Here is a 54,091-nt window from a genome sequence, read left to right as displayed (position 1 = left end):
AAAAGAAAGCCAAAAAAGCATCTGCGTAACGTTTGATTTGTAAACTTTGCGCTTCGTATTGAGACAAACCCGCTTATAGCGGGTTTTTTTGTTTAGTTTCAGCCCTGTTCGCGAGGAAAAGCTATGAATGACATGATTATTGCGGCTGCTCAATTACGCTGTGCCGCCGGTGATATTGACGACAATATTCAGCGCCATCTGCAAACCGCGGAACAGGCAGCTGCGCATAACGTCGATTTTTTGCTGTTTCCTGAACTGTCGCTCACGGGTTACGAACCGGAGATGGCTGATCAACTGGCAATAACACTTCAGGATCCGCGCCTGGCTCACCTTCGTGAAAGCGCAATGAAACACAAAATGACATTGGTGTGCGGCGCACCGCTGCGCTCCAGCGATGCTGACGTCTTATATATAGGCGCAATTGTTTTTGCGCCTGACGGCACGCTCTATTCTTATACCAAACAGCATTTACATGACCAGGAAGCGGTTATCTTTACCGCCGGTCAGGGTGGCCCATTATTGCAGGTGCAACAGCATCAGATTGGCCTGGCGATTTGTGCCGATATCCTTTCTGACTCTCACCCACAGCATGCCGCCGACACTGGCGCGACAGTATATGCAGCGGGTGTACTCATCACGAAAAAAAGCTATCCGCTGGAAAGCAGCATGTTGCAACGTTATGCTGAAAAATACCGCATGGTCGTTGTGCTGGCTAATCATTGCGCGCCCACGGGCGTCTGGGAGCCTGGAGGTCAAAGCGCTATCTGGGATGAGACTGGCCATCTGATAATTGCAGCACCTGATAGCGGCGACGCATTGGCCATTGCCCGAAAAACTGACGCAGGATGGTTGGGAGAAATACAACGCTTAACGCTGGCAGCGTAATGCCGGCTAAAAGGAGAAATCAGGTATGACATTCCGGGTTATTGATACGGAAACCTGCGGTCTTGATGGCGGCATTGCTGCAAAGAATTATCGCCGATTCAGGATGGACCGCTGAGCAGATGGCGGAGATCAGTAACTGCCCTGTTTTGTTGCGGATGCTGAAATTTGGCAAATATCGCGGGCAGAAAATTGAAGACATCGCAGAGCAGGATCCGGACTATCTGCGCTGGATGTTGAAGTCCATCAAGGCGTTAAGCGGGGATATGCGTTTCAGCATCGAACATTATTTGTCTAAGTAGAACCGCTTAAATAAGGCAGCCCCCATAATAAAATGGAAGCTGCCTGCAGTAGAATTGGCTACTTATTTATCCGCCAGAGCCAGCACGAAGGCATATTCGAGTGCAATATCTTCGTAAGCCTTGAAACGCCCTGACTTACCGCCGTGCCCTGAATCCATGTCGGTATACATCAGCAGCTGATTATCGTTCGTTTTTACATCCCGTAGCTTAGCCACCCACTTGGCTGGCTCCCAGTATTGCACCTGAGAGTCATGCAAACCGGTGGTCACCAACATGTGCGGATAATCCTGCGCTTTCACCTGATCATACGGGCTGTATTGCAGAATATAATCGTAGAAAGTTTTATCATTCGGATTGCCCCACTCGTCATATTCTCCGGTGGTCAGCGGGATGGTCTCATCAAGCATAGTGGTCACCACGTCAACAAACGGCACCTGCGCCACAATGCCACGGTAGAGTTCTGGTGCCTGATTGATCACAGCCCCCATCAGCAAGCCTCCCGCGCTGCCCCCCATCGCATACACCTGACCGGCATCGCCATATCCCTTCTCCACCAGTGTTTTGGTCACGTCGATAAAGTCGTGGAAGGTGTTCATTTTGTGAAGTAGCTTACCATCCTCATACCACTGCTGACCCAACTCCGCACCGCCGCGGATATGCGCCAAAGCAAACACAAAACCACGGTCCAGCAGACTCAGGCGGCTACCGCTGAAGGCGGGATCCATACTGCTGCCATAAGAACCGTAACCATAAACCATCAGCGGGTTACTGTTGGTTTTGAATAAATCATGACGGTACACTAGTGAAACCGGCACTTTTACGCCGTCGCGTGAGTCAATCCAGACGCGTTCGCTACAGTAGTTCGCCGCATCGAAATTTTTCACTTCCTGCTGCTTAAGCAGCGTACGCTCGCCGGTATCCAGATTCAGTTCGAACAATGAACTTGGCGTAGTCATTGATGAGTAGCCGTAGCGCAACAGTGCGGTGTCAGGCTCGGGGTTATAAGCCAGCCAGGTAACATAGGTCGGGTCATCGAAGGCCAGCGATTTTTCTTCACCACTTTGCCAGTGGATCTGTCGCAAGTGGGTCAGCCCCTGCTCGCGCTCCTCCACCACCAGCCAGTCACGGAACAGGCTGAAGCCCTCAAGCATCACCGCATCACGCGGCGCGATCAGCATTTGCCACTGCGCCTCAATGTTATCCGCACTTTTGTACAGACCGAAATTTTTGCCATCTTTACTGGCCTTGATATCTCGGTTGGAGCGGATATAAAAATGCCCCTGATAATGGTCAAGTGCATATTCGTGGTCTTTACGTCGGGCCAGGAACATCTGTGGGGTAGCCTGCGGATCGCTGGCATCCAGCAGCAGCACTTCTGACGTCGTAGTGCTATCGAGATGGATCAAGATGTACTTTTCTGAGGTCGTTTTATCAAGCCCGACATAAAACGTGTCATCTTTCTCTTCATACACTAACTGGTCAGTTTTAGGGTTAGTCCCAACGGTATGACGATAAACCTGATACGGCAGCAGGGTTTTCTTGTGTTTGCGCACGTAGTACAGCGTTTGCGAATCATTGGCCCACTCACTGCCGCCCGACGTGTTCTTCAGCACATCATCAGCCCAACTGTCATCCGTCAGGTTTTTGATGCGAATGTCGTACTGACGGCGGGAGAGGAAGTCTTCCGATACCGCCATGCGCTGATTATCCGGGCTGATATCCAACCCACCGAGCGTATAAAACTCGCTGTCGCTGGCCCGTTCATTACCATCAATCAGCGTATGCCATGCTTCACTTTCGGCAGCAGGCTGGCGCAGGTAAATAGCATATTCATTGCCCGGCTCGTAGCGGGTTTGGTAACGGAAACCTTGTTTCACGTAAGGCACCGAGTGATCCTGCTGGGCAATGCGCGCCACCATTTCTTCATATAGCGTTTCACGCAGCACCTGATACGGCTGTAAAGCCTGCTCAGTAAAGGCATTTTCGGCAGTGAGATAATTTAGGACATCGGCATCGGTGCGGTCATCGTCGCGCAGCCAGTAGTAGTCATCGATGCGGTTTTCACCATGAATGGTGAGCATTTTTGGGCGTTTTTCAGCCTTCGGTGGTGTCATCATCTCGCCTTATCTCAATGTTCTTGATTGTGCGACCAGAGTGACAGGTTTATGCAGGTAAACCAAGCGGTAAGGGGAATAGGACGGGAATGGAAAGCATACAAAAAACGCCGACAGGCAAGGCCATGGCGACGCTAAGGTAAGCTATTTAGCAGATTATTGCGGGTTACCGTAAGTGATTTCGCCCAGTTGGCAATTAAGCGTAACCGGATAAGTTTTGTCGGTGTGATCACCACGTGCTTTAACCGGAACGCTCCATTTGGCATTGTCACCCGTAATGCTGTCAGGTGAGATCCATACCACCGGCGTTGAGGTGCCAAGGATTTTCTTATCTGCATCCCATCGGGTGATGCGGTTTTGCAGGAAATCACGTTTCACCAGCGCGGCGATTTCATCTTTGCTGGCATTGCTGCACGGCGCGATAGTCGCGGTTCGGTTTTCAGTTTCCGCCGCCTGCGCGATATGCACCACACTGCTCAATCCAGCCACTGCTATTAATGCGCCAACTATTACTGTTTTCATGTACCGTCTCCTGATCGCTATTTTCAATCCCTGGTGACCACTGGATGGACTAATATCCTTATTCCGCAAAGGGTCATCGTTAACGGGGACATAATAATCCCGAACAAGGACATAACACAACGTTAACATGAAGGCCGTACATTAAGCACATGACCAAATTCATTGGCGTTGCACCACGTCAGCAAGCCAATGCGCTCGCTCGCTTACCTACGTAAGTGATTAGGGCGCATCAATGCGGATACAATCTCAAGTATGATGGCTACATTAGCGTAAAATAATCGCCTTGCAGTTTTTCCCTTTAATCTTACCTTCCTGCAAATGTTGCAGAGCTTTTTTGGCGCTCTTCTGGCGGATAGCAACATAGGCATGAATCGGGAACATATCGATTTTACCCACTTCTGCCGCCGTTAGCCCGGCTTCGCCGGTCAGTGCACCCAGAATGTCACCCGGACGAATTTTGGCTTTGCGGCCACCGTCAATACACAGGGTAGCCATTTCGGCATCCAGCGCCACCGGCGAAGAAGACAGTACCTGCGCTGCAGGCTGCCAGACTACGGTCTGGTGGGTGTAATCTTCCAGTGCGTGCACGCGAACCATTTCCTGTGGCGTGACCAGGCTGACCGCAAGGCCACTGGTACCAGCACGACCGGTACGGCCTACGCGGTGAACGTGTACTTCCGGATCAAAAGATAATTCGTAGTTAATGACCAAACCCAACTGTTTGATATCCAGACCACGCGCCGCAACGTCCGTAGCCACCAGAACGCGGCAACTCCCGTTGGAGAAACGGACCAGCACACGATCGCGGTCACGCTGTTCGAGATCGCCGTTCAGCGCCAGCGCACTGATACCCTTGCCCTCTAGCGCTTCGTACACTTCCTGACAGTCACGCTTGGTATTACAGAACACCACGCAGGAGGCTGGCTGATGCTGATAAAGCACCGCCGTTAACAGTGTCAGACGCTGCTGGCGTTCGGTTTCAATAAACACCTGCTTGATATCCGCAATGTCATCCTCACCCTCAATTTCAACATTCAAAGGCTGACGCTGAAATTTATTACTGATGCGCTCAATGCCACTTGGGTAAGTTGCAGAGAACAGCAATGTCTGGCGATCCTGCGGTGCGTAGCTCACTACATCTTCAATATCTTCACTGAAACCCATGTCCAGCATGCGGTCAGCTTCATCCAGTACCAGCACTTTCAACTGGTCGAGCTTGAGTGTGCCTTTACGCAGGTGCTCCTGAATACGGCCCGGCGTGCCAACGATAATATGCGCGGGATGCACCAGCGATTCGAGCTGTGGCCCGATAGACTGACCGCCACACAAAGTGAGAATTTTGATGTTTTGGGTGAAACGCGCGAGCCGGCGCAGCTCTTTGCTCACCTGGTCGGCCAGTTCGCGAGTTGGGCAGAGAACCAGTGCCTGGGTGACAAATTGGCTAACGATAATTTTATCCAACAGACCGATACCAAAGGCAGCCGTCTTGCCACTGCCCGTTTTGGCTTTCGCGCGGACGTCCTGCCCTTGCAGAATGGCTGGCAACGACGCGGCCTGAATCGGCGTCATTTCGGCGTAACCCAGCTCAGACAAGTTAGAAAGTTGCTCAACGGGCAAAGTCAGGACAGAAAATGAATGCGTGCTCAAGGCGATAACTCTTTATATAAGGCAGAAAATTCGAGGCAGCGGCAGAAAACATGACGCCATGGTTTGGCATAAATAATAACAGAGACGTGACTTCACTGCCTTATCCGCTGAACCAGACGCACAAAAAAAACCGCACAGAGTTTTACGCGAGCCACCCGCCGGAAGCTGCGCAATCGTTTTCGTTGCCAATTTTTTCATATATAATACTGCCGACCTGTTTCAGGCCAACTGGCGTTCACAGCTTATAACGCTGCCGCCTGTGTGCATTTCCCACCACCACAGATCAGGGTACGAAGCTATGTTAACCATCGGTACTGCACTGCGCTCTGGCGCAACTCGCGTGATGTTATTGGGCTCTGGCGAACTGGGTAAAGAAGTGGCCATTGAATGCCAGCGTCTTGGTTTGGAGGTCATTGCCGTTGACCGCTATGCCGATGCGCCGGCGATGCAAGTCGCTCATCGCAGTCATGTGATCAATATGCTCGACGGCGAAGCACTAAAACAGGTCATCGAAAGCGAGCGTCCTGATTTCATCGTGCCTGAAATCGAAGCTATTGCGACCAGTATGCTGGTGGAGCTGGAGAAACAGGGCCACAACGTGGTGCCATGTGCACAAGCGACGCGTCTGACCATGAACCGCGAAGGTATTCGTCGTTTGGCCGCCGAAACATTGCAACTGCCGACCTCAACCTACAAGTTTGCCGATGACGAAGCCTCGTTCCGTGCGGCGGTCAATGAGATTGGCTATCCATGTATCATCAAACCGGTGATGAGTTCATCCGGTAAAGGCCAAAGCCTGATCCGCAGCGAAGAGACACTGCTGCAAGCCTGGGAGTACGCTCAACAAGGCGGCCGGGCCGGTGGTGGACGAGTGATCGTCGAGGGGCTGGTTAAATTTGATTTCGAAATTACTCTGTTGACCATCAGCGCCATTGATGGGATTCATTTCTGCGCCCCTATCGGCCACCGTCAGGAAGATGGCGACTACCGCGAGTCCTGGCAACCGCAGCAGATGAGTGAACTAGCCCTGCAACGCGCCAAAGAGATCTCAGCCAACGTGGTTAAGGCGCTGGGCGGTAAAGGGCTGTTTGGCGTGGAACTGTTTATTTGTGGCGATGACGTGATATTCAGTGAGGTTTCTCCACGCCCGCATGACACTGGCATGGTGACGCTGATTTCTCAGGACCTGTCTGAATTCGCTCTGCACGTCCGCGCCTTCCTCGGACTGCCTATCGGGCTGATCCGCCAGTTTGGCCCGGCGGCCTCAGCCGTCATTTTACCGGAGCTAAACAGCAACAATGTCTCGTTTAGCGGGCTGGAGCACGCGCTGACAGGATCAAATCAGGTGCGTTTATTTGGCAAACCAGCAATCAGTGGTAAACGCCGTCTGGGCGTGGCGTTGTCGATTGGTGACAACGTAGAGCAAGCGGTTGAAACTGCGAAGCAGGCTGCGGCGGCAGTGATCGTGAAAGGCTAATTTTAGCCCCAGATTCAAAGTAATAAAAACGGGCCAGCAAAAGGGCCCGTTTTTTCATCGCATTGTTATATACATAATTTATGACTGAGTAGCGTGTCGGTTATTCGTCTTCGTCGTCAAAAATAGCGGTTACACGATCGCCTTTATGTTTAGCGCGAATTTCCTCTGCTACCGTAGCAATGGCTTCACCACTGCTCATTCCACCGGCCATCATCTCACGGATACGGTCGGCGGCCTGTTCCTGTTCGCTGTGTGAAAGTGAAGGCATACCTGCAAGCATGGGAGTGTCCTGTTTATGGGTACTGCATGAATTCGGATGAAAATGGCGCTATGTGAGCGCAACCATCATGATTGACCCGACAGTATACCCCTTCTTCTTCCGCTGGCCTATTCTATGCTAGGATCACAGCCTGTCCTGAAATTCTCCAGAACCGTGAAACCTGCCATGCAACCTGCCCATTCCCTGACATTTTATCAGCTTGATCACCAACCTGACGCCCTGCTCACGCGGTTTGCCCCGCTATCTTCACAGCCGTGGGCGATGCTTCTGCATTCCGGTTCCGCGCAGCATGCGCATAACCGGTTTGATATTCTGGTCGCCGATCCGCTGATTAAACTGACGACCCGGGGAGCAAAAACCGAAATCGTCTCGCGTCAGAACACGCTTTTCAGCGATGCAGATCCTTTTATGTTGCTGGAACAGCAGTTGGCGCAGTGCGGTTTACAGGCTGAGCCCCATCCTGACCTGCCGTTTTTAGGCGGCGCACTCGGCCTGTTTGGCTATGATCTTGGGCGTCGTATTGAAACTCTGCCTATCACGGCCCGGCAAGATATTCATTTACCAGATATGGCGGTGGGGATTTACGATTGGGCTTTGGTGGCCGATCATCACTTACAACGTCTGACGTTGGTGTGCCAGGGTGACCTTCAGGCCCGCCTAAATTGGCTGGAAGGTTTTTCAATCCCAACTGTCCCCGTGAAATTTAAGTTAAATAGTGGCTGGCAGGCAAACATGAGTCGCCAAGAGTATGGCGAAAAATTCCGTCAGATTCAGGAGTATCTGCTCAGTGGCGACTGCTATCAAATCAATCTGGCGCAGCGTTTTTCCAGCCGCTATTCAGGCGATGAATGGCAGGAATTTCTGCGGCTGAACGCGGCTAACTGCGCCCCCTTCTCTGCATTTATCCGCCTGGAAGATAATGCGGTTATGAGCTTTTCGCCGGAACGCTTCCTGTGGCTGGAAGGTCATCAGGTAGAAACGAGGCCAATTAAAGGTACGCTGCCAAGACTGGAGGATCCTCAAGCCGACGCCAGACAGGCATTACGCCTCGCCGCCTCAGAAAAAGATCGCGCTGAGAACCTGATGATTGTTGATCTGATGCGCAACGATCTGGGGCGCGTTGCGACGCCCGGCAGCGTGCGCGTGCCGGAACTGTTTGTGGTCGAGCCTTTTCCCGCAGTGCATCATCTGGTAAGTACCATCACGGCACAATTACCGCCAGAGTGCCACGCCAGCCAACTGCTACGCGCCTGTTTCCCCGGAGGTTCCATCACTGGCGCGCCGAAAATTCGCGCCATGCAAATTATCGAACAGCTTGAACCGCACCGTCGCAACGCCTACTGCGGGAGCATCGCCTATATCAGCTGCTGCGGCACCATGGACAGCAGTATCACCATCCGCACTCTGCTGACCGAAGCGGGCAATATTTATTGTTGGGCCGGAGGTGGCATCGTGGCCGACAGCGAAGAGCAGGCCGAATACCAGGAAACCTTCGATAAGCTCGCCTGCATTTTGCCGCAATTGGGAGTACAGCAGCCTTGATTAGGCCTGAAACGCCAATGGAGCCATCACGCTACTCACCGGCAGTACTGGAGTTTATCTGCCGCTTTCAACTCCAGCTACCCCCGACGCTGCCGTCTGCGGTGCGCGGGCATCGCCATGCTGCGGTGCTTATTCCGATCATCTGCCGCGAGCAGCCGACGCTGTTGCTGACCAGACGCTCAGACTTTCTGCGCAAACACGCCGGCCAGGTAGCCTTCCCCGGCGGTGCCGCTGATGCATCGGATCCCTCACTGATTGATACCGCCCTGCGGGAAGCGTACGAAGAAGTGGCAATCCCTCCCACTGACGTCAACGTGTTAGGTACGCTCGCACCGCTCGACAGCAGCAGCGGATTTCAGGTCACACCGGTGATTGGTTTACTGCCGATAGATGTGCCGTTACATCCCTGCGAAGACGAAGTGGCGGAGTTATTCGAGATCCCTCTCGAAGAGGCGTTTAATCTCGCCCGCTATCACCCGCTCGATATTCACCGTGGTGGGTTGCATCACCGAATTTACCTCTCATGGTATCAACAGCAATTTGTTTGGGGGCTGACCGCCGCCATTATTCGGCGACTCGCCGAGCAGATTCGCGTCTGAAGAATGGGCATTTATGGCTAAATAATTACAAGCTGATCACATTTTTGCTTCAAATTAATTTATTTCATGCGAAAAAAACAACTTTACGTCACAACCCCTTTTAGACTGTGTGTTAAGTCATGCGTAAAACTGCGATAATCCACTATCAATTACGAATTACACAGTAAATCTATCCGTGCATGCCGCATATTTCAGTGCCATCTCCCAAAACAGGAGTACTCAACGTGATTAGCGTTTTCGACATGTTCAAGGTCGGGATTGGCCCTTCCAGTTCCCATACTTTGGGCCCCATGAAAGCAGGCAAACAGTTCGCTGATGATCTGCTTGAAAAGGGCATAATGCCTGACGTGACGCGTGTTGCAGTGGATGTCTACGGTTCACTCTCACTGACCGGTAAAGGGCATCACACAGATATCGCCATTATTCTTGGCCTGGCGGGTAATAAACCCGATACGGTGGATATTGACGGCATTCCTCATTTTATCCGCGATGTTGAGCAACAAGAGCGTCTGCCGTTAGGTGAAACGCATCACGAAGTCGATTTCCCGCGTGATAGCGGCATGGTATTCCGTGGTGAGAATTTACCTAAGCATGAAAATGCGATGCAGATTCATGCTTTTGCCGGCGATACATTGCTTTATAGCAAAACCTACTATTCCGTTGGCGGGGGATTTATCGTCGACGATGAGCATTTCGGCCAACCGGTTCTCGACGAAGTAAGCGTGCCTTACGCCTTTAATTCAGCCAGTGAAATGTTAGCTAAATGCAAAGATGCGGGTCTCTCGCTGTCAGGGCTCATGATGCAGAACGAGTTGGCACAGCACAGCAAGCAAGATATCGAACAGTATTTCGAAACCATCTGGCGCACCATGCAGGCCTGTATCGATCGCGGTTTAAATACCGAAGGCGTATTGCCTGGGCCGCTGCGCGTACCTCGCCGGGCCTCTGCGTTGCGCCGTATGTTGGTCTCCAATGATAAACTGTCCAATGACCCGATGAACGTGATTGACTGGGTCAATATGTTCGCATTGGCGGTGAATGAAGAAAACGCCGCAGGTGGGCGAGTGGTAACCGCACCGACCAACGGTGCCTGCGGGATTGTTCCGGCGGTACTGGCCTATTATGACCAGTTCATAGAGTCGGTCAGCCCGGACATTTATCTGCGCTATTTCCTGACCTGCGGGGCTATCGGCATTCTCTATAAGATGAATGCTTCGATTTCAGGTGCGGAAGTTGGCTGCCAGGGAGAAGTCGGTGTTGCCTGCTCGATGGCGGCGGCAGGTTTGGCCGAGTTGCTGGGGGGAAGCCCGGTTCAGGTCTGTATTGCCGCTGAAATAGGCATGGAGCACAACCTGGGGCTTACCTGCGATCCGGTGGCCGGTCAGGTGCAGGTTCCCTGCATTGAGCGCAACGCTATTGCTTCGGTGAAGGCCATTAACTCAGCCCGGATGGCGCTGCGTCGTACCAGTGAACCACGGGTTTCACTCGACAAAGTTATCGAGACCATGTACGAAACGGGTAAGGACATGAATGCCAAATACCGTGAAACTTCACGAGGTGGGCTGGCTATCAAAGTACAATGTGATTAAATCAGTCTAACGCCTAATCTCTGAGCAGCATCCTGTTTTCTTCATGAGAATCGGGATGCTGCCGCAGAAAATGTTTTACACAGCGATGTGTACGGTAATATCACCTCTATTAACAAAAACCCTCTGTATTATCTGGAACATCCATTTCAGAGTATTGCATTTGGCCTTCATGCTGCGGCATTCTGATCATCTCGAAAAACACAGTTCCCTAATCTTTTTTACTTACAAAAACTCAATAAAACCAATAAGCTGCTATAACAGTAAAGGTAAGAACAAAGGTAATTATAAGTGACGGTGTCACTATCTTTGAAAATAATGAAACACAAGGATTATCCGGATGTATTTCAACCAGATTGCGCTCGCGAAATATCGCTACTATCGCCTGGCTCTGGCTGCAGCTGTCGGGTTGCTCACACTCATCCTGATCCTAAGCATCCGCATCTATGAACAAAGGCGGGTGATCAATCAAGACCAGCAGCGTATTGCCCGCCACACGATTCAAAAATTGGAAACATTGTTACAACCTGCCACTTCGGTCGCCTTCGCCCCGCTCATTCAGCCCGGCCAAAATTGTTTATCGCAGCAGCCCATGCTGCAACAGATGGTGGCACGATTACAGACACTACGCACTATTGCGCTGGTCAGGGATGGCAAAGTCCTCTGCTCCAGTCTCGCAGGTTCAGTGAATTACGATTTCAATCAGCTATTGCCTCAGTTGGCGCTTGGCGCCAGCCATCTTCAGCTTCGTACCTCGATAACGACCCGTGACGCCATCCCAACGCTGGTATTATGGCGTCCTGAAGGCGCTGATAACCGTAATGGTCTGCTTTTTGTGTATAACATTGGTGTGCTGGGCAATTTCCTGCTTGAACCCCAGCCCCCCTATGCCAACAGTATTGTGCTCAACGTGCTAAATAAAAGCCTGGAGTATGATAAAAATCAGATCATCCCGCGCAACGCGCTTGAGCAGACACCAATAGTGTCTTCACGTTCTGGCAGTTACGACTTCTCAGTTTCCATTTATGGTAATGACGCAACCACGCTGGCCTGGAGTGAATTATCCACGCATATGCCGCTATCGCTGCTCATCAGCCTGCTGGCCGCCTTTGCTGTCTACCTGCTTTTGGGCAGCCGGATGAGCCTCGCTTATCCTATGAACTACGCTATTTCTCACCGCGAATTTCAGGTCTACTGTCAGCCGATTATTAACAGCGCAGACGGTCGTTGTGTCGGAGTTGAAACACTGATGCGCTGGAAAAACCACCGTCAGGAGTGGGTATCCCCGGATGTATTTATTCCGCTGGCTGAACAACATGGCTTGATCATTCCCCTCACCCGTTATCTGCTGAAACAGGTGAGTGAGAATTTTGCATTGTTCCCGGCACGGCCAGATTTTTACATCAGCATCAACGTTGCTGCGCAGCACTTCACCGACATGGTGATCGTCGATGATATTCGTCGGCTGTGGTTATCCGCGGAGCCTCAGTTATCACTGATGCTGGAGCTCACTGAACGCACGCACTTACAGGAGCTGACGACCGAACAGACCCACGCCCTAAGAGAGATGGGTATTATGCTGGCCATTGATGATTTCGGCACGGGTCACAGCTCACTTAGCTATCTGAAAACCCTCACCCCCGACGTGTTGAAGATCGATCGTGCTTTTACAGCGTCCATCGGAACCGATGCCATCAATGCAGCGGTCACCGATACCATCATTACCCTGGGACAACGTCTGAAACTGAAGCTGATTGCTGAAGGCGTTGAGACCCGAGAGCAGGCCGATTATATGCGTGAGCGTGGGGTTGATTCTTTGCAGGGCTACTATTTTGCCCGCCCGATGCCGATTGATATTTTCCCATTATGGCTAGAACACTATGAAAACGATGTCTTTTCATCAATGCGCTGAATCACATTAAAGTATAAAAAACGGCGACCGAAGTCGCCGTTGGCATTGAGATAAAACGTGGTATATCAGGCTATTCGCCTTCATCCCACTCGCTCATTTTGGCTTTAGTAATACGAACGCGGTCGATCCTGTACTCAGATACGTCGAGGATTTCAAACGTCAGCGGCGGCATGGAGATGATTTCCCCAGCCTCAGGCATCTGCCCTGACTGAGCCAATAAGAAACCAGCCAGAGAGGAGTAATCTGCCGTCGGGCTGACCAGATCGTCTGTATCGAGCAGTTGTTGCAACAAGTGCAGGTCAGTACCGCCCTTGGCAATCCAGCCGTCACCGTCAACAATCAAATCAGGCGTTTCATCTTCATCCGGGAACTCACCGGCAATCGCCTCAAGAACGTCCAGTGGTGTAACCAATCCCTGAATAACGCCAAACTCGTTGCTAACCACCACCAGACGCCCTCTTGCCCTGCGCAATACAGCCAGCAGGTTGATAACATCCATGGTTTCCGGCACGACAATTGGCGGCGTTTTCTCTGCAAAAGCCACGATGTTTTCACCGTTTTCCAATGCCACCAGCAGATCTTTGGCACGCACCACGCCGATTACATCATCCAATGAATGACGGCAAATCGGGAACAAGCTGTGCGGAGTATCCAGCAGTTGCATACGGATCTCAGCCGGCGAACGCTCACAGTCAACCCAAGAGATCTCTGTGCGCGGCGTCATGATGCTGCGCAGAGAACGTGACGCCAGCGTCAGAACGCCGCTTATCATATGACGCTCTTCTTCGGCAAAGGTCTCCGATGCACGCTGAGAAGGCGCCTCGGCATGGTCCTCATCCTGATTCTGGCGCTTGCCGCCCATTAGACGCTGAATAGCCTCTGCCGTGCGCTCACGCAAAGGACGGTTTGACTGGCTCTTCAGGAAGTTTCTGCGGGCAATCTGGTTAAACATTTCAATCAGAATTGAGAAGCCGATCGCAGCGTACAGATATCCTTTCGGAATATGGAAGCCAAAGCCTTCGGCAATCAGACTCAAACCGATCATCAACAAGAAGCTCAGACAGAGCACGACCACGGTCGGATGGTTGTTCACAAAGCGCGTCAGCGCTTTGGAGGCCAGTAGCATCACGCCCATGGCGATCACCACTGCTGTCATCATAACCGCCAGATTATTCACCATCCCGACCGCGGTGATCACCGCATCGAGAGAGAAGACAGCGTCTAGCACTACAATCTGCGCCACTACCGACCAAAAACTGGCATAACCACGATTATTACCGCCATGGCTTTCCTGCCCTTCCAGCCGCTCATGCAGTTCAGTCGTGGCTTTGAACAGCAAGAATACACCACCCAAAAGCAAAATGAGGTCACGTCCTGAGAAGCTGAACTGCGCGATACTAAACAACGGCGTCGTCAGTTTGACCATCCATGAGATAAGCGACAACAGGCCAAGACGCATAATCAGCGCCAGGGACAAACCGATGATGCGGGCTTTATCACGCTGCTTCGGCGGCAGTTTGTCAGCCAGGATGGCAATAAACACCAAGTTGTCGATGCCCAGAACAATTTCCAGAACAATCAGTGTCAGTAAACCGACCCAAATCGAAGGGTCCATTAAAAATTCCATATCAGGCCTCGTTATGAGCAGAAGGAGAAAAAAGACGCAATACGTTCCCATCAGACATTGTCCGTGGGCAGTGATCGGCGGGGATCAGTGAAAACGCTTTCAATGCGACGATAACCCGACCTGAAGAGGTGAAGTTGCCGGAAAAAAGAGGTGAAAAAATAGAAGATAAGTGACGTCGGTGACAGTCCATAAGGAGGGTTGGGGCCCGATACTCCTGTTCAATTATTTGGAAAACAACTCTATCAGGAATCATCAAACTGGAAAAGAGCGTTTTTTTACAAGCAGCATCGTTTTGTAACACCTATGCTGTTTTTACCAGCAATGTGTTAACGCCCTCGCTGCAGGTCTTTCAATAGCAGACCGGAGTCACAAAATTTATTTTTTCACAGACTAAAATAAATCAGGTCGTACAACCTGTTGAGATTCTGCAGTACGTCTTTTTTATTGTTTATCAGAAAGTAACGCCTTACACGCAAGGACGTTCTGAGTCAGTCACTCCTAGAACATTACGTAAGGACAGCAAACATTCGCTGAAGAAATAAAAGCGGCGAATGCATCAGCACCATCAATTATGTGCATAACCCTTGGTGGGTTAACAGAGGAGGTAGCGAGTGAGTATTGCTATTATCATCGGCACGCATGGGTCAGCAGCTGAACAGCTTCTGAAAACGGCGGAAATGATTTTAGGTGAACAAAATAACGTCGCCTTTATTGATTTCGTTCCCGGCGAAAATGCCGAAACATTGATTGAGAAATACACGGCAAAGCTGGGCGGGCTTGATACCAGTAGCGGCGTTCTTTTTCTGGTCGATACCTGGGGAGGCAGCCCGTTCAATGCCGCCAGCCGTATCGTTATCGATAAAGAAAACTATGAAGTTGTCACCGGGGTCAATATTCCTATGTTGACGGAAACCTTCATGGCGCGGGATGACAACCCCACGTTTGCAGAATTGGTCGGCATCGCCGTGGAAACTGGACGTATCGGTGTCAAAGCCCTGAAAACCCCCGAGCCAGAAGCGCCTGCTGCTGCTACTCAACCAGCAGTCACACCACCTAAAGCTGTCGCTCCCGCTAAAGCATTAGGTCCAAACGATCACATGAAAATTGGCCTGGCCCGAATCGATGACCGCTTGATTCATGGTCAGGTTGCAACTCGCTGGACCAAAGAAACCAATGTGAACCGCATTATTGTGGTGAGTGATGAAGTTGCTGCTGACCATATGCGTAAAACATTGCTGACTCAGGTTGCCCCTCCGGGCGTCACTGCTCATGTTGTTGATGTTGCTAAAGCTATTCGCGTCTATAACAACCCCAAATATGCTGCCGATCGCGTCATGTTGTTATTCACCAACCCAACTGACGTCCTGCGCGTTGTTGAAGGTGGAGTCAACATCACTTCGGTGAACATCGGCGGTATGGCATTCCGTCAGGGGAAAACTCAGGTTAATAATGCCGTTTCCCTTGATGAAAAAGATATCGAAGCATTCAAGCAATTGAATGCAAAAGGTATTGAGCTTGAGGTGCGAAAAGTCTCTTCCGATTCCCGCCTGAAGATGATGGATCTCATTAATAAAATGAATTAATAAACTCAGCGAATTAAAACAGCAGATTCCCTCGCGTTGTCTGTTTTTGATGAGCTTATTTTACTCAGCGTTTTTTGGTCATAGGAGAAGTGCAATGGAGATCACCACACTACAGATTGTGCTGATATTTATTGTTGCATGTATTTCCGGGATGGACTCCATCCTGGATGAGTTTCAGTTCCACCGTCCTCTGGTGGCTTGTACGTTAATCGGTATTATTCTCGGCGACATGAAAACCGGGATCATTATCGGCGGTACGTTGGAAATGATTGCTCTGGGTTGGATGAACATTGGTGCCGCCGTGGCGCCCGATGCCGCCCTCGCCTCAATTATTTCAACCATTCTGGTTATCGCGGGTGGTCAGTCGGTCGGTGCGGGTATTGCCCTTGCCATCCCTCTGGCGGCCGCTGGCCAGGTTCTTACCATCATCGTTCGTACTATCACCGTGGCTTTCCAGCATGCGGCAGACAGTGCGGCTGAACGCGGTAATTTAAGCACGCTGTCCTGGATCCACGTCTCGGCGCTGATCCTGCAGGCCATGCGTATTGCTATCCCTGCCGTCATCGTGGCTGTCTCCGTTGGTACCGAAGTTGTCCAGGTAATGCTTTCTTCCATTCCTGCAGTCGTCACCAATGGCTTGAACATCGCAGGCGGCATGATTGTCGTTGTCGGTTATGCGATGGTCATCAACATGATGCGCGCTGGCTATTTGATGCCATTCTTCTACCTCGGTTTCGTTACCGCTGCTTTCACCAACTTCAACCTGGTTGCTCTGGGTGTGATTGGTGTGGTTATGGCAATCCTGTACATCCAGTTGAGTCCTAAGTACAACAAGTCTGCTAACGCAGCGGGACCAGCACAGGGTGTTAACGATCTCGATAACGAATTGGATTAAGGGTGAAAGAAATGGTTGATCAAACTGCAGTTAGCCAAACCCCAGAAAAAAAACTGACGCCGGGTGATATCCGCGGTGTGTTCATGCGCTCGAATCTGTTCCAGGGTTCATGGAACTTCGAACGTATGCAGGCATTGGGTTTTTGTTATTGCATGGTGCCGGCGATCCGTCGCCTCTATCCTGAAAATAACGATGCACGCAAAGCCGCTATTAAGCGTCACCTGGAGTTCTTTAATACCCATCCATACGTTGCAGCCCCTGTACTTGGGGTGACGCTGGCGATGGAAGAACAACGTGCCAATGGTGCGCCAATTGATGACGCGGCAATCAACGGCCTGAAAGTCGGCCTTATGGGGCCGCTGGCAGGTGTTGGTGACCCGATCTTTTGGGGTACAGTTCGACCGGTGTTCGCAGCACTGGGGGCCGGTATTGCGATGAGCGGTAGCCTGCTCGGACCTTTGCTGTTCTTCATCCTGTTTAACCTGGTACGGTTGTTGACCCGTTATTACGGCGTGGCATACGGCTACACCAAAGGCGTCAATATCGTTAACGATATGGGCGGCGGGTTCCTGCAAAAGCTCACCGAGGGGGCATCGATTCTTGGCCTCTTTGTCATGGGAGCCTTGGTTAACAAATGGACGCACGTCAATATTCCATTAGTGGTATCGAGGATAACCGACCAAACCGGTCACACGACGGTAACAACAGTACAGACAATCCTCGATCAGTTAATGCCGGGCCTGGTCCCGCTATTACTGACCTTTGGGTGTATGTGGCTGTTGCGTCGTAAAGTTAATGCTCTATGGATCATCATCGGCTTCTTTGCCATTGGTATCTTTGGCTACTGGATTGGCCTGCTGGGTCTTTGATAGCAGACAGAACCGGGGGACATGCTCCCCCGGTTTTTTTTATGTCAGTTTAGTCGCGTTAAGTAATAAAAATGTTGACCTGATCATTGGGCTATTATGTTGTCCCGCCGGCCATACGCCCGGTAAGTTCGCTGGAGAAGTTTCATGTCCGTCACCGATATCGTCCTCGCTCTTTTCTCTCTGCTGCTTCTGGCTTACGCCATCTACGACGAGTTCCTGATGGGAATGAACAAAGGCACCACCCTCCTGAAGGTAAATCTGCGTCGGCGCAATAAGTTGGACTGTATTATCTTCATCGGTCTATTGGTTATTTTGCTCTACAACAATATCAATGCACATGGGACGGCGATAACTAACTATTTATTAATCGCTCTGGCGTTGATTGCCTTCTATATTTCTTTCATACGCTGGCCAAAGATGTTGTTTAAAGCCACCGGTTTTTTTTACGCCAATGTCTTCATCACCTATGACCGTATCAAAGCGATGAATCTTTCCGAGGATGGCATCCTGGTGTTTGATCTAGAGCAAAGAAAGTTGTTAATCCGGGTAAACAATCTAGATGACCTACAAAACATTTATGATTTTATCATTCAAAATCAATAGATTATAAAAAATATGCAATAAGCTATATTTGATAGCCTTATATTTAATTCATATTACTTAACCACAAATTAATATCACTGATTAAAACTACATTCCGTAAGCTTATTATTTAATCACTGTGATTAATGTGTGTACTTAATGAAAATTATTATCTGAAAAAGACTAAACCTTATTTTATTTGTTGTTGTTCTAAATTTAAATATTATGTTATGGTTGCGCCGTCATTTGGGGAGTAGCCGGTTTTTTCACCAATTTGCCCTGTGCAAAGTGTGTGTAAAGACGCCCGTATCAACATGCTCGTTTTAACAATAAAACGTGGTGCGGGCAGCCAGAAGGTTGGCGAGACCATAGATGCGTAGCTCCGTCGTGAAGTTGGAGGTGCGCTACGCTTATATGGAAACCAAGCCGAGGTTACTCTCGTGAATTTATCTGCAACGCTTATTCTGGCTTTTGGCATGTCGATGGACGCTTTTGCAGCGTCGATTGGTAAAGGTGCCTCACTCCATCGCCCACGCTTTACTGAAGCACTGCGCACAGGACTTATTTTTGGTGTCATCGAGGCGATCACACCGCTGATAGGCTGGGGCATTGGTTTAGTGGCCAGCAAATACATTATGGCGTGGGATCATTGGGTGGCATTCGCGCTGCTGTTTATCCTTGGCGCTCGTATGATTGCCGAAGGCCTGAAAAATAAACCTGAACAAGAGAGCAGCAACCAGCGCAGCCACGGCTTCTGGATACTGGTGCTTACGGCAGTCGGCACCAGCCTCGATGCAATGGCGATCGGCGTAGGGCTGGCCTTTCTGCAGGTCAATATCATCCATACCGCATTATTTATTGGCATGGCCACCATGATTATGGCCACCCTGGGTATTATGCTCGGTAGGTTTATTGGCCCATTAATGGGTAAATGGGCAGAAGTACTGGGAGGCGTAGTGCTTATAGGTATTGGCTTTAATATCCTGCTGGAACATTTAGGCTATATCGGCTGACATTACTGCTGGTGCATTATCAGATTTGCGCTGATGTAGTCTGATGATGAAATCTGTTTCACACAAAAATGTATCCTCGTTCCTCAATGTAGCGCCCACCTCTTCGGTGGCTCGCCACGCAAACGGCGTCATCTGCAATAGGTCAAAGGCCTGTTCGCCATTCAGCATCATCGGATACGCCAGGCTCTCCGAACGAATGCGCTCAAAGCCTTCCAATTGCTCATCTATCTCTTCATGTAACTGTACGTCAGAATAAATACAAGCCTTCAGTTGATACAAATGACGAGGTCCGGGGGCCACGGTCAGAACCAGACCACCGGGCTTCACTGCGCGAAACAGCTCTCCTGCCTTGCAGGGCGCGTAGATGCGCAGGACAGCATCGAGTGATTGAGCAGCAAACGGCAGGCGATGGCTGGAAGCCACACAAAACTGTGCATTGTGGTAGCGCTTCGCGGCATTGCGGATAGCGACTTTCGCCACATCCAGACCAAAGACAGACATTGTCCTGTTCTGCATAAGTCGGGTGGCTACCGCTGTGGTGTAGTACCCTTCCCCACAGCCAATATCCAGCAATGACTCGGCCTTCACCGGCAGCAGCTCATCAAGCAATTCGGCGATACGGTCGCATAAAGGCTGGTAATGACCGCCGTCTAGAAAGTTGCGCCGCGATGCCATCATCTCAGGACTATCGCCCGGTTGTTTCGACCGCTTATGCTGTACGGGCATCAAATTGACATACCCTTCTTTTGCATTATCAAACTGATGATTTTGCGGGCACCGCCACTGCTTTTCGGTAAGGATAAGTGGTTGATGACAAAGAGGGCATTGATAACTCATGAAGGATCCAAAACAGTGTCTGAGCGCGAAACAGCATAATGAGGCCAAGTCTAAAGAAGGCGACTGTCAGTTGCAACTGCTGGTATAGGACTGAAGAAGCCAGCTACACTGAGCGCTCATGGTTTTCTCTTCTGAAGTGATTTCATATGACTGATATATCGCCTTTACTCAGCAAAATACCCGGGATCTATCACGGTTTCGGCGATAAAAGTGCTCTGCTGCCTGCCATATTACAACCCTTTGAGGCCACTCGCCCCAATAAGAAACAGGTACACGGCGTGCGCATTGTTGACGTTGTCGAACCGGCTCAGGAGAGCGGAGAAGCCGATGGCTTTTACACCGCGTTACCCGGTATCTTGCTGACCGTTTTCAGCGCAGATTGCCTGCCAATTATCTTCTGTAGACGGGACGGAAAGCACATTGGCGTGGTGCATGCCGGTTGGCGTGGGCTGAAGAGCGGTATCATTGAGAAAATGGCTGAGCGCATTAATAATGATGGATCAACGGCTGACTGGGTTGCCTCTGTCGGACCTTCCGCTCAGCCCTGCTGCTATGAAGTCAGCCAAGAACTGGTGGACGATTTCCTGACGGAACTGGACCTGCCCCCAGCGTTGATGGTCCCTGCCCTACGGCATCTAAATCTTGCCGCGATTGCCCAGGCGAAAATTCGCCAGCTGGGTTTTGCCTCCATAGATCATGCCGGAAGTTGTACAATTTGCAGCACCGTAGCTGATGCCTCCGGCAACGAGAGCTATAAGTACACCAGTTTTCGCCGCAACAGTCATCAGCGAGCTAAAGATCCCTCACACCCAAACATCAGTGGCCGCAACCAACAGTCTGGCATCATTATCATTCCAGACTGACAGGCACAAAAAAACCCGCACATGGCGGGTTTCTTTACAGCAGTAGCGGCTTAAATTGCCATTACGTTAACAGCTGAAGGGCCTTTCTGGCCGTCCTGAATTTCGAACTCTACGTTCTGGCCTTCAGCCAGAGTTTTGAAGCCGTTACCCTGGATTGCAGAGAAGTGTACGAACACGTCTTTGCTGCCGTCAGCAGGAGTAATGAAACCAAAACCTTTAGATTCGTTGAACCACTTAACTTGACCTTTGATCTTTGCCATCTTGAGTATTTCCTTTGGATTGTTTTAATCGCCATGAGGCTTTACATAGACAAACTAGAGTCGTTACTGCTTGAGGCACTAAGATATAAATCGGCAGAGAAGCGGTATTCAACGATAACGTTTTTACTCAGGTCTTCTTTACTGAAAATGCCACACATATACAGAACCGTACCTCGTTTTACCAAGATGCGTTATCACATAATCCGAATTCGATGGCAAGCCATTTTTAATCAGTGATAGAGGTGTCGCACATATTTACGACGACTAACGGCGCTAACTCAACCGTTAAGCTAAAATAGGTTGATAGGTATGCTTTTTTCTGCTTAACAACAGAGCAAGCTCATCGCTCGAAACAATAATTTCTTGCCGTGATTATTTAGGATTTAATGTAGAAGAATAAGCCTGCAAATCAGCCTCATTGGGATTTTTTATCTTTTAAATTATTACTGAAAGTACTGACAAGCACGTTTGAATCTGTACGAGAAACCGGCGGTATGCAGTGGCTTCCTGCGAGTGCTTACCGCATGCATACCCTTGTTTAGCAAGTCTTGTTGGCAGGCAGACTGTAACATGCAAGATAGCATCTTGTTCATCTTCCAACTGTGGTGTTATGTTTTCAAGAGCCACATTGCTGACGGGTTGTTCATTAGTCAAACGGCATTGGCGGTTGCCGTTGGTGCAATACATTTCTTTTTAGAGAATAAGTTGCACCATACCCGTGCAAACATGTCATACACTCTTTAATAAAAAAATTGTCGGAAATAATATGGGTAAACAGAAGAAAAACGCCCCGTTGAATAACATTATAATAGGGTCCAGGGTGTATTTTAACAACACGATGAAATAATGATAAGCCAGAGGTTAAATTAGTATTGCTTACGATTCACCCCTATATTCCGCCCTGATGGTAAGTTAAACATATCGTTCTGAATTAAATAAAATTTAACCGTGACGGGTATCACGATTTTATTTATTAACTGACAGTTATATAAAGAAAAACTGGTTTAACTCACCACCTGAGAATTTCAGCAGGAGTGAGGAACCATCCTAAGGTAGCGCTCACTCCTGGAGTCACGCGGCATTTCAAGCAGCCGTAATACTTTGCCCTATTTTCAGGGGAATAAAATGAGGTGCGACTTCATTGTGACCCTCTTTTGCCAGAGCCAATTCATGCAAGGGCTCATCTAAGGATTCATCAGCTAATTCAAAAACGCCCCAGTGGATCGGCACAGCTTTTCGGCATTTGAGTTCATAAAACACCGTTACCGCCTGTTGCGGATCCATATGTTGCGCACTCATGAACCATCTTGGTGCATAAGCCCCGATAGGAATAGCGGCAAGATCAAAGGGGCCTAACCGGTTACCAATCTCTTTAAACTGACGGCTATAACCGCTGTCGCCGGAGAAATAAAAGCGCAGCGTCTGACTGGTAACCACCCAACCACACCACAAAGAGCGATTACGATCCCAAGGTGTGCGCATACTCCAGTGACGTGCAGGAACGGCGTGAAAAGTCAGATCATCGGATTTATGCTGCTGCCACCAGTCAAGCTCCTGTACATCAGAAGCTCCCTGACGTTCCAGCCAACGTTTCATACCGAGTGGAACGATAAAAATCAATTGAGGGAATCGCTTGAGCAGCTGTTTTATGGTGGATTTATCCAGATGATCGTAGTGATTATGGGACAGCACGACGTAATCAATGTGAGGTAAGTCGGTCACATGGGCCGAAACAGGAGTTTTCCTTTTCGGACCATAAAAACTCAGCGGTGAGGCGCGGTCAGAAAGTGCAGGGTCCGTCAGCACGGTTTTACCTGCAACCCGAAGCAACAGACAGGCATGGCCTAAAAACCAGAGCCGATCTTCAGTGCCATTAAAATCCGCTTTTTGCCACCATTGGGCTATAAATTGCTGATAGCCCATCTGAGGTGGTTTTGGTAGTTGCTGTGCTTTGCGCTCACGTTGCCACCGTTTAAAGTCGCCCTCCTCACGATGATGGGGCTCGGGGTTAGCAAATCCTTCGGGCGTATGATGCGCCCGGGAAGGGTCGTAATAGCGATTTTTGAAGGCCATAACACTCCCGGTTTTATAAGATGCTCATCGCAATTGTGGTGATTAGCACTTGCCCTGATGATAGGACACCCCTATTTAGTTACACGAAGTTTGCTAACAATGCTTCTCACAACGTGCAAAACATGTCCGGAAAGACAAAGTAAAAAACCACGCTGAAGATGGACACTCAGCGCGGTTTTTATTAATGATAATTAGAATGGGCAACGTTTTACTGCTACCACAGCGCTAAGATATTCTCAGGCCGCTTCAGCACAAAGTTTAGTGAGATTTCTGGCTCCGATCATTAAGGTTGCAACATAGGATTGCCGGCGGGTAACCACTTCTACCGCCACCCGTGAATTTTGGTACTTGATCAGGTAAGTTGATGGCCAGCCTTGGCGTCGCGTGCCATAAGCCTTTTCATGGCTGTCAATGGCTGCATGGGCAACCACCAGATGGGAGAGAGTTTTATCACCTTTAATGATACGCTTCATAATGGACTCCGCCTTAGACACAACTGTCAAAATGAGGAAACATTAATCACTTGATACCCATCGCTTTATGCGACGCTTATTCGAATCACTTCTTTGTAGCTTTGTTGCAGATTGAGTATCTCTGCGGCTTTCTTTATGCGCAAGTTTTACTTAACAGGAAACAAACCATTGCTGCACGCAGAGGTCTGCGACTGTCAGCGTGCCAGAGTCCCTGATCACTTATGATCTGGGCTGACCAGAAGGTGTTATCAGGCATTTCGGTTGCATTGAGACTGATATTATTGGCGCAGATGATCGGCCAGGCATCGGAAGGGTTGTTACAATAATCCTTGCCCTTAACACCGCCGTACGGATACCACTTATCGGGTTCTTCGCCAGTCAGCAGGGCAATGCTATGGTTTACTTCGCTGTCTTTCTCTTCAGACCATTTAATCATGAATCATTCCATCAAGTGCAACTGTTGCCATGAAGCCTACGGCAGAATTAAGTCACTTTTATGAATACATCAGCGTTGATAAAAAAAACCCGCATTCGGCGGGCTCTGATCAAACACAAAATTATCGTTCGGGGATAAACCCGCGCAGACTGAGTGCAGAATCATCATCTATGGATTCTACTGACTTTTTCCCTGCAGCCTGTCCTGCTAAAATCTTCAACAGATCAGTTTGCTGTCGCTGATGGGCAGCGATCTCCTGCAGAAGTTGAATTTGCTGATTGGCCCTGACACTGGCCCGGTTGACAACAAACCATAACAACAAGAACAGCAAGACAAAAAGTACACACAGCACCAATGAGGCCAGGCTGGATTGGCCCATTGCGACATCAAACATTGACTATCCTACAGCTTAATTATTCCGAAAGAGTATCTTACCATTCCAGTACGGTCAGGGAAGGCATTCGCAAAAAAACAGCTGCTCCGGCCCCAGAACCTTCCCGCGAAATCCTACCAGGGGATAAAAGAGGTAATCGAACAGATACCCAAATCAAAATTTCCGCCCTGGTCACAATAGCTATTAAGCGCAAGAAGATACGACGCGATACAAGCAAGCAAGAAAACAAGAAAGATCATGATTTTCTTGAGGTTAAAGACTTTCTTTTTTAGTTTAATAGTATCGCTCTTGTGGGTTAACACGCGTTTCCTGGGGCTCAAAATCTGCATCCAACACGTCAATAATAATGCACTTATGCTACTCCACAAAACTTAAACAAAATTATAACAGATTGTTGTCGTTCCTCGAGGTAGCACAAATTCCTAAGTAGTTCGTGAACCTAAGATTCCACTGTTTTTTGTGTAAGTGATAGCGATGAAATATTCATTACATCTATACTCCTCAACATCCTGAGGCCCTCAGGAAATACAATAAGAGGAATATCCCTGATGAATGCAATTAAAGCCATCATCGTAGTAGCGATTATTTACGCTGTTTTTCTGTTCTCAGGCTATGGTGTCACGGTCGGCAGCAGTGAAAACGCCGCTGGTTTAGGGCTGAAGTGTCAATATTTGACTGCGCGGGGCATCGTTGATTCTCAGTATTTGCATACGGACAGCGGGATTGTCGGCGTTGCTAAATGCCCGATATTTAAACAGATTGATGAAGTAGTTGATAAAAAATAATACTCAGGATGCCTGCAAACGCGGGCATCCTTTTCATCTTCATCTTCATCTCATCAAAAATTCACTCTTTAACTGTCATGCTTGGTGAACTTGAGATCGATAAGAGAGATAGCTTTTTCGACAGCCCGCTTGGTCACCGGATCCGTGCCAGCTGGATGATGTGAAAAATCGATACTCTTCAACTGATGCGACATTTTGTCACGCACTTCGGTCGGCGCAATCACATCGATCACATCCAGAATTTGCTTTATCACTAACTGGCACGCAACCAGATCAGATTCAAACTCTTGTTCTTTCGTTAATAATTCAGACATGCAGACCCCTTTATCTATTCCATTCACCATCAATTCACGGCAGTCAGAATAACATGCAGCACACTATTTTTTACCCCCTCCACTTCGCTCATGGATTGATGTGCCACGAGATGCTCAAATATCGCTCAAACAGTCCCCCTGCCGCTGTGGTTATAACGGCAAATCTTCTATGCTTAAGCTATTGGACGGATGAGGGGACACGATGTTCGCACTGGTATTAACTATTTGTTATCTCGGTGGCGGCTGCGAGGATTTAGCCATCGACGCCTTCGATACTAAGCAGCAATGTATGGTGGCTATGCGCCAGGACGGTTTGCGCCACGCAGGATGTTATCCGATAGAAGATTTTATTGAAGGATATTGGTCTCCTGCTCAGGAAAATGCCGACTTCTAAGACCATGAAACCTCATTTTATGCTGTTATTGACTCTCAGATAACATAAATGTGAGTAAAGCATTGCCAAAATAAATCACCAAAGGTATGAATATCCTGTTACTTATTGATATTTAACTATATTGACAGGGCAGGAAATAATGAAACAAAGATCTAAAGCGGTTTTCAAGAAAATCCCTCTGGCACTTTTACTTTCTGGTAGTTTTCTTTCCACCCTCCCGGCATTGGCCGCTCAGGTGCCAGCAGGTGTCGAGCTGGCGGCCAGACAGGAAATTGTGCGTAACAACGGCAGCGAACCAGCCTCGCTTGACTCTCACAAAGTATCAAGCGATGTCGAATTCAATATTCTAAGCGATCTTTTCACCGGTCTTATCAGCATCGATGACCAGGGCAACCCACATCCTTCTCTGGCCGCAAGTTGGGAAAACAAAGACAATAAGGTATGGATCTTCCACTTGCGCCCGGACCTTAAATGGTCTGATGGCTCTCCCATTACGGCGCAGGATGTGGTCTTCAGTTGGCGACGATTAGTCGACCCGACTATTGGTTCTCCTTATGCAACCTACCCCGGCAGTATGCATATGCTCAATGCCACTGATATTGTCAGTGGCAAGAAGAAGCCAGATACGCTGGGCGTAAAAGCACTGGATGCACACACTCTTGAAGTGACTCTGGATCAACCCATTTCTTACTTCCTTGGTATGCTGGCCCACCCTACACTCTTCCCGCTCAGTCAGGCCGCCATGACTAAATATGGTGATAAATGGACTCAACCGGGTAATTTAGTCAGCAGCGGGCCTTTTAAACTTGATAGCTGGACGGTCAACGAACGGGTCACCGCGGTCCGAAATCCCAACTATTGGGACAATGAACACACGGTCATCAACAAAGTGACCTACTTACCGATTGCTTCCGGCACTGCAGATGTCAACCGCTACAAAGCCGGTGAAATTGACATCACATCAACGGTTCCTGAAATACAGTTTGCATCACTGAAGAAACAGCTGGGCGAACAGGTTCACGTCGGCCCTAAACTGGCGGTTTATTACTATTCCCTGAATACGTCACGACCGCCATTTAACGATGTACGTGTCCGTTTAGCACTCAATCTCGCATTAGATAAAAATATTATTGCTGGCAAGGTGTTGGGTCAGGGGCAAAAACCCGCATGGAATATCGTCCCAGATGACACCGGTGGTTTTACTTTTAAGAAAAATAAATATCAAGAGATGACCCAAGAACAACGCATCGCTGAAGCGAAAAAGTTGCTCAGTGAAGCAGGCTATGGCCCTTCTCACCCGCTGAAATTTAATTTGCTCTATAACACGTCGGAATCACATCAGCGTATCGCTATCGCGGCAACATCCATGTGGAAGAAAAATCTGGGCGTTGACGCCACATTGCAGAACCAGGAATGGAAAACCATGTTGGATACGAAACGTCAGGGGAACTATGACGCCGTGCGCTATGCATGGATTGCCGATTATAACGAGCCGTCAACCTTCCTCAACACGCTTCGTACGGGTGACAGCGAGAACTCATCGAAATTTAGCGAACCCGCTTATGACAAAGCACTGGATAATGCCTTAAATGCACCCGATAAAGCGCAAGTAGGTCAATATTATCAAGAGGCTGAAAATGTCCTGAGCGCTCAGGTGCCGGTCATTCCGCTGTACCAGTATGTGAGTGCAAAACTGGTCAAACCTTATGTGGGGGGTTATGACAATCAAAGCCCGCTGGGGTATATCTACGCCAAAGATTTATACGTAATTAAACATTAAAGACGTGATTAAATAACAAGTAACGCTTAGTTTCATAGGGCTTTCGGGCAGGCTTCAGCCACCAGAAAGCCCTATCTGTACCCTGACACCCGCCACCCTCTTTTCATCATCGGCTAAAAAACCCTGCTTCGAGAAACTTGCCACGCCGTTTTCAGATGTTAAATTGGATGCAAATCACACAACGGGAGGTAAGATGAAATTCTCGGAAAGTGAGATACAACCACTATGGGATGAAGTTTCGCGCATTATTGGCGATGCCGCCATTCAACTGCATCACCACGGAAAACCCTTTAACGCGGAGGTACTGGTCAGATACCTTAGCCACCAGCTTAGCGAAACCGAAGACGTAAAACGCCGCGTCCTGCTGGGCGCAGCCATTAATATGTTGAAAACCAACCGGCTGCGTAATTGAGCGCCGTCATCAGATCAAGCTGATGGCGCAATCTCCGGCGACAAAGTGCGCAGACACTTTTCGAGCACCACATAGTGGCCTTTATCACCATACACGTGGTTGTTGATCACCATCCAGTGCAGTGTCGCTTCAACGTCCGCAATCAGCCTCCGCGCATGTAACCCCGGTTCCACAATTTTTTCGCCTTGTGCGTCGATAAAAAAATAATCGTAATTCGCAGCAGTGACAAAGATACTGCTGGGCGCATCAGCATTGGCCTCTTTATCAATACTCCAATCAACAACCTCTTCCCCCAGTTCACCTTGAGCAAGCGCCAGGTTAATGATCGCCAGCGTATCGAACTCTACTGACTGGGGTAATGACGCTATCATTGTGGCCCGAATTGCTTTATAAAAAAGAACGAAATTTTGCATGACCACCTCGAATATGCACACGCTCACCCTCCGGCTACGTGTAGGTAGCCAGACGATAATTGCCTGTAAACTGTATCATTCATTAAAAGGAACGCAGTGAAAAAGCGTTACCTCAACATTACTCACCTAACTTATTGATACCGGCTGCCCTTCCCTGAGCAAACAGAAAAATTCTCTGGGTAATATCATCTGCCCCAAGGATATTGCCTTTTTGTTCCTGGTTAGCCCGGGAGTAGGCAATATCATGAGCCTGATCGACCATACTGATCACCCTGTCGCGGGTATGTTTATCAAGACTTCCCAGCAAGGTTGTGAGGATTGCCTGATAGGCATTCGACGCGTAAGCAAGCTGCTTTTCGCGCTGTTCAAGCGCATCAATCCGCGCTACCAGAGAGTGCAAAAGGTCATGATCAGACATAGTGATATCCCTCGGTTCTGGTGGATATAACCTGGTTTAATGCTGGCAGCGGGTGCCCCACTACACATGGCACAAGATCTGTTAATAAGTTTAGCAGAAACAGAAAAAGTGCTTTGTTGCAAGTTCCCCCCCGATGGTAAATATCCGGCTGATAGCGCTCCATGAATGTTTCCGGTTTATTGAGCGGTGAAAAACCAAACTTCGCATACAAACCATGTGCATCGCTGGTCGCCAGTGTTATACGGCGTAACCCCTGTAACTCTGGTGCTGCCATAATCTCGACCATTAACATTTTGCTATACCCCTTCCCACGATGCTGCGGTAAGACAAAAACGTCGACCAAATTAGCAAAGGTCGCAAAATCGGTGATAACGCGGGCGAAGGCAACTTGCTGTTCCGCGAGATATCCCCCAAAACAGAGGGACCCTTCAATTGATTTTTCCACCACGGCTGCGGAAATACCTTTTCCCCATGCAGAGTCTTCACTTAAAAAACGGTGGATAAGCGCCAGATCCAAACGCGCTTTATCCGTAGACACCAGTAATTTCTGCATCGTTACGCCCTCCTGAAGGAAAAGTTACGCTCTAAAACCTCAATTTGTTACCGTTACTCTCAAGGCATTCATTAAACCAATACTCAACAATGCATCAAGTCCCTGCACACGTTAATTAAGTTGTAACTGCGGCATCCCTTTTCACCGCGAAGCAAACGCCCATACCTTCTGGTATCACCACGTTATACCGAAAATATTGCGTAACAACTGCAGCACCTGGTTACAGATAGCCCGATGGCATATCACAGCGGAGTGTGACATTTTCGCCATCAAGTTTACGGGTTAATATAATGAAAGGTGAAATGAAGATTATGGCAAAAAATACGGTTTCAACGTTGGCTTTAGTGCTGATGCTTTCAGTAAGCTCACTGGCTCATGCGGCAGGTTGTATTAAAGGGGCCGTCGTTGGCGGAGTTGCAGGACATCTCAGGCATCATGCAGTTCTCGGTGCTGTGGCCGGTTGTGCCGTTGGTCATCATATGGCGGCTAAAGCCAAAGCCGAACAGGCTAACGCTGCGACAAAATAATCGCCTTTCCGCGCAGGGCACCCTGCGTTGCCATGCGCGTTATAACTCGATGATCTCAAACAGGCCACTGAACAGCGGCTTACAGAGGATTTTGTATCCATCACTGTCGAAATGAGTTGAGACCTTCTGGAGGTCCTGCGCTTCGCCCAGCGAATTGACCGTCCCGAGGTAAAACCAGTCCTGAACGATATGATATTGCGTAAAGGCCCTGCCTTGCTCAACAATGGCGATTCTTCCCGGCCAATTCCAGCAATTAACACGCAGTGACTCCAGCGCAAGCAGCAGCCTTCTATGGTGCTCTTCGGCAGATTCGACACTGCAGCATGCCCCGGCACAACGCTTTAGGCTGAAGCGAAAACAGGCCCGATTTGTGCTGATTTTCTCAATACCCAACACGCCATAGCAGAGCTTTTGTTCATCTGCGATGTTACGCAACTTTTCCAGCGCCACGCTGCGGTTAGTGAACAGGCCAAACAGACCCTGAGTGGTAGCAAAATCAATATCTTTAGCATAAGCCACCACCACCTTACCGCTCTGAACATGCAGTGAACAGAGCTGCTTTGAGCGACGCAGCCGCTTGTTAAACAACGGCTGCTGCTCTTTAATCATTCGGGCTTCGGTCAGCAACGCTCCCAGTTCCCCTGCAGTTTCCATAAACGAAATACGGATAGTCTGACGCAATAACTTCGCTTCATCTTTGGCACGAAAATGCGACATTACGCGGCTGCGGATATTGACGCTTTTACCAATATAAAGCGGTAAACGATCGCTTAAACCGTGGAATATATAGATACCCGGCAGCGACGGTAATTCGGTCAGGCTGGCGCGCAGGTGCTCAGGGTATTGGTAAACTTCAGCATCAAATTCGCTGCGGGACACATTCCTCAAACGCTTTACTCACTTAATCACTCAGTTCAATAGTATTTTTAAGGCGACACCACAACCCGGTTTCGCCCTTCCTGCTTGGCACGATACAGGGCTTCATCTGTTTTTTTTAACACCCGCTCATACTGAATCTTAAGGGAACTATCATCAGCGATACCCAAAGAGATGGTGATCTTATCCGATTGTGGTATTTGCATCCCTTCCACGCTCTGGCGCAATCGCTCGGCCATTTGCGAGGTACCCGGTAACTCTTCACCGCCGTTACGGCATAGGATATCACTCTCACGCGAACCGGCACGAATTTGCTGGGCAAGCAGCTTGATCACTTCATCGCCAACGTCATGACCATAGGTATCATTGATCTTTTTAAAATGATCAATATCCAATGCAATCACCGAAAAATTCAGCTTCATTTGCTGAATATACTCCAGTGCCGTCGCCAGCCCACGCCAGTTGAAGGCACTACCGAGAAGCCCGCAAGTAACGCTTCACCCGCTATCATCATGCTGCCATTCTTGTCCTTCCTGACAGCGTGGATAATGGGTCTGGGCGCCAGCACTTCACCGATGCGTTTGGTATCCTGGTGGTAGAGGATCCGTCGGCCGTTATGCACAATAAGATGGATAAAACGTCGTCAACTTGATTGCTTATAGATCTAATCCAGTGGATTCAAACAATAAAAATCGTGTTTTTTACAGATAAAAATCTGCCAATAATAATTTTCAATTCATTGAATTAATTATAAATAAAATCAATCTTGCAAAAATATTCTATTTTGCACGAGCAACAATCACCGTATTAAGCCCAGTTAGGAATCCCAATATTAGCTATGTTCGTTGTGTAAATAGACCCGTTTTAGTTCGATGCACTTTTTGAGATCCCGACCGATTGATTGATGCTTTCCCCGAATTAGATGCAATCATAATCAGAAACGAACGGCTTAATGAAAGCATAAAACAACCGCCCCTTGTGAACTGCACCCAAAAAAGTTGGAAACCCAACGAGTAAGGGTGCAGTTCACAAGGGGCTGTTGTCTTGAACCGGTTATCGCTGCTGGTCCGAAGGCTATCTTACCCAGTTTCTAACTATGCCATTTTTGTCAAACCAAATCATCAGTGAGTTAGTGTCTTGTTTACTCTGACTATTAGCGACATTTGCTGCAGTAGAAGCTCCCGATATTGGAATGATAGATGCTGCTGCATTCATTAAATTGAAGCCTTCATCAACAGAGTAGTACCAACTTTCCTCTCCATTGGCTTTGATACTTATTCTACCCGACTCAGGTTCTCCAAAGTCTCGCCTGACATCAGATTTAGTCGTCTTACCCACCACTACGTGCTGAGTGATGTACTCGCGACTTAGCTTGTCAGTATTGCCACCTAAAGACATACTACCAGATGAGCAACCAGACAAAAGTAAAGTGATCAATAACAATCCATAAGTAGCCTTCATGCCATTCCCCTATATGTTGAACGTCTCGATAATGTATGGGATTGTTGTTTTTTTGTAAATGGCATTTCGATTCATTGTTAATTGTTATGAAGTAAATTCTATGCTGGGACTCTGACCTCTGAATAAGTATTCTTCATTTAGCTGCAGATGATGTAGTCCTGAAGATATTCGATCACTTAGCTATATTTAATGGCTGATGCTCAAAGTTCGGGGTGTACTAATCAACGGGGAGCACAGATCAGTGAAGTGCCACACAAGCGAGAGAAGTCCGCCCTTTTGTTGTTCAGGGTATCGACGCACAGAAATTACTGGGCCATAAAAATCAGGAAATGACTGATCGATACAACGATGACCGGGGGAAAAGACTGGGTTACTTTAGCGCTTTAAATAGAGCGAATTTCATACAGTTTTGCAGAAGAATTTTTGAAGAGATGAAAAACAAAGGGAGCGTGATGCCCCCGATGTTTATTTTAACAATGCCGCAATTACATATTTGCGATCATTGCATCACCAAACTCTGAACATTTCAGTAGTTTAGCGCCTTCCATCTGGCGTTCGAAATCGTAAGTCACGGTTTTAGCCGCGATAGCGCCTTGCATACCTTTAACGATCAGGTCTGCCGCTTCGAACCATTCCATATGACGCAGCAGCAGAGGGAGAAGTCTACGTTAATTAGTTGATTTAAAATAAAAATACCTCATCCTTCCAGCCAGATATGTGTAGAAAACGCCGTTAGTAACTGCATGAAATTGCTAAGAATTAAATTAGTTTTGCAGAAGGTTTTCTGGGTGACTCAACGAAAAGGCTCAATACGTATATTCTGTATTGAGCCTTTTTCTTTTACTCTGCACATCCCTGCATATGCACGTTATTTCAATGAGTTATAAATTTCTTTCCGGCCATGCTATTCACCACCATGCACCTGTGTGAAAATTTCATGCCCCATACATGCCCCACTACTTTCCAGATCTGCATTCCAAAAACAAAAAGAGCAGCTTCACACCTTCGCGGAACAAAGCTACTATTCTTCTGCGGCGTACATAGCGCCGTTCTGTGAAAACCATTCGGGTGCGCACCCACTTTTCTTAAAGTCTAACTTTCATCAGATCTGCAAATCTCGTCGTATAAGCGGGAGAAAGCATCTGGCGTTTCATTTCCCATGTTTTTTGTATGCCCTGGCCTGCAAACCACACCCGCCCTTTTCCGCTGTGATTGATGCCATCGAGAACAGCCATGAGTTGCTCACTGTTAGAACGTGGTTTGTACTCGTCGAAAAGGCCAATCTGGGCCACTCCCTGACTGTAGAAATCACCGAGCATCACTCCGCACTTTTGAAATCTATGCCCGTCTTGCCAGATTGCATCGAGGCACTGGGTTGCCGCGGCTACAATGTCTCTGCTGTCTTGCGTCGGTATCTGAAGCTTAGTGCCTGCTGTTTTGCCGTAGTAAACCTCACTCACTGCGAATGGGCTTGTTTTGACGAACGCTGAAATGTAGCGGCAATATTGCCGTTCACCCCGAAGTTTTTCAGCAGCGCGCACTGCATGGCTGCAAATAGCTTCTCGCATCAGTTCGTATTCAGTCACGCGATCACCAAAGGAACGAGAACATACTATTTGCTGCTTAGCCGGTGCGAATTCTTCAAGTTCAAGACATGACTCTCCACGCAACTCTCTAACGGTCCGCTCGAGCACGACATTAAAGTTTTTTCGGATCAGACCTGTCGGGGCATCGGCAAGCTGTAACGCTGTTTTGATCCCCATGTCGTTTAGCTTTTTCGATATCCTGCGCCCAACTCCCCAAACATCACCAACTTCGACTAACGCCATCAGCTTACGTTGCCGGGCAAGAAGTGAGAGATCAACGACGCCGCCGGTCTTTGACCATTTCTTTGCTGCATGATTTGCCAACTTTGCGAGAGTCTTTGTTTGACCGATACCAACGCCTACGGTTAGACCAGTCCATTGCAGAACTTTCGCCCTCACTTCTCGCCCGAACGCCTCCAGATTCTGACAATTGCTGACACCCTGTAAATTCATGAAGGCTTCGTCAATAGAATAGACTTCGACCGCCGGTGACATTTCCTCAAGCACTGTCATTACCCGTGAGCTCATGTCAGCATAAAGCGCGTAGTTACTGCTGAAGGTAACAATCTTGTGCTTATCGAAAAGGTCACGCATTTTGAAAAATGGATCGCCCATCTTGATGCCAAGCTTTTTGGCTTCTGCGCTGCGGGCTATCACGCAGCCATCATTATTGCTTAGAACGACGACTGGGCGTCCCCGCAAGTCAGGGCGAAACACAGTCTCGCAACTGGCATAGAAGCTGTTCACGTCGGCGAGTGCAAACATTATTGGAACCCATTAATGCTGAACGTGACAACTCCAAAAACTTCTAAGTCCTCGCCGCCGTCATGCAGAACTATCGGTGGAAAATCGGGATTCATGGGCTCTAGCTTTACGACCGGATGAGTACATAAACGTTTCACTGTGTACTCTCCAGCGATGGAGGCGATGATGATGTCACCGTGTTTGGCCTGGAGGCTCCGATCAACAACAAGTAATGACCCTTCATAAATCCCGGCGTCTATCATGCTCATCCCTGTCGCCATGACAAAGTAGGTTGCTGCAGGATGGTTTACGCAAAGCTCATTTAAATCAATACCTTTCTCAATATAATCCTGAGCAGGAGAAGGGAATCCAGCTTGAACTTTGTCTTGAAAAAAAGGTATAAGGAGCTTTAGTGGCTCAGGAATTGGGTAAAAGATATTCATAACTCACGCTCACAATTACTGTTTATGCATACAGTATAATCGCAAGTTTTTAAGTCTGTGAAGGGATTAAAGAGGAGAGGTTCTTAGATGGCTGATCTTCAAGGCAATAAAAAACCCCGCCGGAGCGAGGCTTATTCATTCATTGTTCAACTTAACTAATTAGCAGCTAACTGCTTCGTATCTTCTGCTTTCATGTCGATGTTGATCATTAAATAGCTCAGAAGCCCCTCAAGTGCACCTTTCCTGGCAGCATCATTTTCTGCAACCAGATAAAAAGATGTAGGAACATCGTAAGGTGCCTTATCGGCTGGCAGCACTGAGAAATTAAGTGCTGCAGTTGACCTGTTCGGGCTACAAATAATATTCCACCCATTAACATCATGCTGGGTAGCTTTGCACTTACTCATTCCATAGCTATATGCCATTTTTGAGCTGACCGAGCCCATTGCATTTTGCACATAGTCTGGCTCCCCACCACCACTAAAATTACCATATGCAATGCCAGCAACTAACAAGAGCGGAACGGCATATAAATAAATATTCCTGATCTTCACTTAACTAGCTCCCAAAAAACATTAAACACTTCGCCTGTGATTAAGAATACTCTCAATTGAATTGCAAATAAATGTCAATTTTTGAGGTTTTTTAATCACAGTGAGTAACTATTCATTTCTGTTTGGTTACTTTTCAGGAGATGCAGGCCATTTGATGTCAGGGGCTGCAGTAGGATCTATGGCATCTAGTGCATCGAGATAATCTAGCCACAGGTTGTACTGCGCCAAGTCATCACCCTTTAAACGCCCAATAGCTGCTTTGCCCGGCCACTGTTTATTGTTCATGAATGAATTGGCCTCTGACATGCGAGATTCTTTGTCTGTTTTAGCAAGTACCATGATTTCTTCTTGAGTGAGTGGCGGCACATCAATCCACACCGGCATCCCATTCTTATCTGCTCCCCGCATTTTACCTGCTGGAATAACGTCGAAAAATATCTCGTAAGTTCCATCAGGAACATCAACCCCATCGGCTGGCCATGAGTTAGCCTTAACATAGTCTTCTTTCATTGATGTTGGATAAAATGCCAGGGTTTTTGCGCTAAATACGTATTCCATGAATTAATCTCCGATTGCGACCCAACTAATTGGGGTCTGAGTACGCGATACATTAGAGCTACCAATGGTTGCAACCCACGCGACCAGCTGATACTTGGTTCTATCCACAGGATTTATCATAATAATATTGGCATTGTTAAAATCGACACCAGAACCGATGACTTGATAGCAATTGTTTGGGAAGGGGATTGGAAAGTTTTGCTGTAATAATACTGATGCACTACTGCCAGTTTGCCCCCACTGCACAATAATCCCACTTGGCAATTTGAAGTAGCTGTTTGTTTTCCCGAAGAAGCTCATGTCAGGGATTTGGCCGGTGCCATTCCCGACTTTAGCTATTTTTAAGAAATAACCACCCAGTGCGGTCATAACTTGATTATCTTTTTCCGGATCAATCGCAATTCCAGCAACGGTCAGGATGTTAATCAATTCTCTTTGAATTGTGTTCAGCCAAGCAGCATCAAGAATCGTGGGTGCTGTACCTGCAGCAACGTTACCGTTTGTCCACTCGCCGTTAGCGTCTGCAGTTTGGGTTATATTGCCAATTTTTTGCATAGTAATTCCTCGCCGTTAAGGCGTGTGATGTCGCTGTAACGTGATGTTTAGAGGGTATAGCCAAATTTCACTATGGTGTGTGAAGGAGTAAGAGAACTTAAGCGACATTCCAGGCGGCGATTACCCCACGAGCGCAGAGGATCTCCGGCATAGGATTGCCCGGCCTGCGCATAGGTAATAGTCGTTTGTGGGGCTGTTACGAGCCAGGTAAAAGGCCAGTCTTCGCCATTTAACGCATCACCGCACACTGACATACCGGCGCGAGCCTGCCGAAATACAGTAATACTAATGTCAAATCCCAGGGCTTTGGCTATACCGATAAAATAAGCTGCCGATTGTCCGCCGGTGCTGAAAAGCTTGGAAAGTATCGCCTTTTGCCTCAGTGCAATACTGTCATTCTCACCAATTGCACAATCATCAGGTAGTCCGAGCGTCTTTTCCCAATCGGTTAACATGATCGTCGCAGTTGCAGGAAAGGCCCCCTCCAAAAGCGTGACCGCAGAATCATCACTTCGCTGATAAGACTGTGCCAGCGCCCGAATGACGGCAGATTGCACGCTGTCCATATTTCGCGGCCACACCAACCCTGTCGGTAACAGTCCCTGCAAGGCGGATGCATAATCCATTGCTGAATATCGGCTCATGTGTAGGTCACCGTTCCGCGCACCGGGAGTTCCCCTGTCGCAGTAATGATATTGGCTGTGGGAGACGTCAGAATAAATCCACTGGTGCCGCTCACGTTACTCAGCGCAATAACCAAATCAGAAAGCAGAACCTTACCTCCGGTCGGATCCCCTGACTCGAAAAACACACCGTCTATCGCGGCGTTAATCGTCGCTGTCGTCATGCTGTCGGCCGTCGAAATTCCATCAATAATAAAATTGACCGTTTTCCTGATCGGTGAACAGACATATACCAGCGCGGTAACGGGCTGGAGTGGATAGATATAGTCGGCAACGCGCCCCTGATCGCCTGTGGCCTTTACCGCTGACCAGTTTTCCAGTTCTGAGATACCATCCGTACCAACGGGAAATCCATTATTGGAGGTGCCCGTACCGTCGGTCATGATATAAACACCAACCGTCCCGGCCCCCATCAGTCGGCGGGCTGTCCATGCGCGCGTAACACCTGATACCGCCAGCGCCCATGATTCATAATCATCGTCGTTGCCACCCTGCGGCGTATTTTGATACGCCAATAGCATGCGGGTGCGAAAAGCATCTTCACTTTCGATATCCGCACCATTAGTGATCGCGGTGCTGATGGTAATAACTGAATCAATACCCGAAATGCTGCTATCCAGCGTCAGTTGAGTTCCCGCTGGTGTATTCCCGGCGGCGCCACCTCCGGTCGGGTCGTCGTTCGGATCAAGAAGTACGGCCGTGATAGATCCGGTGCCGCTTCCTGCATCAACTATCGTAACCTCTGTATCAGTAGTGTACTGATAACCGTCCCCTCGGTTTAGCACCGCTCCCACAGGAATTTTTTTCCCTGCAGTACCGGTGAAAATCACGGCATTGTTCGTTCCCGCATTAGCAGCTTTCTGCGTCACGCTTTTCAGCGCCGCCCAGCCAGCCAGATTTTCATCAGTGGCGCTCCATGGCACAGACTGTTTCGCGATCCAATCGAGATACCCGTAATGCAAATAAGCCAGACCCGCATTTGCCGATCCGAGAATATTGAGATTGGAGAATCGTAAAGGGGTACCTACCCCTTTCAGTTCTGACTCAATGGCGGCGAGATTACGTGCACGCAGATCACTGAGCGTTGGCCGGTTATATGGCATCTTTTAGGACTCCCAGACCCAGAAATAGCGTTTTGATACCGCATTTTTCCCCGGCTTTTGGTAAGTAATGACAAGGTTAAGACGGTTCGGATAAACAATTTGTGTTACCGGTGTAATGCTGGCGACTGCGCCGTCGTCAATGAGCCATTTCAATGCCTCTGAAGCAAAGCCCTCAGCTTTGTTCGCAGTGGCCACGGTGAGCTTTTGGCGGCGCAGTAACCATAGGCGAGATCCAATCGGATAATCCTGCCCCACGTCCCCCCACCAACCTCGGCGATCATCGCCATCAATATCATCGTCTGCGCGGGCAAGCCGGTCGGTAAAAAGGCTGATTAAAATAGCCGTTTCCAGATCATTGCTTTCCTGTAGATCACCCGTTGCCTCAACCCAATCCCCGACAGACTGTTCTCCGTTCCAGAGCGTAGTGATATCAGTCATTTCACTTGCTCCCCAGGCACTTCACTGGTCGGTGAAGAATCCCCGCTTTGCACATTTTTAACCACATGATCATGATCGTTATACGTTTCTCGCAGGTTTTTCAGCGTTGTTGTATTACTGCCAGCGTTATCAACAATATCGCCAGAACACTTCAATAACGGCGTATCAGCAAAGATTTCCTCCGATGCAACGATGGTCACCTTAGTGGCGTTGACCACCGTGACTGGCTGACTGTTGGCATCTATTTCAATCCCCGTTTCCGTCAGTTTTACGTGCATACCCCACAGGTTGTAGATAATTGTTTCTCCGGCATTAAGACCGGTTTTTCGACTGCCTTTGTGCCCTGATGCAATCACTACAGCATTTGAACGATCACCAGACAGGTATGCGATAAGGACATCAGAGTCTGCTGGCAGCGAAGATGAAAACCCAAATTCCATAAGACGCGGAGTATCGTTTTTGACCTCAAGAGCAGTTTGGTATTGAACTTGCTGGATGCCACCCGCGTCGTTGGTGAGCGTTGCACGACCAATACCTAGCATCATCATGGTCCTGCGATAAAGTGTACTGATTGCTGTCATCGGTTTAACTCCGGGATCAGGCTGTAGAAGCGGTAAGGCTGAACGGAGAACGCGGCAGGTGGCATGAGCACCATCTGCGCCACAGTCCCGCGGTCATCTTTGAGAAAGGTCACCTCAGCCAGCAGCCAGAGCGCATCTGTGATACCCAGCTTGGGAATATTCAAAGGAATTAACGTATTGGGTTCCCACAGCTTACCGGCACTGTCCCGCCAGTTATCAATGGTAACTTGCAGGACTTTGGAACGCCCGTACCGCCGGTTCATTTCCCAGTCGATGGCCTGCTGTGCCAGTTCCCTGGTGTTCATTGTGCTTTCGACAATGATGATGCGGTTTCTGTAACGCATTTGGGCAACGTCCGGATCATTCGCCGTTGCTTTCGTTACCGCACCATAGCCGCTGTCGTCCACCAGCGGGTTGATCGACATAGAGACACCGGTGTACTCGGAAAAACGCTCATCCATTGAAGCCTCGTAAGCAGCGGCTTCAATATTGACGCCCTGTGCGCACCCGCTGGCTGCTTTTTTAGTGCCGACGCGTGTCAGATAAAGGCTTCCGTCAGGAAGGTCATAGTAAAGCAGCGCCGCCCAACGGGTAATGCGGTCAATAATTTCCTGCGAGCTTTCACCCCAATTGAGTGTGAACTGAGGGACATTCTCCATGCTGTCCACATCGCTTGATACCGTAATGCCGTAGGGAGCAGCGAGACGCTGAGCAATTTGCAGAACCGTCGCGCCGGTGATCACGTTGTTGTTCCACTTAGCTGAGCAATCTACAAGGTCCTGGCACTTGCTGCGCCCAGTTGCACGAACCGCGTGCTTTGTAGCAGAAATCATCGGTGCCCAACGGTCGATATAGCCAGTGATAACCGTATCACTGCCAAGTTTTACCACGCAGGGATCGCCTTCTTTCACTAACTGCTTGTCATCGCTGCCAGGGAATTCATCCATTAATGACAGGTCAAAGTCGCTGGGCATTCGCTCTATGCTGCGCGTGATGCGTACCTGATCCCACCCCGATAGTATTTTCCCACCGATGGTGAGCGTCATTTCATCACTCATGAGGTCAGTGCCCTGAAGGTAAGCGGCATAAACGCCGGATGGACCGGATCCCCTGTTTTCACCAGACCTTCGGTGCGGTCAGCATCCTGATACAGTCTGTTAGCCAAATTCAGCGCCGGCAACGGCTGCCCGAACGTGACGGTAGAGATGTTCGCCAGAAGCGCGCCCTTTTCCATTAGCGTGGAATTCACGGTGGTTTTTAAAACAGAAAGCTCGCTGAACACGACGTCATAACCCGCATCTGCCGCCGCCAAAGAAACGGTATCTATGGCCGTCACCATGCGCTGAAGTAATGCCGTTGCGTCGTCATAACTCACTGGCTCATATAGGGAAGCGGCATAGGCCATTGCGCCGACACAAAGCGTATTAAGGTAAATCTGAACAGAAAGTGTGATGCTGCTGTCGCTGCTGGCTGGTCGATAAGTAGTATCAGAAAATCCCGCAAGTGTTTCAAACATGCGGATCAGGTCCAGACCTTTCGCTTCACTGGCTAACAGAGTGTTAATCACATCCTGCGCACCACTGGCATAAGATGCGATGCTGGTTGATGACAGCAGGCTGGCTGTTGATGCCTGCGTTTGCGCCCTGTTCTCCACTGCAGCGGACATCTTTTGTGAAACCAGCAGTTCATAGTCATCGGTGTCAGCATCTGATGACGTGGCGGCGGTTGCGCCCGACGCACTACCACCTACGGTGCCGGTGTTATACCGACCATACCGGCTGCTGCCGAACGTTGATTTCAGTGTATTGCTGAGGTTTGTTGCTTCATTAGCAACCCGGGTCACCATGCCGGTCCAGAATGAGACCGTACTTTTGATGGTCTTTATCGCCTGCGTGACCGTCCGAATATCAGAATTAACCTCCGCAATAAATGTGGCCGCAGACTTTGCCGCCAGCGCCAGCCAGGAGGTTTGCACGGTGGAAACTGCTGAAGAAGCGCTCGTTATGGCAAACACCCGCAGCCCAGATTCAATGACCGTGAGTGAAAACTCAAAAACGCGCTCTGAATCTTTGCTTTCTCGCAGCTTAAGCCCGCCTTCGGGGATGCTGACCGTCAGTTCGCCAAGCGTTGGGTGGATCAAGGTGCCAGCACCTAAACTTTCACAGGCTGCAATCAAGCTGTCCCGCTGCGTCATCACGTCCGGCGCGTTGTAAACGAGGCTGCTTTGAATAATAAAACCGTTTAACGTCAGGCGACGCGTAGAGCGCCCCATATCTTCGACCCACGCCGTGTCACGGTATGGATATTCATGGATGGCTTGACGTCGACCGAAGCTACCGTCGCCTTCCACTACCGCGAAGGGAACCCCTCGGAATGAGGCGGGATGAATGTGATCCTGCCAGTTCCAGCTATCGCCGGAAAAACCCAGAAGTGAAGAAAGCGCATCTTTCAGCAGTGGCATTCCGTCCCCCAAAAACAGAAAACCCGCCGAAGCGGGTTAGGTTGATAAATATCACGGCATCGACATGGCCGCAGTCACTTTGCCGCCCGAGCCAGAAGCCCTTTGTCGCTCACCGGTACGACCGTTGATCAGCGTCACTTCAATCTTGCTGGCATTATCTTTCAGCGCCGTAGACAGCGCATCGACCACCTTCTGCGTATCCGCACCCTTTTCGCCCTGGGGCGCTGCAGTAGATGCAGAGGTATTTATATTTTGTTCGCTCGAGCTACCTGATTGAGTGCCTCCACCAGACAGAGGATCATCAGTTATCGGCATCAATGAATCACCGCTATTGGATGCGTTGTAATGATCTGGAAGTCCGGGCATAACCCGCCCCAAATAGTCGCGCGTTTCTTTCGGTGCATAAGCTAGACCTAAGCTACTTACCCTTCCGGGCCCCCAGTTATAAGCTGCTATGGTTTTTTTCATGTCGCCGCCGAACTGAGTCAATAGGTCGGAAAGATAATGTGCTGCGGCTTCAGCTGATTTGTCGGTGTCCATTCTGTCGGCACGATCTTTAAGTCCGTATTGCTGTCCCGTTGCTGGCATAAACTGGAATGGCCCTTCAGCACCTGCTGGAGAAAAAAGGTGTTTCCCGCCAGCAGACTCAGCTTGATAGACATTATTCAGTGTCCCTCGAGGGATTTTGTACTTCGATTCTAGCTGTGAGAATGACGATGGCTCAGAGCCAGATTGTGGTGAGCGCACATTACCTGCTGGCTCAACCGATGATGGCGGCTGTACATACAGACCGTTTACATCCTGCTGTAACTGTTTGGCGGCATCGGTAGCGCCATAATAGCTATCGAACTTTTTGACCAAATCCCCTGACGCATAGCCCAGGTTCAAGTCTAACTTTTCATCCCACGACAGCGTTTTCTTAAATGCTTCATCTTGACCAGCGCTTCGCAGCCGATCTGCTTGCTTCCCGCCGCTGTTCCAGGTCATTAGGGAGCCCACTGTTGACGCATCCAGTCCGTGCTGCATGATTTGAGAGACATCATCAAAGCTTTTCTGAACAGTCGGGGCTTGACCGAGCCACGCCTGCCCCTTCATTAACATCCCATCCCAAGCTGCGGAGATTTGGTTTACCTGGTTTCGGAACGCTAAGGCATTTTGAACATCTTTATCAGAAAATATCAGACCATCACGCTGGGCCTGGTCTTTCAGGCGTTGGACCTGATCTGTACTCTGACGCAAGAAGCTCAGGAGTTCAGGTGAAAATCTGCCCACCTGCGCAATCACCGCCTGCCTGGCTGGGGTCTGTTTCAGCATGGCCTTGTTAAGGTCATCCATCAGCTTTACAACATCCGCCATCCCTTCCTTGGTTTTACTGATTTTGATGCCCATCTGTGCCAACAGTGCGTTAAAGGGATCATCACGCGCATTCAGGGCATCATTGGCGCGCTGATAGAGGCCAGTGACTGAACTTTCCGCTGAATCCCGTGCAGCCCCATTCTCGATCATGGCACCAGTCAGTTCCTGATATGCTCGCGTGGTCGTACTGATGTTTTTGGACGTTGTATCGATTTTATACCCAGAATCGGCATATTCCTTTATGGATGATTTAACCCCGTTAATCACTGTGGCCAGCCCACCCAACCCCAGCGTTAAGCCACCCACCATTTTCAGCGGCGGAACCAGGTCACCCACAAACTGCACGCCATCCCTGGCATTTTTTGCCAAATTTCCCAGCCTAGCGCCAATCTCATCAACCCCCTCAGAGGACTGTCGGCCGCCAAGCTGCAACCCCGTGCGCGCATTGTCCAACTGAGGTAGCAGCTTTTTCACGGCGTCATCGATGTTCTGAATCGACTGAGAAACCTGATCGTCAGCCCTCAGTTGGAAATCAAATGCGTTGGCCATTACTTATTTTCCTTTACCTTATTGATGCGTTTCGCCTGCTCAAGCCACCAAGCGAGCTTTGACCAGGTCATTGCCCACCCGTCCCCTGCTCCCCAGCCGTAGTAGTAAGTCACATCGGCTATGCGGTCACGCCATCTGCCGCCGTCGGGGAGTAGTTTAAAAAAACCAGCAGGTATGTCTCGCAGCGTTTGTAATCGGTAAAGGAAAGCCGGTTAATCACCGGCAAAGGAATACCAGCCAACTCCGAAACTAATGTCGCCATCGCCGTCAGCCCCCCCTTAGCAGTTTGAGTTTTATAGAATTGATCTACTTGCTCAAGGTAAGGTTCGCAGAGGTCAACACTTACCCACGCCTGTTTACCGTTGTTGTCCTCAAGCTGACGAGACAACATTATTGATGTTGCACTCGCCGGTACCGCACTCGGGTCAGACTCTTCGGGCTTAAAATTTAAGAAGGTGAGAATAAATGCCTCACATTGCTTAAAGGAGGAAAAAGGCAGGCGCTTTACCGCTGTCGTCGGAATACCTGACAACAGAGAGATCAGCAGGCCAGCGGCGCTGAGCGCGCCGTTTTTTTTTTGTTCATCAAAGAATTGGCTCACCTCTATTAATGCCGGTTCATGAAGCTCAACCGCTTCCCACGACAGCTTACCGCTGGCATCAGTCAGCGGTTTATCCAGCGGGATAGTAATGGTTTTATTCTGCTCTTCCATGATCAGCTCTCCACGACGTCAAAACCTTCCCAGCGTACGTCGAAGACCGCGTCTTCGCTGTCCACTTCTTGCGACTCGACCGTCCACATGCCGGTACCAATAATTGTTTTCCCGTTCGCCAACTCTGCCACAACGGTCACATTGGTCATGGCAGTGAAATCCGCCACGGTGGTGCCCCCGCTATCGCGAACCTGGCATGAGATGAACGGCGCAGCGGGCTTCTCTTTATAGCCATGCACGTAGTCCATACCGGTCAGCGTTTCACGCTTGAGCTTTGAAGGACTGTATTTAAACTGGCCGGCGACCATGATCGAGACGCCGTTCGTTGTCACAAACGCGGTTCCCGCCAGGCGGTTAGATGTATCTGCCATGATTTTTCCTTACGCCGCAGCTTGCAGGCGGAACTGGTTGAGGAGAGCGAACACGCGCAGCTGGTTGATCAGGACACCGTCCCACAACACATCAACACGGTTCGGATTCGTGGTGCTTTTCGTCACCACCAAACCGGCAGCGAAGGCTTTGGAATCCTGTACATAGCCGTTGTATTCCAGTTGGGTGTACTGGGCGATGAGCTCGGCGCGGATAATGTTCGGCGTCACAATGGCTGAGCCTGGTGCAAATCGAGTGCCGTCGGCGGCCAGCTTCATGCGGGCAAACTTTGATGTGACCTGCGTTCTGATAAAGCGTGTCACGAACATCAGCAGGAACAGCGTTTCAACCTGCAGATAGCTGTCATCTGCGTCACCGTATTTGTTGGTCTGGTACGTGGTGATTAGATTCTCAACCTGCACCGTGTTGTCATCGGCTACGGTAAACGTCGAGATCCCGCTGTAAAGAAGGTTGTTACGTTCCGTCAGTTCAAAGCGTGAAGCTAAAGACGGTGCCAAGACGCCGCTGATGGCCAGGGTTTGCAGCGGACGGCCGGGATCGTTACGCAAACTTCCCGCAACCGCACCGGTGATAGCCGCCGCCCAAACATACGCCGGAGTCGGTGAGTCATAGACGCCGAGCAGCGTGGCATGCTGATCGTTTCGGGCTTCCCCGACCGTGGTCAGTTGGCCGTACGTACCTGACGCCGCACCGAAGACATGGCCATAAAGCTGCTGCGCGTAGCTCCAGCGACCGGTGCTGTCGGAAAGCAACCCTTTAAGCGCATCGAGAGACGTCGTATCCGTATAGGGCGTGACGATGAAGTCAAAAGTGCGATCGCCCAGATTTGCCAGAGCCGTCGTCAAGTCAGGTGCGCCCGCGCCACCGGTCATGGCGGTGATAGCAATACCAAGCCCGGCAGGTGTACTTTCGCCACCCGCACTGCCCTGATAATTAAGACGCAAATCAATGTCGTTGCCGTGCGCCCCTTTATTTTTGGCCGTCAGTGTTACCACGCCCACTGTGGCGGCGGCCATGACGGACAGTGATGTTTTCGCCGCAATTGCCGCCACCAATGATGCGGCCATGACCGTCACTGAATCCGTACTCAGCACAGTGGCCTGTACCCGCTGTCCGGCGATATACAATGAGATCACGCCGTTTTCAGTTGGCGCAGTTGTCAGGGTAACCGTACCGGTCGCTGCCGTCTGGGCAACACCGTCAGCTAGCGGGAGTAAGTAGATTTCACCTGCCACGTCGTTCGCCAGATACGCGACCATCTGGTTGTGGAGCATTGAGCCTGCACCGTAAATCCCGGCCGTATTAGACGCTGAGGATTCAATAACCGGAACATTGAGCTGCACGCCTGCGCTTGTCAGCGCCTGACCGATGATCAGTGTGCGCTGTGTTGCGGTCGCAGTGTTCGCCTGAGAATTATCAAACTCTGCAAAGAAAAGCGGCGTGCGGAGATTGGAAGGGATATTTTTGAAATCCATTAGCGGGCACTCCCCGTATCAGTTGCAGCGGTAGATTTATCGCTGTCAGTGTTGGTATCCGTCACTTTTGCCGGGGACACAGGCTTACCCTGCGGCATGGCATCAGCATTTACGACGTCACCGTCGCGTAGCCGGCGATCCCAGAAGGTGCTTTTCTGCACTTCTGCTCCTTCTTCGGGCAATAGGGTGCCTTTAACCGGATCGCGCACTGTGCGCCCGGCGGTCGGTTTTAAAAACATGGGTGACTCCAGGGTGTTATTGAGGCAAGTCGATGGTCACGAGAACTTCAGGTGTACCGTCCGGCTCTACAATGGTGACGTCGACCCCCTCTAGTGGGGTGGTTTCAATGGGGTAAAATTCTTCCGGCCCCTGGTAATACTCGATATCTAGTTCCATCAGTAACTGAGCGGTATGACCCTCGCCGCCTGCATTAACATCGATGGTAGAACGGACCTGCAGAAACTGCTGAGTCTGGCGCGTGAGGTCATAACTATTGATCACTGCACGCTCAATCTGTTCGCGCAGCTGCTCGAGCGCCACTTCAGCTTTTACTGCACCGTTATCCTGATCAACCTCGTCGAGCTCCTGCAGACGGCCTGTAATACGCACCGTCGTTACCGTCGTAAATTGCGGTACGTTCCGCCCAAGGGAGTTTTTCAGATCAAAGGGGGTTTGCACGAGAATAACCGGATACATGTCTTCCGACGTTGGCCAATCCCTGGGTGAATAAACGCGCTCAGCGGCATCCGTCTTACCGGTCAGCGCGCTAATAACGAGCAGTCTTACTCCTGCAGCATTCATACCTTCACCCTGTTAAGAATGAGCTTTGAGCCACCGTGGCTGTCAGGTTGGATATCAGAAATGGTAAACAAGGTGTTCACCGTCTGACCGCCGACAATGCTGATAAATACCCGATCCCCCTTCTTTGGTGGAGAGGTGAACTGGCTGTCCAAAACACCAAGGACTGGGGACGTCGTATTTACCGTACTGCCGTCATCCAGTGGCTCAATCTCCTGCGTATAGGCTCGGTCGAAAATCCCACTGATGGTGTATGTCTCACCACCAGCAGGCCGAAAATCAACCGGGTCACCAAATACGCCATGTAATGGACCTAGCAGATGTTGACCCCAATTGATGCTCATTATCAGTCTTCTTCGCTCTCGGATTTAACGACAGGAGGCTCGTCTGATGTGATCGTGGACTGACCGTCAGATTTTATGACGGAGACTTCCTGACCGGACGCCTCTTCCATTTCCAGTTTTACCGCGTCCAGCGTTTTCACGAAGCCAGCAGCAATAAGACGGCTGGCGTCGCCTGGTGACAATTTCACACGGGTGTTCTGCGTGTAACTTTCCCCATCATGACGAACGCTTTTCCCTTTGAGCACCACCACGGTGATCGGTTCTACAGCCTCAGAGGCTGCGTCGGTTGTTTTCTCTTTTGCCATGATCACACCACCTTCGCACAAAGGGCTGCGTTAACCCGGCTTGGGATAACGATGGGGGAAGACTGCATCAGCAGGAAGCGCTGAGCCGGGTCAGGCTGCAGCCAGCTTTTTGGCGCATACGCCATCGGCCCGTAGTTAAAGGCGGGATCGATGATGGCACCAAACGCGCGGGTGCCCATGAGATCCGCACCCGACATAACTACTGAACCGTCTGCGATCATCGGATTTTCGATGCCGGTGTCCGGGTCAATGAACCAGTCGTTGTAAAGCCAGAGCGTGTACTGTCCCCAGTAACCTTTACACACCGCGCCCTTCGCAATCTGCGCGCCCGGATTGATGATGTTGCCGGACGGATTCTGCGCCGGCAGGATAATGGCTCCTTTCAGCGACGTATCCAGCTTGAAAGCACGCCATGAGGCATTGGTGAAGATAATGTCCGTCGCCTGTGCGCCAGATTTCTGCAGGATTAACGCCTGCCATTCTTCAATGTCGTCCGTTGGCTGGGTGTTGGTTGCACCAACCTCAACGCTGGTCGGCCATTTGTCTGAACCGCTGAGTGCGATGGTTAACGACGGGTCGCGACCAAAATCAATGACGGTAGTTGGGAAACCGTCGCCTTTGATGGTGACGGTACCTGTGGCAATCGCGCTGCAACCCATCCACTCGAGGCGACGATTCAAAATATCAATCTGGTCGCTCATCTCGAACTGGATGTTCAGCATTTCACGTTCTGAGGCGGTGTATTCGCCACCAATGCGCTCACCAATTTGGCGACGGATCGGTTTACGCAGGTCAGGAGCGCGCTTGTCTTTGATATAGGCGGGCTTGAACTTGTCGGTCTGGTAACGACGACTTTCTACCAACTTACCTTCGACCAGTGGTGAACAGAACGGCGCCATGCGGCGCAGACCGATATCTACGTCAATCGCCACATACTCATCGTCACTGGTCACGATGTTGGGGAAAAATCGGTCGAGGATGAAGTTTTGAGACGTCATCAGATTGGGCACCAACCCGACCAGCGACACGGTATCGTAAATAGTTTGGGACATGGCTTATTCTCTCTGTGTCCCGACCTGTTGGCCGGGATAAATAAAAGACGCACAACGCCCTGCCCGGTGAAGGGCATGCGAAGAAGGCGATTAAATTAAAACGGGTGTTTAGCTGGCAGGTGCCTGAACGCTGTCGCGCAGGAAGATACCAAACGGACGGAGCGCAGGTTTGAGCGTAGCGAGCGTCCAGCTAGGATCGAAGGTGATGCGGTTCTTGTTGATCTCGGCCATCAGATAAACACCCGCTAACGTGTCGGCCGCAGTGGCATTCACATCATCGGCCAGGATGGCTTGCGGAACCTGACTGCCGTCGTTCGCCGTCGCCACGCTCAGGGTGTATTTCCCGGAGGCGGTGATCATACCCAGTACGGTACCGCGCTTATAGGTTGCCGTAGAACCGGTCAGGATGGTCACCGTATCTGATACCACCTGCAGAGGACCGGACAACAACTGATCCGGGACGAAAGTGTCATGCTGCACGCCTGGTACCCAGGCATTTTGCCCTACTTGAGTCACATCCATTATTTTTTACCCTTTGCCTGGTTATAGAGAGCAGCAGCACGAGATACCACTGAATTTGCATTACCTGACGTACCAGTATCCGCATTGCCCAACTGGTGGTTTTCAACCTTGGACATGCGCTCATCAAGTGACTGGCGGCGAGACTGCTGCTGCACCTGCATCGGACCAGAACTTGCCATGACACGGACAGCGGCCGCAGAACTCATACCGGTTGTGATCGCCAGAGATACCGCTAATGGCCCTTTCCCCGCGGCATATTTGCTGCCGAGAATGCGGGAGATACGGCTGCGTTCAGCACTGCGGCCTTTTTTAACATCACGATCGTCTTCATCATCGTCACCGTCATCTTCGTCACCTTCGTCAGCATCCGCGTCGTCGTCATCATCTTCCGCACTACGGCCTTTGGCTTTCTTTGACTTTTCCTTGTCCTTATCATCTTCGTCGTCAGAATCATCATCTCCTTCTGCACGCTTAGATTTTTTGGATTTTTCCTTGTCCTTATCATCTTCGTCGTTGTCTTCGTCTTCCTCCGCACGACGGCCTTTCGCCTTTTTAGACTTTTCTTTCTCGTCTTCATCGTCTTCTGACGCGTTAGCGGAAAAACCGAACAGGTGCGCAAAACCTCGAATTTTCTTTGACATCTTTACTCTCCAACTAATTGTAATAAATCGCGGAATGCCGCATCCGGTGATGACACCTGATCGGCCAGCCCCAGTTGCACACCGTCGACGCCAAGGAAACAGGCGGCTTCGGTATCACGGACGGTTCTTTCTGCTATCCCGCGATTGCGGGAGACGGTACTCACGAACAGGCGCCCCATTTCGTCAATATCTGACTGAATGGCTTTCCGCGCCGTATCGCTTAATGGCTCATACGGATTGGACTCAGCCTTGCGATCCCCGTAGGTGATGATCGTGACCTGCAGGCCATCACTTTTAATCTTTTGTGACCAATCAACGTGCATCACGATGACGCCCACTGATCCGACTCCACCAGTACGCGGAACAATGATTTTGTCCGCGGCACTTGCCAGCGCATAGGCAGCTGAGTAAGCGCTTTCCGACAAGATGGCCCAGATGGGTTTGCTGCCGCGTGAGGCATAAATGACGTCGGCCAGATCAAAACATCCAGCCACTTCGCCCCCCGGTGAGTCGATATCAAGGCAAATAGCTTTAACGTCGCTGTCGTTAAGCGCCTGGAGGAAGCACGCTCGAATGCCGTCATAGCCGGTCATGCCGCTGTAGGGTCGCAGCGTGCCCAGCTTCTGCACCAGCGTGCCCTGAATCGGGATCACCGCAACCCCCTCTACCACGTCATAGCCCGTATCACGGGCCTGTCGGGTAAATGCGCTGTCATCGTCGTCTTCCCAGTCAGACATTGACTGAATGCGCGTCAGGCCGAAACGGTCAGTCAGCGCCGCCATAACCACTTCAGCTTTGCGGGGATGTAATGCCAGCGGCGTATTAAACATACGCTGCGCTAAATGGGGTAAATTCACTGTGCCTCCGGATCTTTAATTGTTTGAGGGGCAAAGGTGTCAGCCTGCGCCCATGAAGGCACCGGCAAGCCGCGCTCTTTGAATGCTTCGACTTCGCGCGCCCGCTGATCGAGAAGCTCTTCCCAGTCTTCGCCGACATTTTCTGACACTTCCATTTCCAGCGTAGACATGCCGGAATCCATGCCGAGGATCGCGCCTTTCTTCTCTGCAACAGGGTCAACCCAGCCGCGACCCGGCCCCATCCACTGCGCACGGCAATAAGCCGCTTTGGCCGCCAAAAACTCCGGCGCACCGGCAGGGAGTGGAACCTCGCCGAGATCGTGTAATTCTTCGATAAAACTGCTGAAGATGGGTTGAGCAAAACCACTGGCAAAATCATCGCGCCGACGGGTCAAAGTCTTCCACGCTTCCAGCATCGCAGAACGGGCTGAACTGTAGTTCACATCGGACCAGTCTTGTGTCAGCTGCTGTGTGGAAATCCCCAGCGCCGCCGCCACGTTGCGTAATGTTGCGCTTTCAAATGCGGCAAAGTTGCTTGTCGGGCGGGCCGCATTAACCGTGTCAATTTTTTCACCCGGTGCAAGGATCGGCATCCGTGCACCACTCTGCAGAGAAATGCGCTTATCATCATGAAAACTGGTTCGCATATCCTGGTAATCGAGTACGTCATCTGTTTGAAGAGAATCTGCAAACAAACCTGGGTCGTAAGGTGAGGTAATGTAGGCCCCAAATACGGCATTTAAGATCGATGACTCAAGTTCAACTTCATCGTATTTAATCAGCATTTTAAGGCGCTGGACGATGGGGGTGAAGATGCTGGTACCGCGATGTTGCCCTGCTCGGTCGCTGTCGAAATCATGCACAACGATTGGCCGGCCCCAGGCGGTTTCACGCTTGACGCGTTCCCAAGTCATCGTTTTTTCGGCGCTCCACCAGTCGCCCATATGGGCTTTGCGGATGTGATACGCCAGCGGCACGCCGTCGTCGTCAATTTCTACGCCGCCACGAATGTTAAGCATGTCAAAAACTTGCTGTGGGTTGCTCAGGCGATCCGGATCAATGATTTGTATCGTGGTCGCATAACGGGCCCGTCCATGTCCAAGCCGGTCAGTCCGGTATTGCAGAACAGCCAGCGCATCACCATCCACCAGCTTGTGACGGAAAGCCAGACGGAGCATCTGGGACACCGTTTTTTTCCGTTCAACATCGCAGTAACAGTTCGGGTCTTTCGCCCATGTACGCCAGGCGGCCTCAACGGCCCGGCCGTATTCGTCGGCCCATTTAGCGTCAAAAGCTTTCAGGCCGGTTTGCAGTGCAAGCGCGCGGTAATCCACTTTTGCGATCGGGCGGAAGTTTGCACCGACTGCATTATCTAAAATGCGTGTGACACTCCCAGATGCCCACCCATCATTGCGAGCCATGTCGCGGACGCGGGAAACGATGCGGTCGCGGTAGATATTGACTTCGTTATCAGGCGACCAAAGCGCGGGCTGCCAGTTGGCCATGGCATCACTGAAGGAATCAGCCGCGTCATAGGGAACGCGACCCGACCCATTTAGCATTGATGCCTTTCTGTTCGATGGGGGTAACGGGCGACCATTCAGCCCGAGAATTCTGACCTCTCCACTTTTCATCAATACCGAAACCTTAACGTCACGCGCGGACGTCTAACGATGCCTAACTGAGCCTGAAGCAGTTGGATCAACGCGGTGAGTTGACCTATATCCGTCTGCTGATAAGCAACTGACCGGGTGCCATCACCCTGCGTGTAAGAGAAAGAAACCCCTTTTGCACCAGTCGATAGCTCAAGATAGGCCTGCTGCGCGCTGGTCAGTGCGGCCTGTAATTGGTCACGCGTCATCGCACCAGCTAATAAGCTGGAGTTGGGATTAAACATAGGGATCCTTAAGCGAGGCGCTTATGCAAAGGTTTGCGCTGAGGTTTCTCAGGTTCTGAGATAATGACGCCCGGCAGGCGCAGATTTTGTTTATATTCGGGATCAACAGGAGGTGGCAACAGCTTGCCGGCATCCGCCGTAATACTGTCTGCCAGACCGTTTAGTTTAAGGCCCATATACATCAGACCGCACAGTGCGCCATACGAATAGACCCGACAGTCCAGGGCTTCGTTTGCCCTGCCCGGTAACTGTTCCCAAACGCGGTACCGCTGCCCACCGGCCGTTTTTGTCACCGAACGCTCAGCCAGTAATTGTCCGAAGTAGTTGAGGTCACGATCCGCTGGATAGTGCATAAAACCCGCAGAGGCAATGCCGGCTTCCGGCGGCTCAATATGCAACCGGGCGCGGACTGAATCCTTTGCGGCATTAACGCCGAGGATGATGGGCCTGAACTGCGCCTTGCTACGTGAGGTTGGTTTCTTTGTCGGCCACACAGGCGAGCGCTTCCCCCCTCGAGCAGATTCCCCTTTGATTGCCCAAACACGACGCCCCAGCCGTTCTTTGGCAAACTCATACACCTTTTGCGTATGATGCCCGCCGGAGTCCATGCAGGCAGCCATTACTGTAAAGCCCCGCCCGTCGGCGCGCCGCCAGATCTGTTTAAGATAAGCATCGAGCCTTTTCCAGGGTTCATCCGTTTCAAGGTCACCCTCGATCACGTCATAGGCTATCGACCAGCTTTCTTCATAGCGGCCCCAGCCCACCACCTCTATTTCAAATCGACCA

At 50.0% G+C, this 54,091-nt stretch carries 63 protein-coding genes and 3 pseudogenes (1 of these 66 only partly in view); 19 read left to right on the top strand and 47 right to left on the bottom strand.

The genetic code is table 11. The features are described 5' to 3' along the window. Positions 1 to 123: 123 nt before the first annotated feature. Together ACMV8I_RS03045 and ACMV8I_RS03040 are read left to right on the top strand one after the other, a co-directional pair. Positions 124 to 885, top strand: coding sequence for a carbon-nitrogen hydrolase family protein (locus ACMV8I_RS03045; protein ID WP_498863733.1), 762 nt, complete (start codon positions 124 to 126; stop codon positions 883 to 885). A gap of 68 nt (positions 886 to 953) precedes the next feature. Continuing rightward, positions 954 to 1,184 (top strand): annotated as a pseudogene (locus tag ACMV8I_RS03040) (exodeoxyribonuclease X C-terminal domain-containing protein); the annotation flags it as partial. Positions 1,185 to 1,246: 62 nt separating this feature from the next. Here the strand turns inward: ACMV8I_RS03040 and ACMV8I_RS03035 are convergent. The 3 genes from ACMV8I_RS03035 to dbpA form a co-directional block, all read right to left on the bottom strand. After that, on the bottom strand, positions 1,247 to 3,301 hold the full coding sequence (locus tag ACMV8I_RS03035; RefSeq protein ID WP_498863732.1) for a S9 family peptidase: 2,055 nt from the start codon (positions 3,299 to 3,301) through the stop codon (positions 1,247 to 1,249). 153 nt (positions 3,302 to 3,454) lie between these two features. Then, positions 3,455 to 3,820, bottom strand: a complete 366-nt coding sequence (gene yebF, locus ACMV8I_RS03030) for a protein YebF (protein WP_498863731.1) — start codon at positions 3,818 to 3,820, stop codon at positions 3,455 to 3,457. A gap of 264 nt (positions 3,821 to 4,084) precedes the next feature. Continuing rightward, a complete protein-coding gene (gene dbpA, locus ACMV8I_RS03025) occupies positions 4,085 to 5,467 on the bottom strand; it encodes an ATP-dependent RNA helicase DbpA (protein WP_498863730.1) in 1,383 nt (460 codons plus the stop codon). Positions 5,468 to 5,765: 298 nt separating this feature from the next. Here dbpA and purT point away from each other — a divergent pair, with 298 nt between their 5' ends. Continuing rightward, a complete protein-coding gene (gene purT / locus ACMV8I_RS03020) occupies positions 5,766 to 6,944 on the top strand; it encodes a formate-dependent phosphoribosylglycinamide formyltransferase (RefSeq protein ID WP_498863729.1) in 1,179 nt (392 codons plus the stop codon). 100 nt (positions 6,945 to 7,044) lie between these two features. On the opposite strand, the gene ACMV8I_RS03015 is transcribed toward purT, so the two are convergent. Then, a complete protein-coding gene (locus ACMV8I_RS03015) occupies positions 7,045 to 7,224 on the bottom strand; it encodes a YoaH family protein (protein WP_498863728.1) in 180 nt (59 codons plus the stop codon). 165 nt (positions 7,225 to 7,389) lie between these two features. Between ACMV8I_RS03015 and pabB the strand changes: the two genes are divergently transcribed. The 4 genes from pabB (at position 7,390) to ACMV8I_RS02995 (ending at position 12,863) form a co-directional block, all read left to right on the top strand. Continuing rightward, positions 7,390 to 8,766 carry an aminodeoxychorismate synthase component 1 gene (pabB, locus tag ACMV8I_RS03010; RefSeq protein ID WP_498863727.1) on the top strand — a complete coding sequence of 459 codons (1,377 nt, stop codon included), beginning with the start codon at positions 7,390 to 7,392 and terminating at the stop codon, positions 8,764 to 8,766. A 17-nt stretch (positions 8,767 to 8,783) separates the two neighbouring features. Then, positions 8,784 to 9,365 carry a CoA pyrophosphatase gene (locus ACMV8I_RS03005; protein ID WP_498863726.1) on the top strand — a complete coding sequence of 194 codons (582 nt, stop codon included), beginning with the start codon at positions 8,784 to 8,786 and terminating at the stop codon, positions 9,363 to 9,365. A gap of 224 nt (positions 9,366 to 9,589) precedes the next feature. After that, on the top strand, positions 9,590 to 10,954 hold the full coding sequence (locus ACMV8I_RS03000; RefSeq protein WP_498863725.1) for an L-serine ammonia-lyase: 1,365 nt from the start codon (positions 9,590 to 9,592) through the stop codon (positions 10,952 to 10,954). A gap of 337 nt (positions 10,955 to 11,291) precedes the next feature. Beyond that, the gene (locus tag ACMV8I_RS02995; protein ID WP_498863724.1) at positions 11,292 to 12,863 is read left to right on the top strand and encodes an EAL domain-containing protein; all 1,572 of its coding nucleotides are present in this window, start codon (positions 11,292 to 11,294) and stop codon (positions 12,861 to 12,863) included. 70 nt (positions 12,864 to 12,933) lie between these two features. On the opposite strand, the gene ACMV8I_RS02990 is transcribed toward ACMV8I_RS02995, so the two are convergent. Continuing rightward, positions 12,934 to 14,490 carry a TerC family protein gene (locus tag ACMV8I_RS02990; protein ID WP_498863723.1) on the bottom strand — a complete coding sequence of 519 codons (1,557 nt, stop codon included), beginning with the start codon at positions 14,488 to 14,490 and terminating at the stop codon, positions 12,934 to 12,936. 611 nt (positions 14,491 to 15,101) lie between these two features. Here ACMV8I_RS02990 and manX point away from each other — a divergent pair. The 5 genes from manX to mntP all read left to right on the top strand — a co-directional run bounded on the left by manX (position 15,102) and on the right by mntP (position 19,432). Beyond that, complete coding sequence (gene manX, locus ACMV8I_RS02985; RefSeq protein ID WP_498863722.1) at positions 15,102 to 16,073, top strand: PTS mannose transporter subunit IIAB; 972 nt, start codon at positions 15,102 to 15,104, stop codon at positions 16,071 to 16,073. A gap of 94 nt (positions 16,074 to 16,167) precedes the next feature. Continuing rightward, positions 16,168 to 16,968 carry a PTS mannose/fructose/sorbose transporter subunit IIC gene (locus ACMV8I_RS02980; RefSeq protein WP_498863721.1) on the top strand — a complete coding sequence of 267 codons (801 nt, stop codon included), beginning with the start codon at positions 16,168 to 16,170 and terminating at the stop codon, positions 16,966 to 16,968. Between the two features lie 11 nt (positions 16,969 to 16,979). Next, positions 16,980 to 17,837, top strand: coding sequence for a PTS mannose transporter subunit IID (locus tag ACMV8I_RS02975; RefSeq protein WP_188472102.1), 858 nt, complete (start codon positions 16,980 to 16,982; stop codon positions 17,835 to 17,837). Positions 17,838 to 17,981: 144 nt separating this feature from the next. Beyond that, positions 17,982 to 18,440 carry a DUF986 family protein gene (locus tag ACMV8I_RS02970; RefSeq protein ID WP_498863720.1) on the top strand — a complete coding sequence of 153 codons (459 nt, stop codon included), beginning with the start codon at positions 17,982 to 17,984 and terminating at the stop codon, positions 18,438 to 18,440. A gap of 419 nt (positions 18,441 to 18,859) precedes the next feature. Then, the gene (mntP, locus tag ACMV8I_RS02965) at positions 18,860 to 19,432 is read left to right on the top strand and encodes a manganese efflux pump MntP (RefSeq protein ID WP_498863719.1); all 573 of its coding nucleotides are present in this window, start codon (positions 18,860 to 18,862) and stop codon (positions 19,430 to 19,432) included. On the opposite strand, the gene rlmA is transcribed toward mntP, so the two are convergent. After that, positions 19,415 to 20,269, bottom strand: coding sequence for a 23S rRNA (guanine(745)-N(1))-methyltransferase (gene rlmA, locus ACMV8I_RS02960; RefSeq protein ID WP_498863718.1), 855 nt, complete (start codon positions 20,267 to 20,269; stop codon positions 19,415 to 19,417). The two genes, mntP and rlmA, sit on opposite strands and share 18 nt — an antisense overlap. Before the next feature lie 146 nt (positions 20,270 to 20,415). On the opposite strand from rlmA, the gene ACMV8I_RS02955 reads away from it, so the two are divergent. Beyond that, positions 20,416 to 21,132: a purine nucleoside phosphorylase YfiH/LACC1 family protein gene (locus tag ACMV8I_RS02955; protein WP_498863717.1), complete on the top strand. Its 717-nt coding sequence runs from the start codon at positions 20,416 to 20,418 to the stop codon at positions 21,130 to 21,132. A gap of 50 nt (positions 21,133 to 21,182) precedes the next feature. On the opposite strand, the gene cspE is transcribed toward ACMV8I_RS02955, so the two are convergent. The 7 genes from cspE to mgrB form a co-directional block, all read right to left on the bottom strand. After that, positions 21,183 to 21,392 (bottom strand): transcription antiterminator/RNA stability regulator CspE, encoded by a 210-nt coding sequence (gene cspE / locus ACMV8I_RS02950; RefSeq protein ID WP_140472021.1) that lies wholly within the window; start codon positions 21,390 to 21,392, stop codon positions 21,183 to 21,185. Between the two features lie 41 nt (positions 21,393 to 21,433). Beyond that, complete coding sequence (locus tag ACMV8I_RS02945; RefSeq protein WP_140472023.1) at positions 21,434 to 21,550, bottom strand: DUF2627 domain-containing protein; 117 nt, start codon at positions 21,548 to 21,550, stop codon at positions 21,434 to 21,436. A 925-nt stretch (positions 21,551 to 22,475) separates the two neighbouring features. Next, a complete protein-coding gene (locus ACMV8I_RS02940; RefSeq protein WP_498863716.1) occupies positions 22,476 to 23,465 on the bottom strand; it encodes an MBL fold metallo-hydrolase in 990 nt (329 codons plus the stop codon). A gap of 236 nt (positions 23,466 to 23,701) precedes the next feature. After that, entirely contained in the window at positions 23,702 to 23,938 is a 237-nt protein-coding gene (locus ACMV8I_RS02935) for a DUF4060 family protein (RefSeq protein ID WP_188472122.1), read from the bottom strand. A gap of 133 nt (positions 23,939 to 24,071) precedes the next feature. Further along, complete coding sequence (locus ACMV8I_RS02930; RefSeq protein WP_498863715.1) at positions 24,072 to 24,374, bottom strand: phage protein NinX family protein; 303 nt, start codon at positions 24,372 to 24,374, stop codon at positions 24,072 to 24,074. A gap of 121 nt (positions 24,375 to 24,495) precedes the next feature. Beyond that, positions 24,496 to 24,768, bottom strand: a complete 273-nt coding sequence (locus tag ACMV8I_RS02925; RefSeq protein WP_498863714.1) for a YebO family protein — start codon at positions 24,766 to 24,768, stop codon at positions 24,496 to 24,498. Positions 24,769 to 24,881: 113 nt separating this feature from the next. After that, complete coding sequence (mgrB, locus tag ACMV8I_RS02920) at positions 24,882 to 25,007, bottom strand: PhoP/PhoQ regulatory lipoprotein MgrB (protein WP_498864701.1); 126 nt, start codon at positions 25,005 to 25,007, stop codon at positions 24,882 to 24,884. 309 nt (positions 25,008 to 25,316) lie between these two features. Between mgrB and ACMV8I_RS02915 the strand changes: the two genes are divergently transcribed. Continuing rightward, positions 25,317 to 25,553, top strand: a complete 237-nt coding sequence (locus tag ACMV8I_RS02915; RefSeq protein WP_498863713.1) for a YobH family protein — start codon at positions 25,317 to 25,319, stop codon at positions 25,551 to 25,553. Between the two features lie 68 nt (positions 25,554 to 25,621). Here ACMV8I_RS02915 and ACMV8I_RS02910 read toward each other — a convergent pair whose 3' ends face one another. Next, positions 25,622 to 25,867, bottom strand: a complete 246-nt coding sequence (locus ACMV8I_RS02910) for a DUF2766 family protein (protein WP_498863712.1) — start codon at positions 25,865 to 25,867, stop codon at positions 25,622 to 25,624. Positions 25,868 to 26,069: 202 nt separating this feature from the next. Here ACMV8I_RS02910 and ACMV8I_RS02905 point away from each other — a divergent pair, with 202 nt between their 5' ends. The 3 genes from ACMV8I_RS02905 to ACMV8I_RS02895 all read left to right on the top strand — a co-directional run bounded on the left by ACMV8I_RS02905 (position 26,070) and on the right by ACMV8I_RS02895 (position 28,453). Continuing rightward, complete coding sequence (locus ACMV8I_RS02905) at positions 26,070 to 26,261, top strand: YdfD/YebW family protein (RefSeq protein ID WP_498863711.1); 192 nt, start codon at positions 26,070 to 26,072, stop codon at positions 26,259 to 26,261. A 139-nt stretch (positions 26,262 to 26,400) separates the two neighbouring features. Next, on the top strand, positions 26,401 to 28,041 hold the full coding sequence (locus ACMV8I_RS02900; RefSeq protein ID WP_498863710.1) for an ABC transporter substrate-binding protein: 1,641 nt from the start codon (positions 26,401 to 26,403) through the stop codon (positions 28,039 to 28,041). 193 nt (positions 28,042 to 28,234) lie between these two features. Then, a complete protein-coding gene (locus ACMV8I_RS02895; protein WP_498863709.1) occupies positions 28,235 to 28,453 on the top strand; it encodes a YnaE/YdfK family cold shock protein in 219 nt (72 codons plus the stop codon). A gap of 14 nt (positions 28,454 to 28,467) precedes the next feature. Here the strand turns inward: ACMV8I_RS02895 and ACMV8I_RS02890 are convergent, their stop codons facing one another. The 3 genes from ACMV8I_RS02890 to ACMV8I_RS02880 all read right to left on the bottom strand — a co-directional run bounded on the left by ACMV8I_RS02890 (position 28,468) and on the right by ACMV8I_RS02880 (position 29,837). Next, positions 28,468 to 28,866: a hypothetical protein gene (locus ACMV8I_RS02890; RefSeq protein ID WP_498863708.1), complete on the bottom strand. Its 399-nt coding sequence runs from the start codon at positions 28,864 to 28,866 to the stop codon at positions 28,468 to 28,470. 118 nt (positions 28,867 to 28,984) lie between these two features. Next, complete coding sequence (locus ACMV8I_RS02885) at positions 28,985 to 29,284, bottom strand: hypothetical protein (RefSeq protein ID WP_498863707.1); 300 nt, start codon at positions 29,282 to 29,284, stop codon at positions 28,985 to 28,987. Then, a complete protein-coding gene (locus ACMV8I_RS02880; RefSeq protein WP_498863706.1) occupies positions 29,277 to 29,837 on the bottom strand; it encodes a GNAT family N-acetyltransferase in 561 nt (186 codons plus the stop codon). The genes ACMV8I_RS02885 and ACMV8I_RS02880 overlap by 8 nt, the downstream gene beginning before the upstream one ends. Positions 29,838 to 30,148: 311 nt before the next feature. Between ACMV8I_RS02880 and ACMV8I_RS02875 the strand changes: the two genes are divergently transcribed. Continuing rightward, on the top strand, positions 30,149 to 30,364 hold the full coding sequence (locus tag ACMV8I_RS02875; protein ID WP_498863705.1) for a hypothetical protein: 216 nt from the start codon (positions 30,149 to 30,151) through the stop codon (positions 30,362 to 30,364). Between the two features lie 39 nt (positions 30,365 to 30,403). Here ACMV8I_RS02875 and cho read toward each other — a convergent pair whose 3' ends face one another. The 3 genes from cho to ACMV8I_RS02860 all read right to left on the bottom strand — a co-directional run bounded on the left by cho (position 30,404) and on the right by ACMV8I_RS02860 (position 32,701). Continuing rightward, positions 30,404 to 31,243 carry an excinuclease Cho gene (cho, locus tag ACMV8I_RS02870; RefSeq protein ID WP_498863704.1) on the bottom strand — a complete coding sequence of 280 codons (840 nt, stop codon included), beginning with the start codon at positions 31,241 to 31,243 and terminating at the stop codon, positions 30,404 to 30,406. Between the two features lie 47 nt (positions 31,244 to 31,290). Then, positions 31,291 to 31,662: a GGDEF domain-containing protein gene (locus tag ACMV8I_RS02865; protein WP_498863703.1), complete on the bottom strand. Its 372-nt coding sequence runs from the start codon at positions 31,660 to 31,662 to the stop codon at positions 31,291 to 31,293. 652 nt (positions 31,663 to 32,314) lie between these two features. Beyond that, positions 32,315 to 32,701, bottom strand: a complete 387-nt coding sequence (locus tag ACMV8I_RS02860) for a hypothetical protein (protein WP_498863702.1) — start codon at positions 32,699 to 32,701, stop codon at positions 32,315 to 32,317. A 284-nt stretch (positions 32,702 to 32,985) separates the two neighbouring features. Between ACMV8I_RS02860 and ACMV8I_RS02855 the strand changes: the two are divergent. Next, a pseudogene (locus tag ACMV8I_RS02855) lies at positions 32,986 to 33,063 on the top strand (hypothetical protein); the annotation flags it as partial. A gap of 123 nt (positions 33,064 to 33,186) precedes the next feature. On the opposite strand, the pseudogene ACMV8I_RS02850 reads toward ACMV8I_RS02855, so the two are convergent. From ACMV8I_RS02850 to ACMV8I_RS02720, 27 genes and pseudogenes are all read right to left on the bottom strand, one after another. Continuing rightward, positions 33,187 to 33,354: pseudogene (locus ACMV8I_RS02850) on the bottom strand (NADP-dependent isocitrate dehydrogenase); the annotation flags it as partial. Positions 33,355 to 33,786: 432 nt separating this feature from the next. After that, entirely contained in the window at positions 33,787 to 35,052 is a 1,266-nt protein-coding gene (umuC, locus tag ACMV8I_RS02845) for a translesion error-prone DNA polymerase V subunit UmuC (protein ID WP_498863701.1), read from the bottom strand. Beyond that, positions 35,052 to 35,474, bottom strand: a complete 423-nt coding sequence (gene umuD / locus ACMV8I_RS02840; RefSeq protein WP_498863700.1) for a translesion error-prone DNA polymerase V autoproteolytic subunit — start codon at positions 35,472 to 35,474, stop codon at positions 35,052 to 35,054. The genes umuC and umuD overlap by 1 nt, the downstream gene beginning before the upstream one ends. Positions 35,475 to 35,629: 155 nt before the next feature. Beyond that, on the bottom strand, positions 35,630 to 36,028 hold the full coding sequence (locus ACMV8I_RS02835) for a hypothetical protein (RefSeq protein WP_498863699.1): 399 nt from the start codon (positions 36,026 to 36,028) through the stop codon (positions 35,630 to 35,632). A 126-nt stretch (positions 36,029 to 36,154) separates the two neighbouring features. Next, positions 36,155 to 36,586 (bottom strand): tail fiber assembly protein, encoded by a 432-nt coding sequence (locus ACMV8I_RS02830; RefSeq protein ID WP_498863698.1) that lies wholly within the window; start codon positions 36,584 to 36,586, stop codon positions 36,155 to 36,157. Positions 36,587 to 36,589: 3 nt separating this feature from the next. Next, positions 36,590 to 37,141, bottom strand: coding sequence for a gp53-like domain-containing protein (locus ACMV8I_RS02825; protein WP_498863697.1), 552 nt, complete (start codon positions 37,139 to 37,141; stop codon positions 36,590 to 36,592). A 47-nt stretch (positions 37,142 to 37,188) separates the two neighbouring features. Then, positions 37,189 to 37,785 (bottom strand): YmfQ family protein, encoded by a 597-nt coding sequence (locus ACMV8I_RS02820; protein ID WP_498863696.1) that lies wholly within the window; start codon positions 37,783 to 37,785, stop codon positions 37,189 to 37,191. Further along, positions 37,782 to 38,927, bottom strand: coding sequence for a baseplate J/gp47 family protein (locus tag ACMV8I_RS02815; protein WP_498863695.1), 1,146 nt, complete (start codon positions 38,925 to 38,927; stop codon positions 37,782 to 37,784). Before ACMV8I_RS02815 ends, ACMV8I_RS02820 begins: the two co-directional genes overlap by 4 nt. Positions 38,928 to 38,930: 3 nt before the next feature. Then, a complete protein-coding gene (locus ACMV8I_RS02810; protein ID WP_498863694.1) occupies positions 38,931 to 39,365 on the bottom strand; it encodes a phage GP46 family protein in 435 nt (144 codons plus the stop codon). Next, positions 39,362 to 39,946 (bottom strand): phage baseplate assembly protein domain-containing protein, encoded by a 585-nt coding sequence (locus tag ACMV8I_RS02805; protein WP_498863693.1) that lies wholly within the window; start codon positions 39,944 to 39,946, stop codon positions 39,362 to 39,364. Before ACMV8I_RS02805 ends, ACMV8I_RS02810 begins: the two co-directional genes overlap by 4 nt. Further along, a complete protein-coding gene (locus ACMV8I_RS02800; RefSeq protein ID WP_498863692.1) occupies positions 39,943 to 41,004 on the bottom strand; it encodes a phage baseplate assembly protein in 1,062 nt (353 codons plus the stop codon). Before ACMV8I_RS02800 ends, ACMV8I_RS02805 begins: the two co-directional genes overlap by 4 nt. Beyond that, entirely contained in the window at positions 41,001 to 42,407 is a 1,407-nt protein-coding gene (locus tag ACMV8I_RS02795) for a DNA circularization protein (protein WP_498863691.1), read from the bottom strand. The genes ACMV8I_RS02800 and ACMV8I_RS02795 overlap by 4 nt, the downstream gene beginning before the upstream one ends. 51 nt (positions 42,408 to 42,458) lie before the next feature. Then, the gene (locus tag ACMV8I_RS02790; RefSeq protein WP_498863690.1) at positions 42,459 to 44,312 is read right to left on the bottom strand and encodes a lytic transglycosylase domain-containing protein; all 1,854 of its coding nucleotides are present in this window, start codon (positions 44,310 to 44,312) and stop codon (positions 42,459 to 42,461) included. 118 nt (positions 44,313 to 44,430) lie between these two features. Then, positions 44,431 to 45,024 (bottom strand): phage tail assembly protein, encoded by a 594-nt coding sequence (locus ACMV8I_RS02785; RefSeq protein WP_498863689.1) that lies wholly within the window; start codon positions 45,022 to 45,024, stop codon positions 44,431 to 44,433. A 2-nt stretch (positions 45,025 to 45,026) separates the two neighbouring features. Beyond that, complete coding sequence (locus ACMV8I_RS02780; RefSeq protein ID WP_498863688.1) at positions 45,027 to 45,395, bottom strand: phage tail tube protein; 369 nt, start codon at positions 45,393 to 45,395, stop codon at positions 45,027 to 45,029. 9 nt (positions 45,396 to 45,404) lie between these two features. After that, positions 45,405 to 46,889 carry a phage tail sheath subtilisin-like domain-containing protein gene (locus tag ACMV8I_RS02775; RefSeq protein WP_498863687.1) on the bottom strand — a complete coding sequence of 495 codons (1,485 nt, stop codon included), beginning with the start codon at positions 46,887 to 46,889 and terminating at the stop codon, positions 45,405 to 45,407. Then, positions 46,889 to 47,128 carry a DUF2635 domain-containing protein gene (locus tag ACMV8I_RS02770; RefSeq protein WP_498863686.1) on the bottom strand — a complete coding sequence of 80 codons (240 nt, stop codon included), beginning with the start codon at positions 47,126 to 47,128 and terminating at the stop codon, positions 46,889 to 46,891. The genes ACMV8I_RS02775 and ACMV8I_RS02770 overlap by 1 nt, the downstream gene beginning before the upstream one ends. A gap of 16 nt (positions 47,129 to 47,144) precedes the next feature. Then, positions 47,145 to 47,690, bottom strand: coding sequence for an ATP-binding protein (locus tag ACMV8I_RS02765; protein ID WP_498863685.1), 546 nt, complete (start codon positions 47,688 to 47,690; stop codon positions 47,145 to 47,147). Further along, positions 47,687 to 48,031, bottom strand: a complete 345-nt coding sequence (locus tag ACMV8I_RS02760; RefSeq protein WP_498863684.1) for a head-tail joining protein — start codon at positions 48,029 to 48,031, stop codon at positions 47,687 to 47,689. Before ACMV8I_RS02760 ends, ACMV8I_RS02765 begins: the two co-directional genes overlap by 4 nt. A 2-nt stretch (positions 48,032 to 48,033) precedes the next feature. Beyond that, on the bottom strand, positions 48,034 to 48,336 hold the full coding sequence (locus ACMV8I_RS02755; protein WP_498863683.1) for a hypothetical protein: 303 nt from the start codon (positions 48,334 to 48,336) through the stop codon (positions 48,034 to 48,036). A 2-nt stretch (positions 48,337 to 48,338) separates the two neighbouring features. Further along, complete coding sequence (locus tag ACMV8I_RS02750; RefSeq protein WP_498863682.1) at positions 48,339 to 49,388, bottom strand: major capsid protein; 1,050 nt, start codon at positions 49,386 to 49,388, stop codon at positions 48,339 to 48,341. Between the two features lie 108 nt (positions 49,389 to 49,496). After that, complete coding sequence (locus tag ACMV8I_RS02745) at positions 49,497 to 49,910, bottom strand: head decoration protein (protein ID WP_498863681.1); 414 nt, start codon at positions 49,908 to 49,910, stop codon at positions 49,497 to 49,499. Further along, entirely contained in the window at positions 49,910 to 50,551 is a 642-nt protein-coding gene (locus tag ACMV8I_RS02740; RefSeq protein WP_498863680.1) for a DNA primase, read from the bottom strand. The genes ACMV8I_RS02745 and ACMV8I_RS02740 overlap by 1 nt, the downstream gene beginning before the upstream one ends. A 2-nt stretch (positions 50,552 to 50,553) precedes the next feature. After that, entirely contained in the window at positions 50,554 to 51,408 is an 855-nt protein-coding gene (locus ACMV8I_RS02735) for a S49 family peptidase (protein ID WP_498863679.1), read from the bottom strand. Further along, positions 51,405 to 53,042, bottom strand: coding sequence for a phage portal protein (locus ACMV8I_RS02730; RefSeq protein WP_498863678.1), 1,638 nt, complete (start codon positions 53,040 to 53,042; stop codon positions 51,405 to 51,407). The genes ACMV8I_RS02735 and ACMV8I_RS02730 overlap by 4 nt, the downstream gene beginning before the upstream one ends. Then, positions 53,042 to 53,305 carry a gpW family head-tail joining protein gene (gene gpW / locus ACMV8I_RS02725; protein ID WP_498863677.1) on the bottom strand — a complete coding sequence of 88 codons (264 nt, stop codon included), beginning with the start codon at positions 53,303 to 53,305 and terminating at the stop codon, positions 53,042 to 53,044. The genes ACMV8I_RS02730 and gpW overlap by 1 nt, the downstream gene beginning before the upstream one ends. A gap of 8 nt (positions 53,306 to 53,313) precedes the next feature. Then, a protein-coding gene (locus ACMV8I_RS02720) for a phage terminase large subunit family protein (RefSeq protein WP_498863676.1) crosses the window boundary here: on the bottom strand, positions 53,314 to 54,091 show its 3' portion. The gene runs 1,199 nt beyond the window's last position; only the last 778 of its 1,977 coding nucleotides appear in the window; its start codon lies beyond the right edge, outside the window; it ends in the stop codon at positions 53,314 to 53,316.

It is taken from the genome of Ewingella sp. S1.OA.A_B6 (assembly GCF_049889095.1).
Taxonomy (GTDB): Bacteria; Pseudomonadota; Gammaproteobacteria; order Enterobacterales; family Enterobacteriaceae; genus Ewingella.
This window is presented reverse-complemented; position numbering and strand designations above follow the sequence as displayed.

What these genes read in the sequence shown, in the direction of transcription:
- ACMV8I_RS03045 (WP_498863733.1), top strand. Translation starts at nt 124, where the DNA reads ATGAATGACATGATTATTGCGGCTGCTCAATTACGCTGTGCCGCCGGT.
- ACMV8I_RS03035 (WP_498863732.1), bottom strand. Translation starts at nt 3,301, where the DNA reads ATGATGACACCACCGAAGGCTGAAAAACGCCCAAAAATGCTCACCATT.
- yebF (WP_498863731.1), bottom strand. Translation starts at nt 3,820, where the DNA reads ATGAAAACAGTAATAGTTGGCGCATTAATAGCAGTGGCTGGATTGAGC.
- purT (WP_498863729.1), top strand. Translation starts at nt 5,766, where the DNA reads ATGTTAACCATCGGTACTGCACTGCGCTCTGGCGCAACTCGCGTGATG.
- ACMV8I_RS03015 (WP_498863728.1), bottom strand. Translation starts at nt 7,224, where the DNA reads ATGCTTGCAGGTATGCCTTCACTTTCACACAGCGAACAGGAACAGGCC.
- pabB (WP_498863727.1), top strand. Translation starts at nt 7,390, where the DNA reads ATGCAACCTGCCCATTCCCTGACATTTTATCAGCTTGATCACCAACCT.
- ACMV8I_RS03005 (WP_498863726.1), top strand. Translation starts at nt 8,784, where the DNA reads ATGGAGCCATCACGCTACTCACCGGCAGTACTGGAGTTTATCTGCCGC.
- ACMV8I_RS02995 (WP_498863724.1), top strand. Translation starts at nt 11,292, where the DNA reads ATGTATTTCAACCAGATTGCGCTCGCGAAATATCGCTACTATCGCCTG.
- ACMV8I_RS02990 (WP_498863723.1), bottom strand. Translation starts at nt 14,490, where the DNA reads ATGGAATTTTTAATGGACCCTTCGATTTGGGTCGGTTTACTGACACTG.
- ACMV8I_RS02980 (WP_498863721.1), top strand. Translation starts at nt 16,168, where the DNA reads ATGGAGATCACCACACTACAGATTGTGCTGATATTTATTGTTGCATGT.
- ACMV8I_RS02975 (WP_188472102.1), top strand. Translation starts at nt 16,980, where the DNA reads ATGGTTGATCAAACTGCAGTTAGCCAAACCCCAGAAAAAAAACTGACG.
- ACMV8I_RS02970 (WP_498863720.1), top strand. Translation starts at nt 17,982, where the DNA reads ATGTCCGTCACCGATATCGTCCTCGCTCTTTTCTCTCTGCTGCTTCTG.
- rlmA (WP_498863718.1), bottom strand. Translation starts at nt 20,269, where the DNA reads ATGAGTTATCAATGCCCTCTTTGTCATCAACCACTTATCCTTACCGAA.
- ACMV8I_RS02955 (WP_498863717.1), top strand. Translation starts at nt 20,416, where the DNA reads ATGACTGATATATCGCCTTTACTCAGCAAAATACCCGGGATCTATCAC.
- cspE (WP_140472021.1), bottom strand. Translation starts at nt 21,392, where the DNA reads ATGGCAAAGATCAAAGGTCAAGTTAAGTGGTTCAACGAATCTAAAGGT.
- ACMV8I_RS02945 (WP_140472023.1), bottom strand. Translation starts at nt 21,550, where the DNA reads ATGTGTGGCATTTTCAGTAAAGAAGACCTGAGTAAAAACGTTATCGTT.
- ACMV8I_RS02940 (WP_498863716.1), bottom strand. Translation starts at nt 23,465, where the DNA reads ATGGCCTTCAAAAATCGCTATTACGACCCTTCCCGGGCGCATCATACG.
- ACMV8I_RS02935 (WP_188472122.1), bottom strand. Translation starts at nt 23,938, where the DNA reads ATGAAGCGTATCATTAAAGGTGATAAAACTCTCTCCCATCTGGTGGTT.
- ACMV8I_RS02930 (WP_498863715.1), bottom strand. Translation starts at nt 24,374, where the DNA reads ATGATTAAATGGTCTGAAGAGAAAGACAGCGAAGTAAACCATAGCATT.
- ACMV8I_RS02925 (WP_498863714.1), bottom strand. Translation starts at nt 24,768, where the DNA reads ATGTTTGATGTCGCAATGGGCCAATCCAGCCTGGCCTCATTGGTGCTG.
- mgrB (WP_498864701.1), bottom strand. Translation starts at nt 25,007, where the DNA reads ATGATCTTTCTTGTTTTCTTGCTTGCTTGTATCGCGTCGTATCTTCTT.
- ACMV8I_RS02915 (WP_498863713.1), top strand. Translation starts at nt 25,317, where the DNA reads ATGAATGCAATTAAAGCCATCATCGTAGTAGCGATTATTTACGCTGTT.
- ACMV8I_RS02910 (WP_498863712.1), bottom strand. Translation starts at nt 25,867, where the DNA reads ATGTCTGAATTATTAACGAAAGAACAAGAGTTTGAATCTGATCTGGTT.
- ACMV8I_RS02905 (WP_498863711.1), top strand. Translation starts at nt 26,070, where the DNA reads ATGTTCGCACTGGTATTAACTATTTGTTATCTCGGTGGCGGCTGCGAG.
- ACMV8I_RS02900 (WP_498863710.1), top strand. Translation starts at nt 26,401, where the DNA reads ATGAAACAAAGATCTAAAGCGGTTTTCAAGAAAATCCCTCTGGCACTT.
- ACMV8I_RS02895 (WP_498863709.1), top strand. Translation starts at nt 28,235, where the DNA reads ATGAAATTCTCGGAAAGTGAGATACAACCACTATGGGATGAAGTTTCG.
- ACMV8I_RS02890 (WP_498863708.1), bottom strand. Translation starts at nt 28,866, where the DNA reads ATGCAAAATTTCGTTCTTTTTTATAAAGCAATTCGGGCCACAATGATA.
- ACMV8I_RS02885 (WP_498863707.1), bottom strand. Translation starts at nt 29,284, where the DNA reads ATGTCTGATCATGACCTTTTGCACTCTCTGGTAGCGCGGATTGATGCG.
- ACMV8I_RS02880 (WP_498863706.1), bottom strand. Translation starts at nt 29,837, where the DNA reads ATGCAGAAATTACTGGTGTCTACGGATAAAGCGCGTTTGGATCTGGCG.
- ACMV8I_RS02875 (WP_498863705.1), top strand. Translation starts at nt 30,149, where the DNA reads ATGGCAAAAAATACGGTTTCAACGTTGGCTTTAGTGCTGATGCTTTCA.
- ACMV8I_RS02865 (WP_498863703.1), bottom strand. Translation starts at nt 31,662, where the DNA reads ATGAAGCTGAATTTTTCGGTGATTGCATTGGATATTGATCATTTTAAA.
- ACMV8I_RS02860 (WP_498863702.1), bottom strand. Translation starts at nt 32,701, where the DNA reads ATGAAGGCTACTTATGGATTGTTATTGATCACTTTACTTTTGTCTGGT.
- umuC (WP_498863701.1), bottom strand. Translation starts at nt 35,052, where the DNA reads ATGTTTGCACTCGCCGACGTGAACAGCTTCTATGCCAGTTGCGAGACT.
- umuD (WP_498863700.1), bottom strand. Translation starts at nt 35,474, where the DNA reads ATGAATATCTTTTACCCAATTCCTGAGCCACTAAAGCTCCTTATACCT.
- ACMV8I_RS02830 (WP_498863698.1), bottom strand. Translation starts at nt 36,586, where the DNA reads ATGGAATACGTATTTAGCGCAAAAACCCTGGCATTTTATCCAACATCA.
- ACMV8I_RS02825 (WP_498863697.1), bottom strand. Translation starts at nt 37,141, where the DNA reads ATGCAAAAAATTGGCAATATAACCCAAACTGCAGACGCTAACGGCGAG.
- ACMV8I_RS02820 (WP_498863696.1), bottom strand. Translation starts at nt 37,785, where the DNA reads ATGAGCCGATATTCAGCAATGGATTATGCATCCGCCTTGCAGGGACTG.
- ACMV8I_RS02815 (WP_498863695.1), bottom strand. Translation starts at nt 38,927, where the DNA reads ATGCCATATAACCGGCCAACGCTCAGTGATCTGCGTGCACGTAATCTC.
- ACMV8I_RS02810 (WP_498863694.1), bottom strand. Translation starts at nt 39,365, where the DNA reads ATGACTGATATCACTACGCTCTGGAACGGAGAACAGTCTGTCGGGGAT.
- ACMV8I_RS02805 (WP_498863693.1), bottom strand. Translation starts at nt 39,946, where the DNA reads ATGACAGCAATCAGTACACTTTATCGCAGGACCATGATGATGCTAGGT.
- ACMV8I_RS02800 (WP_498863692.1), bottom strand. Translation starts at nt 41,004, where the DNA reads ATGAGTGATGAAATGACGCTCACCATCGGTGGGAAAATACTATCGGGG.
- ACMV8I_RS02795 (WP_498863691.1), bottom strand. Translation starts at nt 42,407, where the DNA reads ATGCCACTGCTGAAAGATGCGCTTTCTTCACTTCTGGGTTTTTCCGGC.
- ACMV8I_RS02790 (WP_498863690.1), bottom strand. Translation starts at nt 44,312, where the DNA reads ATGGCCAACGCATTTGATTTCCAACTGAGGGCTGACGATCAGGTTTCT.
- ACMV8I_RS02785 (WP_498863689.1), bottom strand. Translation starts at nt 45,024, where the DNA reads ATGGAAGAGCAGAATAAAACCATTACTATCCCGCTGGATAAACCGCTG.
- ACMV8I_RS02780 (WP_498863688.1), bottom strand. Translation starts at nt 45,395, where the DNA reads ATGGCAGATACATCTAACCGCCTGGCGGGAACCGCGTTTGTGACAACG.
- ACMV8I_RS02775 (WP_498863687.1), bottom strand. Translation starts at nt 46,889, where the DNA reads ATGGATTTCAAAAATATCCCTTCCAATCTCCGCACGCCGCTTTTCTTT.
- ACMV8I_RS02770 (WP_498863686.1), bottom strand. Translation starts at nt 47,128, where the DNA reads ATGTTTTTAAAACCGACCGCCGGGCGCACAGTGCGCGATCCGGTTAAA.
- ACMV8I_RS02765 (WP_498863685.1), bottom strand. Translation starts at nt 47,690, where the DNA reads ATGAATGCTGCAGGAGTAAGACTGCTCGTTATTAGCGCGCTGACCGGT.
- ACMV8I_RS02760 (WP_498863684.1), bottom strand. Translation starts at nt 48,031, where the DNA reads ATGAGCATCAATTGGGGTCAACATCTGCTAGGTCCATTACATGGCGTA.
- ACMV8I_RS02755 (WP_498863683.1), bottom strand. Translation starts at nt 48,336, where the DNA reads ATGGCAAAAGAGAAAACAACCGACGCAGCCTCTGAGGCTGTAGAACCG.
- ACMV8I_RS02750 (WP_498863682.1), bottom strand. Translation starts at nt 49,388, where the DNA reads ATGTCCCAAACTATTTACGATACCGTGTCGCTGGTCGGGTTGGTGCCC.
- ACMV8I_RS02745 (WP_498863681.1), bottom strand. Translation starts at nt 49,910, where the DNA reads ATGGATGTGACTCAAGTAGGGCAAAATGCCTGGGTACCAGGCGTGCAG.
- ACMV8I_RS02740 (WP_498863680.1), bottom strand. Translation starts at nt 50,551, where the DNA reads ATGTCAAAGAAAATTCGAGGTTTTGCGCACCTGTTCGGTTTTTCCGCT.
- ACMV8I_RS02730 (WP_498863678.1), bottom strand. Translation starts at nt 53,042, where the DNA reads ATGAAAAGTGGAGAGGTCAGAATTCTCGGGCTGAATGGTCGCCCGTTA.
- gpW (WP_498863677.1), bottom strand. Translation starts at nt 53,305, where the DNA reads ATGTTTAATCCCAACTCCAGCTTATTAGCTGGTGCGATGACGCGTGAC.